Origin of the sequence: Nostoc sp. (assembly GCF_036917195.1) — a bacterium.
In the GTDB taxonomy this organism is placed as follows: Bacteria; Cyanobacteriota; Cyanobacteriia; order Cyanobacteriales; family Nostocaceae; genus Nostoc.
The window spans coordinates 230686-287631 of the sequence record NZ_JBALDG010000020.1 but is presented as its reverse complement, the minus strand read 5'-3'; the positions used below and the strand labels follow the sequence as shown (position 1 = coordinate 287631).

The window sequence follows — 56946 nt, the reverse complement described above, 5'->3', positions numbered from 1 at the left end:
TTTTTTGATTGGTTGACTCTCAACCGTGACGTGTTTGCTGCTTACAAAGCTAGTTTGGGCTTTATTTGGGCTTAATTTTTGTTTAAGTCGCGCTACGCAAAAACAAAACCGCCCTAGCCACAGTCGGCAGGACGGTTTTATTCAGATTCTTCGGGATTGACAGCGAGATTATATATTTCTTGTTTTAGTATTTGAACTTCCTCTGTGAAAGAAGCCTCAAACTCCTTACTCTCTCCTAGCCGCGCCTCAAGACGATGCTGATGACCGCCCACATAAGTATGAAATGCTTTTTCAAGGAGTTCAAGGCGCTCTAAGATTTTACCAGCAGCACTTTCTCCGTTCCAGACGATAGTTGTCCCAGAGGTATTTTCCCTTGGGCTATCAGTCGTAGTAATTCCGAGCGGTTCAGTCCCATCGACTGAGCTTGAGCCGCGAATGCTTCCCAGTCTGTTTCGCTGATCCGAACTGTCGCCCTTATTTCGTTTTCTATCTTCTTTGGCTTTGCCATCGTTAGTAATTTCCATCTGATTTTCCTATATTACTGTACGAACGTTTTTATCTGTACGAACACTTGACAACAAATAACGTTCGTACAGTATACTATTTTTATTCTTGTACGAACAAGAATTATTAGACAATATATTCTCTCCCCCACGCCTAATCCTTTGCGTGTTCGCCGGAGCAAATCACCCGCGCCTTGTCCTTGCGCGGAAACACCCTAAAAATCAGATCGTGTTAAGTCAACAGTTAACAGTCAAACCCTATGGGCAGAATCAAAGTTCGTATAGAAGGAGGCCCCAAAGACGTAAAAGCCTTTGCTGAATTCCTGCACAAAGTTGAGGCGACTATCAGCGCCCTGTCGCTCGTGAGTGAAAGTGCAGATTATCCCAACCGCAACAGCACAGATGTACGCCGTTATTTAGAGCTTGAGTTTGACTCGGAGGTAATGGATAACTAAAAACCCATTGTTATATCTGCACACTTGCCAACCCAGGAAACCACATGACAACCACAGTCCAAGAATTGCTTGAAGACTTCAAATATTACACTCCTGATACGGAGGTAGTTATCAAAGATGTTAACGATCGAGAATTTGCGATCATTCGTTTCCAGTTGGAAAGCCACACCCTAACTATCGTCATTGGCGAAAAGGTTGAGGAGGAGTCGTCAGCAGCGTAGCAGCATAACTATTGAAAAGGCGATAGCCTACCGTCCCAGCGGATAGCGATCGCCATCTCTACGAGCAGATTTTTAATCAAGGAGATTATACCAATGTCAAAGTCGCTAGGCCATTACACAAGTTATACCCCAGGTGAGGATACACTTCTTGCAACATTGCAAGATAAATATGGTGCAGCATTCGAGAAAATGACTAAGTGAGAAAAGCTGGTTATTCTCACCGCTCTAGCATCACACATCGGCTGTCAACTAGAGGGTGATTGTCGCGCTGAAATTTTTGCTTACGCAAAGCAGATCACAGAACAGCTGACCATCGCTGACCAAGCAGGAATTATGGAAGCGATTATCGGTCAAGTCCGCTGGGGTCAAAATTTTGTCGTCACGCCAGGAGAAGCGCCTATGGGATAACTGCGTATTTGTTTACTCTCAGAGAATTATAAGGAACACACCAGCGCGGGCTGGCAAAACTCGTGCTGGTGTTTTTTACACACATTTACAACTGAAAATTATGGATTACCGCAACGAACTTAGACCCTGGGTAATTTTTGAACATCTCCCCGATGGTAACAACAAGTGCGTTGCTCGGCTTCGCACCCGTAGCGATGCCGATGCCTACGCAAGCCTTTTGCGCCGAGGAGGTGGGAGCTTTGAGGTGATGTTTGACAAACAGCCCCAGGAAATTCTTGGATAACTCAAAATTTATGTAGCGGTCGCGTAAAGGGAGGAACGCGATCGCAACATTGACTCAAACACTTTCAAACGTGAACAAGATAAAAATCTCACACAACTGTTATGGGAGCTATTGACCGAGGGAAGGAAATTATCAAGGAGGAAATTCGAGCGACTCAAGCAGGTTCAATAGCTCGAATTCCGGTTGCTGATGAAGCCAATTTAGTTGTATTCCAGCAAGCTTTAAGAGCGCCAGACATAAAGCGTTTGCTTATTCAAAAAGGGGTCAGCGTTGAATTTTATTTTCCTGAAGCACCTGTGGAGCAAGCCAAAAAAGCTATGTTGCAAGTTATCAGGAGCGCGTCTGGGGAAATTCAAGAGATTGTGTTTCCTGTTATTCCCCAAGATTATGCAGATGCCGAAATAGCCTTAGCTAGTCCAGAGGTACAACGAGCGCTGAATCGGCGTGGTATTACTGCCTCACTCCGACGGCAGGAATCTCAACCACAAATAGTTATCGCCAGCATCGACCAAGTGATTAGCGGTGAACTTGACCGATATATGAGGTCAGGGGAATAGAAATGTCAAAAAATATCGCTTGTACAAGCAAATGGAAACTTGGGCATCGTTAAAATCCAACACACCTTTTAATCAAATCTTTACTGATGGGAAAGTTCCAATAAAGTCAATTGTTCCGATAATTCCTAGAGATAAGACAAGTCCAGCCTGCTATGTAGTTGATGCAGATTTTTTAAGCAATCAGCAAATACTTGTACTAGCAGAAAGACTTTATCAAATGTGGCAACCAGAATGCACTGATGTGCAAATGGCTGTTGATTACATTCGTCAAGGATTGCCTCTTAAATGTGACCACTTCTGCTGTGTGACAACAACCGATCAAGCAGTTTTTGCAGCAATGCTTGATGAGCCAACCAGTAATGATGATTTTGATGATTGGGAAAACGAGGATGATGATTGGGAAAACGAGGATGATGAATTATGAGTAAGCAATCAAATGAGAAGTCTGTTATTTTACCCAAGGATGTATTTGTACTAAACACTTTAGCGATGGGAGTAGCTATACAAATTCTTGCCAAAATTACGGGGGAAGAAATAGAAGAATGGAAAAAATATGTAAATGTAACAGCTAGTGAGCAATACAGGCAATTATCTAGTCAACAAATTCAGGAAATAGTTAACACTATTAAGGATTTATAACCGCCTGATGAGTCGCAATTGCGATCGCGCTACGGCGTGGGCTACCCAACACAGTAGCCGAAACGGTGTTATCGTTGCCACCGTCGCGGTCTGGAATCCAACTCAGACGTACAGTACATGCACACAGTAGCTTAGGGCTTTTAAAAGGAAACAAGCTTTTATGGCTTTCTGTACTTCATAAGCTCGGCTGCCGTAACTGTGCTGTTAACAACCCTGTGCCATCAGAAGTTGCCGCTTCTAATTTTGCCTTGAGAGTGAATTAGGCTGATTGGGCCTTCGGGTGATTCATAGGCATGGCATCAGGGACATAAACACAACCACCCAGGAGGAACTGAATGATTAGAATTTTGGGACTTGATGTCAGCAAGTCCTCTGTTTCGGCTTGCCTGCTTACTGAAAAACCCTCAGATCCACGTCAATTTTACTACGAGTGTCCGTTTTTTCAATTGAGTGCTGATGCAAAAGGAATTCAAGGTTTACTCGCGCTCAATGCGGACATTGCCCTACTAGAGCCAACTGGCAATAACTACAGTAAGCTTTGGGGCACTCACTTGGCCCGCGCCGGGGTAGAAGTTCGGTTAGTTGGTCATAAAGAACTGAGAAATTATCGAGCTAACCACCTGGCATTACCTGATAAAGATGATGATGCAGATGCCCTAGCGCTGGCGTGCTACTACTTCGACTACCATAAAGAGCCGCGGCGATTTGTGCAAATTCGCGATCGCAGTATTGTTAAAATTCGGGAACTGGTGCTGAGACTTGCTCATCTCAACCGGGTACAGTCACCTATAATCAATCGTGCGCGGCAAGATTTAGCCTGGCAGTTTCCAGAGGTGGCGCTGGTAAAGTCACGGCGGGGTGCAGCAGGTGTTGCGCCGTTACTGTGGGGGTGGCTTGCAGGAGTTCGCAAAAGCACCCGTTACGACCGCTTGTACTCTCAAACTGTGGGCTTGGGCATCACTGACACCGTTCGCGAACATGCAAAACGCATCTGTGACCTGCAACGCGAGGAACACGCCATCGAGGTAGAGTTGCGAGAATTGCTTGCTGATTCTCGGTTTGACCATTACCGCACAGTCTTCAAAAAGTTTGGATTTGGCGATCGCCTGTGTGCGGTTCTAATTTCCCAGATTTACCCCATTGAGGGATTCTTGGATGCTGACGGTAAACCAGAAGTAAAAATCCGCCAGGGGCGAAACTCTAAAAAACCGACTAAACGTCACCTTTCACTGAGAAGATTTCAGAAAGCTTTGGGCGCTGCTCCCTCACTTGAAGCATCCGGCGATAGCCGTAAAAGCAAAGTGGTAGGCGGGTCTGACTTATGTCGGAAATCTCTCTGGCAGTGGGTGTTCACCAGAATTGAGCCGCAGCGCGCGCGCCTAAAAAATGATATTGGTAAAATTTTGGGTAGTCAAATAGATACTGAAAAAGCAGCCGGTCGCCCAGTAAAGCTGGTCAGGAATCGCGTGGCAGCCAAAGGAGCAAAATTACTATTTAGAGAACTAGTAAAAGTCCACTGTTCACCCAATACTTTAGAGTGAAGTACAAGTTGTACTAAATAAAAAGTAATTTTTAGGGATTTCTAGGAAACTAGTAAATAACTATATAATGAAAAACTTTCAGGAGGAGCGGTAGTGAGCCTACAAACTCTCGTTGACCAAGCCACCATCCCCCCAGATTCAGGGTCAGCATCCAGTCCCTTTAGTGCAGATAGCTTTAATGAAGCTGTCATGTCTACCTACGCCCGGTTTCCTTTAGCCCTAGAACGGGGTGCTGGATGCCGGGTTTGGGATACACAGGGGCGAGAATATCTGGACTTTGTGGCTGGAATTGCCACTTGTACTTTGGGACACGCCCACCCAGCTATGGTAGAAGCGGTGACACGCCAAATCCAGAAGCTGCACCATGTCTCTAATTTGTACTACATTCCTGAGCAAGGTGAATTGGCAAAATGGATCGTTGATCATTCCTGTGCCGATCGCGTATTTTTCTGCAACTCTGGAGCTGAGGCTAACGAAGCCGCAATTAAACTGGCGCGGAAATATGCCCATACAGTATTAGACATTGAAAAACCGATTATTTTAACCGCCAATGCCAGTTTCCACGGGCGGACTTTGGCGACGATTACTGCCACTGCACAACCGAAGTATCAAAAATATTTTGATCCTTTGGTTCCTGGTTTCCACTACGTAAATTACAACGATATTAACGCTGTAGAAGTGGCAATTAGCGAGTTAGATGAAGGTGATTATCGGGTAGCAGCAATTCTGATTGAGCCATTGCAGGGAGAAGGCGGTGTGCGTCCAGGAGATATTGCCTATTTCAAAAAGCTCCGGCAGATTTGCGACGAAACTGGCATTTTATTGATTTTTGATGAAGTGCAAGTTGGTATGGGGCGCAGCGGTCAATTATGGAGTTATGAACATCTCGGCGTTGAACCGGATATCTTCACCAGTGCCAAAGGCTTAGGTGGCGGTATCCCCATCGGCGCAATGATGAGTAAGAAATTCTGCGATGTTTTTCAACCAGGGGAACACGCCAGTACTTTTGGCGGAAATCCTTTTGTGTGTGGTGTAGCACTCAGTGTTTGCCAGACATTAGAGCGGGAAAATATTTTGCAGAATGTGCAAGACAGGGGTGAACAATTGCGATCTGGATTGAGGGCGATCGCAGCAAAATATCCTCGGCAGATTGGGGAAGTTCGGGGATGGGGTTTAATTAACGGTTTGGAGTTGCGAGCCAACATTGAGCTAACCGCAGCCGATGTCGTCAATGCTGCCATCAACCAGGGCGTATTGCTCGTACCAGCCGGGCCAAAAGTAGTCCGATTTGTGCCACCGCTGATTGTCACAGAGGCGGAAGTAAACACTGCCTTGGAAGCTGTAGAAAAGGCGATCGCGATCGCCACAAAATAAAATATCAACCTCTCGTTCCTTGGCTCTGCTAAGGAATGGGTTTAGGGAGGCTATGCCTCTAATCTTTGGCGGCAGAGCCTCTAAATAGGCATTCCCATGCAGAGCATGGGAACGAGTTTAATCTTTACGTCCCTGCGTCCCTCTTCATTCTGGGGAAATTTCCCGATAAGCTTGCCGACACTGTTCATAATTGTCTGGCAAAATTTCGGCATTACCAAAACATAATTGCTCGTGAGTGGTAATTAAAGTTTCATAAGGCTGTATGGGAGTCACAGACGATCGCAGCAATTGCAGATATTCTCCATCTGTACGGCTGAGTTTGTGGGGTGCGATGGCGTTTTGATCCAACTGCTGCAACATCGCTAAATAGATACAACGGCAAGCTTCACGGTAGTTACCCTGACGGTAAAATTCTTGCGATCGCTCCAACAAAAGGGCTATGGATGACTCACTAAAGCGATTTTTTACGCGAAAATCAGTTAAGTTACTACCTCTACTCAGCCAAGAATATACATAAGGACTGAATTCTCGCCATAATCGCCAACTCACCCAAGCTATAAATAAGCCTATTACCAGCCAAAAGAGGAATTTCAACAACTCACCAAGCCAAGGGCTAATCGACCATCCAGTAGGCAATTCGGGCATTGCCTGTTGAAAGCGGTAAAACTGGTATTCGCACCATTCTCCCACTTGGTGTTGAAATTGAGACAACTGCCAACTCCAGCTAGTTTTTTCAAAAGTATCTGTAGGCATAAGGGGGAGTGGGGAGTGGGGAATGGAGAGCAGGGGAGGCAGGGGAGGCAGGGGAGGCAGGGGAAGAAGAACTATTGATTATTGACCAATACTTCGACTCCCTTCGACTACGCTCAGGACAAGCTCAGTACAAGTGCCCAATGCCCCATGCCCAATGCCCCATGCCTATTGACTATTGACTACTGACTCTTTTTTTATCACTATCGAGCCGATAACAATAAGTAGCGCACCGAATGCAAGAAATCCTAGATCCCAAACTAACTGATTTGGGCCTGGTTTGACATGATGGATACCGAGAATTTGGTGGTCAATTAAACCTTCAACAAAGTCAAATAACCCAGTTCCAATCACTATTGACCCAATAAAGGTTTGTGATGACCAAGGAACATCATCACGCCCTCCTGCACGCCATAGCAACACAAGTCCTACCACGGTGAATACCCAATCCAAGGCATGAAATAACCCATCCCATACCATGTTCAAATCTATATTCGCCGTGTTTGTCAGAGGTCGAATGCTACTGAGCATATGATGCCACTGGAGGAGCTGATGCAGTAAAATTCCATCAAGAAATCCTCCAAGACCCACACCAAGACAAATTCCAGCACTAATTAGCGGTGCGCGTCGGTAGAAGGTTTCACTTTTTGCCTCCATTGTCAACCTCATAGATAGGCTTTCTTACCAAAATACAACATCTTTTAGAAGAAAAATCTTCTATCTTGAGGCAAGTATGATCATTCAACTTAAATTAATCAATTTTCAAATTTAATCTGCATACCCGCTTTCACTGGGTCGAAATCTTGAGGAAAATGGGTGCTGCGATCATAGTCTGCTTTTTCCAGGTTCGCTCCTTTGAGGTCAGCTTGGCACAGATTCGCTGACATTAACAATGTTCCCCTAAGATCAGTATCCTTGAGATTAGCTTGACTTAGATCGGCAAAGCTCAGGTCAGTTCCCCTCAAATTAGCGCCACTCAGGTTAGCTTCACTCAAGTCAGCATAACTGAGATCAGATCCTTTCAAGTTAATGCCTTGCAAATCAGCATTACTCAGTTCTGCTTTATTAAAATCTCGTTTTCCGGCTGCATAACTCTCCACAAGAGTAGCGGCACTATTTATCGGCTGTTGAGAATTGACTTCAGGCATATAACAGCCTCACGGGTTATCTCGTTATTACTTTGATATTAAGGATAAAAATTCTCCCACTTCATCCTTCCTAAATGTAATACATGAGTTCCTTCTGCTTGCGGATTGATCTTCGCTCACAAAGGTCTTGGAGTGTATATTTTTCCAAAACGGAGTTAGCAGCCTGACGTGCTTCCTGCCAGACTTCCTGAATTAGCTCACCTTCTACCGTGTTGGGAGTCGGCTCACAATCAGAGACAACAATATCTGACCCTTCCATGCAGCTAAAAGCATCGAACACTGTAATCTTACCAGGTTCTCGTGCCAGAACATAGCCACCTTTAGCTCCGCGTATACTCTTAATTAAACCTCCACGCCTTAATGTTGCCAGAAGTTGTTCCAAATAGCGGTTCGGTATGTCTTGCAATGCCGCTATCTCTCGAATTTGTAGGGCTTCACCGTTAGGGTAGCAGGTTGCTAACTCTAACAGGGCTAGAAGTGCGTATTCTGATTTGTTAGAGATTACCACAGGCGTAATATTTTAAAGTCATATTTTAAAGATACAAAGTCCTTGAGTTCGTTTCCCTAACCTACTGTTAAGAAAAACTTTACAATTAACTTATTGTTGACGGGCTAACTCTACTTTAAAGACCTTCAAGAATAGAAGCAACTATTTTTTGCTTTTAATTCGATAAATAAAAGTGATTGATTATTATAGTGTCTTTTTGAATTTAAGAGTTTAACTAGTCTTTAATACTCATTAATCAGGCTTAGAACTCCGTTAACGAGTTTTTTGATACTCAAAGGACGCAGATCATAAGTGGTAACGCAAAATTATTTATGTCATTGCCAGCGAAATGAAATGTAGCAAAGCAATCCCAAACCGCAAGTGAATTGCTACCCTGCAAGAACGCCTGCCGTAGGATGGCCGAACGCAAGAGCGTCTCCTGTCTTGAGAAAGGCTATAGGGCGAACATTTCGCTTTGCTTTGGCAATGACAAATGTATATTTAATTTTGCACTACTACTTAACTCCACTTTTTTGCCTCTTTGTTGACTTGTTTAGGGACTTTCAACAAATTTTATTTGGAAGTTCCTAAATGCTTTTGTCTGGCAATGTTGCTTAATTTGGCTCTTAAATCTGCCCATTTGACCCCTGCTAGGCTGGGCAAAACAACATGAGCGGCTCCAACTCGTTGAGCGGGGCCGAGTCCTACTGCCCACATACCAGCGGCTAGAGCCGCTTCAACGCCTGCTGCGGCATCTTCTACAACTACAGATTGCTCTGGTTCGAGTCCTAGTTGCTTGGCTGCATACAGAAACAGGTTGGGTGCTGGCTTGGGTTCCTGTACACTATAACCATCAGCGATCGCATCTATTTTATTAGCAATGCCCAGTCGCTCGATCACTGTGCGGGCATTTTTACTACCTGAACCAATACCGATTTTAATCCCAGCTTGCCGCAGTTCATCTAAGAAGGCGATCGCACCTGGCAACAAATCCTGGGGCGTCATCTTTTGCATCAATTCCACATAATAGCGATTCTTGCGCTCCATCATCTCCTCGATTTGTGCTTCCGAATACGGTCTATCCTTAAGAATCAGCATCAGGGAAGCACGACGGGATACACCCCGCAACGCTTCGTTAGCCTCCCGATTAAACGGTATACCCTCTTCATCTGCTAGCTTTTGCCAAGCTAGATAGTGAAGTTCTGCTGTATCTGTTAGCACACCATCTAAGTCGAAGATGAATCCTTGGATGTTCAGGTTATCGGTTGCTTCGCTCTGGGATTGAGGATTAGGAACTGGGGGGGATGAGGCAGGGGAAGCAGGGGAAGCAGCCTGCTGTTCAGAAGCTTCTGAGCGGAGATTTGGGGGATTTGCAGAAGGGGAAACTTGGAGAGATTTTAGTTGATTAGTTATATCCTGGGCAACTTGTCCCGGACGGAGATCGAACTCGTGCCATTTCCCGCGCCAGTGCAGTTTAAACTTCAGGCGTGTCCAGCCAGGGGGCAGGTGGGGATTAGCTACGGGGCCGTTTTCGGTTAGTTGGATGCCACCGAATCCAAAAATTACAGCTTGCCAAACACCACCAGCAGTAGCGCCATGAATTCCATCTTTGGTGTTACCTCGGTTATCTTCAAGATCCACCATTGACGCGTGCATAAAATGTTCGTAAGCTTGCGTTGATTTGCCCAAATCGGAAGCTAAGATGGCGTGAACTGCTGGGCCAAGGGACGAACCATAGGTAATGTCTGTACGGGGTGCGTAGTAGTCCCAGTTTATCTGCAATGCTTTTTTGTTGTAGGGAAAATCTGCTGATACCCGCATTAAATAAAGCAGCATCAATACATCCGGCTGCTTGAGTACTTGAAATTTATTAATTTTCTCAATACCCAAGATGGTTTGCATGGAGCGATCGCGTGGTTCATATTCTGCTAAATTGATATCTTCCAATTGGAAAAATCCCTCGATCTGCTCAATTAGCTCTGTTGATGGGTCATAGAAAAACAATATTTTGGCGATGATATCTTGCCAGTGCCCTCGTTCTTCTGGGGTGAGTTTTAGTTTCTGTTCTAGTTCGGTAGCTCGTTCGCGGAATTTGTCAACCAACCAATCATAAACTGCGATCGCTTTCTCTAAATGCCATTGCGCCATCCGGTTTGTAAAGGCGTTGTTGTGAACCAATTCATGGTATTCATCCGCTCCGATCACTCCCCGAATTTCATACTTTTCCTGCTCAGGATTAAATTCCATGCGGCTACCCCAAAAAATGGCCGCATCCAAGATCACCTCTGCGCCGCACTTTTGCATCCACTCATCGTCACCAGTGGCTTGCCAGTAGTTCCAGATGCCGTAGGGGATATCTGCATTGAGATGAATTTCGCGATCACGGCACCAAATCCGCACGTCTTCACGATAAAAATCACTTTCGAGTGCCCAACGTGGTGTCACTTCATCTCCGGTATCTGCACTTTCCCAGGCATACATTGCCCCTTTATACCCGTAATGGGCTGCCTTGCGTTGCGCTCCTGGCAAGGTGTGCCAGCGGTAAGTGAGTAAGTTGTGGGCGATCGCTGGTTGGGTAAACAGAAATAGGGGCAGCATAAAAATTTCTGTATCCCAAAAGATATGACCGCGATAACCAAACCCCGAAAGGGTTTTAGCAGGAATACTCACCCGATCATCATTCTGTGGCCCAGCAATCAGCAGCTGAAACAGATTGTAGCGAACTGCAAAAGTAGCTGTGTTATCCCCTTCAATGAGAATATCACTTTGCTGCCAAACCTCATCCCATGCCTGTAGATTAGCTTTTTGTAATGTTGCATAGTCTGGCAGGTGTGCAAGTTTTTCTTGAGCTGCTGGGACTGGTGCTTCAATCTCCCGCGAGGTAAAAACTGTGACGATTTTTTCTACTGTTACGGTCTGTTGCGCTTTAGCCTGGTAGTTCGTACTCAAGGTAGGATAACCAGGTGCGGTACTGATTTGCAAAGATGCTTCAATGCCTAATATTGTTACCTTAGCTGCCATACCGAGTTCAATTCGAGAGTTGCGGGTGCGGCGTTGCAACCAGATTCCTTGGTTTGTCTTGCCCTGATCCAGTCCTTCCCAGTGATTGAAACCCTGATTTTCTGGATAGCCGTTAATGCTAGCTTGAACTTCAATTAACCCATCAAAGTCTACTGGCGTTATATTGCAGCGTAGCGCCAACACGTGCGGATCTGCAAGACTAGCAAAGCGTTCAAAATGGATATCTATGGTGTTCCCACTCGGAGAACGCCAACGCAAGGCACGGTTCACTAGTCCTTGACGGAGGTCAAGTTGGCGATTATAGCTCAATATCTCACCTTGATCCAGACGGAAGCGATCGCCATTCACAATCACTACCAAGGGTAGCCAGTCTGGGCAATTTACCAGTTCAGTGTACACTACTGGCACATCGTCATAGACACCGTTGATGAAAGTAGCTGGCAATGCATGAGGATGCCCTTCCTCAAAACTGCCCCTTGTTCCCAAGTATCCATTGCCGATTGTAAAGACGGTTTCTTTGGATTGCAATTGCTCAGGGTCAAACTGGGTTTCGATTAATATCCAGTCTGTGTAGATAAAATGGCGAGAACGACCTTTTGTTTGCATAAAGTGGGGAGTGGGGATTTTGAGTCTTTAAGGGAGATGAACGGAGTTCCGAGGTGGATGAACGAGTCTTTGAGAGAGATGAACGGAGTTCCGAGGTGGATGAACGAGTCTTTGAGAGAGATGAACGGAGTTCCGAGGTGGATGAACGAGTCTTTGAGAGAGATGAACGGAGCTCCGAGGTGGATGAACGAGTCTTTGAGAGAGATGAACGGAGTTCCGAGGTGGATGAACGAGTATCAAAGGTGGATGAACGAGTATTAAAGGTGGATGAACGGAGTTCCGAGGTAGATGAACGAGTATCAAAGGTGGATGAACGGAGTTCCGAGGTGGATCAACGAGTATCAAAGGTGGATGAACGGAGTTCCGAGGTGGATCAACGAGTATCAAAGGTGGATGAACGGAGTTCCGAGGTGGATCAACGAGGCTTTGAGGGAGATGAACAAAGTTCCGAGGTGGATGAACGAGTATCAAAGGTGGATGAATCAGTCTCTAATTCCCCTTGTCCCCTTGTCTCCTCATCCCCTTGTCCCCTCATTCCCTACTCCCCATTCCCTAAGCACCATGCCCCATGTGCTTTTCCAAAATCTTTTCCGCTCTAGGTTTATAAATGAGATGAAATAAAGCTTCCATATAGCGATCTCTGGCTTCGTTATTTTCTGGAGCAACAAAGTTCCAGAAACTAAACATTTTAGCTAACAATAGTAATTGATTGCTATGTAAATGCCAATTATATCTATTATGAATTCGCTGACTCATCCGTTCTGAGACTTCGTGCCAATGTTCAGGATGAGTATCGCATTGCTCAACGAAGTCTAAAATTTTCTTTGCTGTTCCTTCTAAGTCTGTAGGATTAACATTAAATCCATTCTCTTGGTTCTCGATTATTTCTAAAGAGCCACCAAATTGAGTGGCAAAAGTTGGCAAGCCGGAAATCATCGCTTCCAAAATGCTCCGCCCGAAGGATTCAAAGAGGGCAAAGTGGACATAAATTCCCTGAGAGTCGGCAACTACCCGGTAAGCTTCGCCGAGGTCGCGGGTCGGGATACGCATCCCTATCCAGCGAATATTACCATAGAGATGATATTGCTCAATGATGTCGTGAAGTTTTTGGATTTCTTCTGCTTCTTCTGGGTTGGTAGCTTCATGCGGATGCAGTTTACCACTTAAGAGGATCAGGTTACAATGCTTTTGCAACGGCTGACTTTGACCAAAGCATTCAACTAACCCAGTGAGATTTTTGATTGAAGTGACGGAAGCAGCAGCAAAGATTGGTCGTTTATTAAGGTTCTCTAAGTGACCTAATATTTGGGGATCTTCGCGGATAAAGAGTAAGTCGTGAATTTGGGTGCCAAGGTTAACATCTCTGTCTTCTTTTTGGCTATAGGGAAAGAAAATATTCTCATTTACTCCCGGCGGCACCAAGTTGAATTTAGGACTAAACAAATCAATCCCATCAACAACATGATACAACTGTGGCATCGTGAAGCACTTGTACGACTCGTATTGACCTATGGTGTCGTTTTATGCTAAACGGCTGATTGAATACTTGGGGTTAGCATCGCAAGGTGGAATAGTCCGGGTAAGTATGGTACATTACAACACCCTTGAGGAAGTTAACAGCTTGATTGAGGCTTTTGAGCAGATATTTTAACTACAGCAGATTTAATAGGACTTACGCAAAAAACCTCTCAAACTCTCATTCCTCGGTGTACTCTGTGCCTCTGTGGTTCGTTCTTTCATAACCCGTGCGTAAGTCCTGTTTAAACTTGATGAAGTACAAAAATACCCCACCCGCACTGTCGCGCACCCTTTCCTCGCCAAGGAGAGGTGTACTTCATTTACTTGCAAAGTGCTGTATTATTTTGACCTACTTACCCGTTAACAAGCTGCAAAACTTGCACCTCTTCTTGTGGAGAAATTAATGTTTTACCCACCGGCACAACAGCCAAAGCATTGGTTTGAGCTAAATTAATTAAATTGCCAGAACTGTGACTACCAGCAGCTTTGTGAAATTCGTAAACTCCATCAATTAAATGCAATTTACCCCAAAGGTAAGTTTCACGCTTGCCATCCGATCGCAACTCATCATGCGATCGCACTTTCAAAAATACTGGTTCCCAACCTTCAGTAACTCCCGAAAGTTTCTTGATTGCTGGTAGCACAAACCGCCAAAAAGTTACTAATACAGCCCCAGGGTTTCCTGGTAAACCAAAATAGAGGGCTGAACGGGTACAGACGCGATTAATCGCCTCTGTACTGGGGAAAGTGGCGACGGTAAGGGGTTTGCCTGGCCTCATCTCCACAGCTTGAATGTGGGTTTTTGCTTCTAGTGAGTCTAGAATTTTCTCAACATAATCATAATCTCCCACCGAGACACCACCAGAAGAGAGAACTATATCAGCGATCGCAATGGCATGGGCAATGACTTTCTCAAGGGCAACTGGATCATCTTTCACAATACCTAAAATTAACGGTTCTGCCCCACTCTGTTTTACCAAAGCTGCCAGCGTATACTGATTAGAATCCACAATTTGCCCTGGTTGCAGCTGTTTATCAACTGTCATCAGTTCATCACCAGTGGAAAAAATTGCCACACGCGGACGGCGGTAAACACTTAATTGCGGACATTGTGCTGCGGCTAATACGGCAATTTCTGGAGCATTTAACTTAATTCCTGCTGGTAGTAGTTGTGTTCCAGCTTGATAAAAAGATGCTTTGTATCTGATAAATTCTTGCGGTTTTGGTGCAGCCAGGATAAATACGCGGTTTTCTTCCCGACGTGTATTCTCTTGCATGACTACAGTATCCGCACCTGCTGGGATCACCGCACCTGTGAAAATCCGCGCGGCTTGCCCTAGTTGAATCGTAGATTTGGGCTGATACCCAGCCGGAATATCTTCAACAATTTCTAAAACGGCTGGTTGTTCGCTGCTAGAGTGTTGTACATCTTGATAGCGAACTGCGTAGCCATCCATTGCGGAATTATCCCAATGGGGAAAATCTAGCGGACTGGTGACAGGTGTTGCCAAAATCCGACTATCGGCTGCCAATAAATCGACAACTTCCGTATCCCGTTGATCATCCAACGGTTGGACTAAATTTAAAATAATTGCTTGTGCATCGCTGACTGATAACATAGCGATCGCCTCCGACTTTTTACCTTAATCTGTGTAAAGTAACATTAACGACTCAATCAAGAGAGCATATCATGTTGGAAATCATTCTCATATTAATTGCTATTGGCGATCGCTCCGTTCCACTCCAGAAAAACTGTAGTTAAATGCGAATCTAACACTGATTTCTGACTTAAGCTCCTTCCAATTCTCTCCAAGACCTAGAGAGGACTGATCCTGCTGACTTTGCAAAAATAAACGTGAGCATAAGTCCCACCAACAAATCTGGCAAAGATGATCTTGTCAAAAACACCAATCCAGCCGCCACAAGTACGGATGTATTGGCGATAATGTCGTTACGAGAACAAAGCCAGACAGAAGACATATTGATGTTATCGTTCTTATGTCTTGTCAAAAGATAAAGACAGAACAAGTTTGTACAAAAGGCAATCAATCCCACTGTACTCATGATTTCCAGGTCAGGAGTTGTGTTAAAAAACACCTGATGAGTAGCCCTGGCAAATACTACTACAGCAGACAAAAACATAATAGCTCCTTTGAGCATGGCAGATTTTGCCTGTGATTTTGCTCCTTTATTGATTACGTAAAGACTGCTTGCATAAGCGATCGCATCTCCCAGCATATCAAGGGAGTCCCCCGTAAGAGAAAGGGATTTGGACTGAATGCCAGATAGGAGTTCTACAACGAACATCACAGCATTTATGCCCAGAACAATCCACAAAACCTTGCTCTGGCGCTTGGTCATTTTTTCGAGTTCAGACGATTTGTTTTGACAGCAGTGGTCAGACATTATCTACTTCCTTTGGTCACTTTCCTATTCATTCCAACATTCAAAAGAATATCATAATGATTAAATAAAAAAAATTGTACAGGCTACTGAACAATCTTTTGCAACACCAGATCCAAAATCTGCCCTACAAATTGATCTCGCAGCGAGTAATAGACGAGTTTCCCATCATTCCTATATTTGAGTACCTTAAGATCACGTAGTTTTCGCAAATGGTGTGATGCCACAGATACCTGCACACCAAGAACCTCCGCAAGATCACAGACACACAATTCCTGGCTATCTTTTAAGGCATGGAGTATCTTCAGCCGAGATTTGTCAGCAAGAGCCGTAAAGAGCGTTTTAGCTTCTTCAAGGGTTTCATCTATCGGCATTGCATCGCGGACGTGAACTACCAACTCGTCATTGAAACAGCGCACTTGACAAATGTCATCTGGTTTCAGTTTCGGCACAAGAACTTCCTACAAATCATTTAAAAGCCAGTCTAGCAGTGATTTAAGGTAGTTACTGTGTTAGATTAAAACGCAGCAAGTACCCAAGTCATCACCTTAATATTTACTTTTATCCCTGTAAAGTAACATTGATCAATTTTAGAGTTTGAGCAGAGTCAAAACTTTGATTACGAATTACAAATTACAAATTAGTAATTATTTGTTGATCCAAATACATTTCTACTTCTGTCTCGTTCAAAAGAACTAGCTTTTTTCTGCTTGAGGGTAAATCCTAAACTACACACTGCTAGTAAACCTATAATTATGCTTCCTTCGGGGACTTTGGATACCTGGACTGAATTGTTACTTAAATCTAGTATTTGCTCTGTGCCTGCTGCATCTCTCTTGTTCAAATGAAATTCTTTAGCTAGAACCTGATTACTAAAGTTTTCATCTATGAGTGCGAGATTATTATTAAGCCATGTGTCACCAGAACTGCTATTATCCTTACCAACATCAAAGGGACCAAAGATTTGCTGAGTAGTGTTATCAAAGTTGAATCTCAAATACTTATAGTTAGATACACCATTAAGCACTGGAGTGAAACTATTTATGAAAGTATTCAATGGATCAAAGAAGGAAATTGAGAGAGACTGCAAGTTCTTTGTAGCCCCTAAATCTGCTTCAGAAATGACGCTTGGAGCAGTTGTTGTATCATAGTTAAATGAACCTTTAGCTGAATAACCGGTGTCTCCTTTCCAGTTAAAGTTGAACTCAGCAGCATGAGCTAGGTCGTTAGTGGTTATGGCGATCGCTAACATTAAACTAGTAGTCGTCACTATCCTAAAAGCTGTTTTAGTAAACATATGTTTCATGGATACAACTTCCAAATTAATTAAAATTAAGTTTCTACAACAATACAATATTTCCCAAAAACAGAATTAAAGCTTAAGTCATTCTGGGATTAGCAGTACGCCCCTACTGTATCTTGCATCCATGACGCGTAGCGGCTATTCTACGAGAACACCAAAGGCGAATCGGCAGGGGATGAGAACCGCTATAGCTGCTTAATCCTATTCTTGACTCGTGCAGTTGGCAGTTTCATAAATTTATGTTGGCTGGTTTTTGTTCGTTTACAGCGCAGCAAGTAGCCAAGTCATCATCTTAATATAAAAAACAGGAGCAATCATTATTCCCCAACCCCTAAATAAAAATACCTATTTTGTATGACAATCGAACGAGTTTCCCAAAAACACTATCCCAAGGCTGATATTGGGCGACGAGGTATGGCATTGGGGCTTGATTTCCTTGGTGTCTGGTTAGTCAGTTCGCTACTGGGAGGCAGCGATATCGGTATTCAATTTGTTGAAATCTTAGTTTTCGTAATACTTTGGCTAGTTTTGCGGGTGCTACTGGTATACAACAATCAAGGGCAAAGTTTAGGGCGTTGGGCGTTCGATTTAAAGGTGTTGTCAGTCAAAAATGGGCAAGTGATGGGCAGAATTCCAGATTTGCTCTCACTGCTAAAGCGAGAGGCAATCATCGGCTTGGGTGCCCTTTTAGTGTCAATTGCCCTGAGCAATATTAGAGCCAATCCCACTGCTATACTGCTAGTACTTCCCTTAGCAATTGATTGTGGGACTGCCTTCTATGATGCCCAAATGCGGCAGGCTTTACACGATCGCTATTGCGGAACTTTCATAGTTTCGTCGCGTCGTGGCTACTCGCTCGATATAAAAGTCAAAAGATTAGTTGAAAATATGCGGCGGAATGTGAGAAGATAGTCATTTGTGTTAATTCTCTTCAGGCTTCACTGTTTGTAAAATTATGGCTAAGAGTAAAGGTGTCCGCATAATTGTGACACTAGAGTGTACTGAGTGTCGGACAAATTTAGATAAGCGTTCTGCTGGTGTTTCCCGTTATACCAGCACCAAGAATCGCCGCAACACTACAAATCGGCTAGAACTGAAAAAGTTCTGCACCCACTGCAACAAACATACCGTTCACAAGGAAATTAAATAGAGATGAGTTATTTCCGTCGTCGTCTTTCTCCGATCAAGCCAGGAGAACCAATCGATTATAAAGATGTTGATTTATTGCGTAAGTTTGTCACAGAGCGGGGTAAAATACTGCCACGTCGGATTACTGGGCTGACGTCTCAGCAACAGCGAGAGTTGACATTAGCAATTAAACGTTCGCGGATTGTGGCTTTGTTGCCATTTATCAACGCGGAAGGCTAGAGCAATTTTGGATTTTGGATTTTAGATTTTGGATTATAAAGAGGAGCTGTATTTAAATAAACATTTGGCTTTATCTTTACTAAGACCAAAATCTCAAATCTGAAAAAGAGAGTGTAAAATGAATTGCTGGATCAAAAATGGTTCGATTTAGGATTTAATATCAGTTATGAAATCCAAGTTGCGCTTCCAGCGCACCAAAGGTGCGACTAAAATCTAAAATTATTAGAGTGCGAGAGTTGTGGAGAAGGGGACGCTAGTTGAATTTAGGGTTCAAGGCGATCGCCGTCTGGGCATCGTAGAACGTCCAGACGGAAAAACCCGCTGGTTTGTGGTAGACGAACGTGGTCAATCCCACAGCCTCGCGCCTAAACAAATAACCTATACAGTTACTAAACAGACTTACAAGCCCTCTGAGATTGCCAGCTTTTTGGAACAGATCAAGCCTTATTTAGATCCATCTAGCTTAGAAGTGGCTTGGGAATTACTGGTTGAAGATGGGGAAACAGTCACCCCAGACCAAATGGCGAATCTGCTATTTTCAGAATCAGCCGCGCCTCATTGTTACGCCGCCTATTGCTTGTTATCAGACGACAAACTTTATTTCAAGCAAAAAGGAGATGCTTACGAACCGCGAACTGCTGCTCAGGTGGCAGAACGGAAGCACCAGCTGGAAGTAGAGGCACTAAAAGCTAAGGGACAACAGGAATTTTTAACTCGTATAGAGCAGGCGCTCAAAGGTGAAGTGGTAGAGTGGGGCCGCCACGATCGCCAACGCATAGAAGGACTAGAAAAATACGCAGCGCTGATAGCTGACACCGTGCGGACGGGGGTTAATTATGACTCCTTGGCTCGCGCTTATCCCCCCAGCGCTCCAGTCTTAGAAACTATGACTATGCTGGGACGACCCACAACACCCCAAGGAGCCTTTCAACTGTTGGTGGATTTGGGTTGCTGGAGTCCTTATGAAAACTTGTTCCTGCGTCGTTCTTCAATTCCGATTCAATTTCCTCATAAGGTATTAGAAGTGGCGCAACAGCGTTTGGATTTCCCGCCGATTGACTCAGATACAAACCGTTTGGATCTGACTCACCTGAAGGTCTACACCATTGATGATGAAACTACCACAGAGATCGACGATGGTCTAAGTTGGGAAGTACTCGCTGATGGACGGGAACGCCTGTGGGTGCATATCGCCGATCCCACTAGATGGTTAGTGCCGGAAGATGAATTAGATTTGGAAGCCAGAAAGCGGGGTAGTACAGTCTATTTACCTACGGGGATGATTCCCATGTTCCCAGAGGTATTGGCAACTGGGCCAATGAGTCTGATACAAGGACGGGTTTGTTGCGCTCTCAGTTTCGGGATTCTTTTAGGTACAACTGGAGTAGTAGAAGATTACAGCATTCATACCAGTTCGATTAAGCCGACTTATCGCCTCACCTACGAAGATGTAGATGAAATGCTGCAATTAAGGGTACAAGCAGAACCGGAAATTGCCGCGATCGCTACTTGGGCACAGCGGCGCAAAGCTTGGCGTTACGCTCAAGGGGCAATTAGCATCACTATGCCGGAAGCGACGATCAAAGTCAAAGGTGACGAGATCAACATTGACATTTTGGACGATTCCCCGTCGCGGCAACTGGTAGCAGAAATGATGATTCTTGCCGGTGAAGTTGCGGCTCGTTATGGTAAAGCTCATAACATACCTTTGCCCTTTCGCGGTCAGCCGCAACCGGAATTACCTCCAGATGAGGAATTGCTCCTACTTCCGGCTGGATTCGTTCGCGCCTGCGCTATGCGTCGTTGTATGCCCAAGAGTGAAATGAGCATCACGCCTTTGCGTCATGCTGGTTTAGGTTTGGATACCTACACCCAAGCAACCTCTCCCATCCGCCGCTACAGTGACTTGCTCACCCACTTTCAATTGAAAGCTCATTTGCGCGGTGAAGTTTTGCCATTTTCCGCAGAACAACTAAAAGAAGTAATGATGACTGTCAGCACGATCACCCAAGAAGTGACAATGGTGGAACGGCAAACTAATAGATATTATGCTTTAGAGTATTTACGCCGTCATCCAGAGGAAACTTGGGATGTGACAGTATTGATGTGGCTGCGGGAAGACAGCAACTTGGCCCTAATTTTGTTAGAAGATTTGGGCTTGCAGTTGCCAATGACTTTCAAACGTTCTGTGAACTTGGGCGAACAGATATTAGTGAAAGTTAGCCACGCCGATCCGCAAAAAGATATGATCCAGTTTCAAGAAATAATTTATCAAGAAGCCTAAACAGCAGCGAATTAACTAATTTGTCATTTGTAATACTCGCCAGAGGCCAGTATTATTAATTACGAATTATTTTAATCTTGCTCTAATTAAAGCTAGCGCAGATGCTTGCAATGTCTACCAGCAGTGGGCATAGTATCTACCAGACAAGTAACATTTAAGAACTATTCCAAATTGTGAATGCCTATCGCCGTTGCACTAACAGCCACTACAACCACTATCCACACAGTCCAAGGATTTCTGTCGCGCATAGGTTTACACTAAATACACAGTAACCACAATAATTAAACCAGCTGAGAATATCATTTAAAGTAATTGTTTCATTATTTATTCAAACGTTTTGCCAAAAAAGTAGAATAAATAATCGTAAATGATTATCATTATTGGTAAGTGTATATTTTATTTTTTGGAAGTCCCTTAACCCCTGTCGGTTAAGATATAGGGTAAATGGAATGAGGTAATAGTTGTGAATATATCTTTGACCCCAGAACTGGAACAGTTGGTTAAGGATAAGGTTAATAGTGGGAAATACCACTCAGTGAGTGAAGTGATGGGTGAAGCATTGAGATTGTTAGAAGAACGCGATCACATTCGAGATCAGCGTTTAGCAGAATTGAAAGCTAAAATCCAAGAAGGTATTGAAGCCTCAGAGCGTGGTGAAGTAGTTGATGGTGAAGAGGTATTTGCAGAAATTGAAGAAGATATCCGACATGCTGAAGCCCAAATGCAACAAGCACAGGCCGCTAAATAATGAGTCGGTATGTTTTAACAATTCCAGCCAAGCAAGACCTCAAAGAGATTAATCACTATATTATCCGCTATAATCCGGGTACGGCTCGAACATTCAACGAAAAAATTAAACAGCAGTGTAAACTGTTGGCTGATTTTCCTAATATGGGACAAAGTTGCGATAATTTTGCCAGTGGTTTAAGAAGTTTTCCAATCGAAGATTACTTGATATTTTATCGTCCCATTGATGACGGTGTGGAAGTTGTACGTGTTGTCAGTGGTTATCGGGATTTAGAGACAGTTTTCTTAAGTGAGGATATTCCTTAAAATTATATTTGATGTAAGCGATCGCTTTCTCTAACAAATATATTAATAAGTCATAACAAAGTAATTATTTTTGACTAAACTGTTTGCCAGAATTCTATCCGTAGTGATTCAATCCACTCACTGTTTTTTCCCCATCTCCTCACACCGTGCTTTTGCCATCACAGCCTGGATATAGTCATTTTTACCATTGGTATAAGCCTCGCGATCGCTCCGAAAACTTGCCGCCAAATCGCGTTTTAAAGCTTCGTAACGTTTCGCCTCTTCAGGATGCTTTCTCAGATAGTCGCAAAATAGCTTGCGTTCCCAAAATTCGCTGTTAACCTCGACTATATGAACATGATGAGTCCGTTGCTTTCCGTATGGTGGCATTCCTTTCACAAAAAACATCCGTCCAGGACGCGGGTCTTCACGCCAATAAACGTATCCCAATGATTCTAATATCGCAACAGCAGATTTCGCATTTACTAAGGAATGGACTCCTACCATAATGTCAATAACTGGTTTTGCTGCCATTCCTGGTACTGCCGTACTACCAATATGTTCAATTTCCGCAACTAAGTTATTGCCTAGTGCCTGCCAAATACGCTCGGCTTCTTGTGCAAACAAGGTCTGCCAACATGGGTCATATTCGACTATATTTACTTCATCCATCGGTGAAATTAATTTTATCTACAACGGTCGTGGCAGTTAAATCGTTTACTTAATTTCCATTCAAGCAATTTTATTAGTATATAATTATGGATCGTGTCGAATTAAAGCTAGACCATGCCTAAACTAAAGACTCGTAAAGCAGCAGCGAAACGATTCCGTGCCACCGGCACCGGCAAAATCGTCCGTCGTAAAGCTTTCAAAAACCACCTTTTAGAGCACAAAACTTCCAACAAAAAGCGTAGCTTGTCCAAGAGTACACTTGTACATGAACGCGATGAACTCAACGTGCGCTTGATGCTCCCATATTTGTAAGTCCTTCAGGAAATAAGTTATGACACGGGTAAAACGCGGTAATGTAGCTCGGAAACGCCGCAATAAAATTCTCAAACTAGCTAAAGGTTTTCGCGGTTCCCACTCAACTCTGTTTAGAACTGCCAACCAACAAGTGATGAAGGCCCTACGGAGTGCCTACCGCGATCGCAAAAAGAAAAAGCGCGATTTTCGTCGCCTCTGGATCACCCGCATTAACGCTGCTTCAAGGCAACACGGCTTGAGTTACAGCCAGTTGATCGGTAACTTGAAAAAAGCTGATATCCAACTAAATCGCAAGATGTTGGCGCAATTGGCAGTCCTCGATCCAGCTAGCTTCGGCAAAGTCGCTGAACTAGCAAATCAAGCTAAAGGATAAAGGTGGCAACGGATGTACAACGGATGTAACAGATGGCAAGTAATTACTCGGTTACATCTGGTATTATCCGCCACTATTTTTTGGATATCTTGCTTTTCCATACTGGGGACAGGATTAACTGCATCTGCCGCTGAAATGCCAGAAATTCAGCAGCGGGGCTATTTAACTATTGCAGTTAAAGATAACTTGCGTCCCTTGGGATTTAAAGATACCAGTGGCAATTTGCAAGGCTTAGAAATTGACTTGGCACAGCGCTTGGCAACTGATTTGGTTGGGAAAGCAAAGGCTGTCAAATTGAAACCTGTAGCGAATCGCGATCGCCTGTCTGTAGTCTTAGACAAGAAAGTTGATTTTGCGATCGCTAGGGTAACAGCAACTGAATCTCGTAGCCGCGTAGTTAGTTTCAGTGTTCCCTACTATTTGGATGGCACTGTATTAGTTACAAAAGATGCCTCTGTTCAGCAATTGAGTGATTTGGCAAAACAAAAAATTGCCGTACTGAATGACTCCAGCACCATTGCTAAAGTGCGGTACTATGTGCCAAATGCCGAGTTAGTAGGAGTGGATTCCTATGACGAAGCGCGAGAGAAAATAGAAAGTAATGCCGCCATAGCTTTTGCCGCAGATGCTAGCGTTCTGAGCGGTTGGGTGCAACAATATCCCCAATATCGGCTACTACCAACTAAACTATCAACTGAACCCTTGTCTGTAGTCATGCCAAAGGGATTGCAGTACGATGAGTTAAGACGAAATGTGAATCAAGCGATCGCTCGTTACTTAGCAGAAGGTTGGCTCCAGCAACGCTCTCAATATTGGGGTTTACCTTAAGAGACGTGATTAATCGCGTCTGTACAGAAGTTAAGAGTAGAGACGCGATTAACCGCGTCTGCCTTATCTCCCTCATGCCCAATAGGCTGATAATAGATTACAGAAGCAACTTTTAATATTTGTATTTGCAGCAATGGATAACAGTCTAGCCGTTGTTTATCTCTCAATTTTGGTGGTTCTACTCACAATTGCGGCCGTGGGTGTTTTTCGCCAGATTTTCAAAACTCGCAAGATTGAAGGCTCCTTTGGAAAATTGCGAAAGAAGTTAGAGAAAGAAAAGGGTACGACTCAAGAATATTATGAGTTAGCCAGTATTTATTCAGAGAAAAAAATGTATTCTCAAGCGATCACCCTCTTTCAAAAAGCTCTTAAAGCTGCCCCAGAAGAGGGAGAAGAAAATATTGCCCCCATTTACAACGGGCTGGGTTATGTTTATTTTATCCAAGAGCAATATGACCTAGCAATTCGTCAGTATAAAGAAGCCCTCAAATCTAAACCAGACTACGTAACAGGGTTGAATAATCTTGGTCACGCTTACGAGAAGAAAAAGTTAACTACTCAGGCGTTACAAACTTACGAAGAAGCACTAAAATTTGCTCCAAATAACTCTATTGCTAAACGCCGTGCTGAATCTTTACGCCGTTTGGTTTCTGCGTAAATTAAGACCTAACAAGAACAGCCCCTTCCTTACTAGCGTTGGGGAGTAAGATTCAAAGGAGAGAGAGGAATTGAAGTGAAGTCAGTGTGTATTGTATACAAACGAAAAGCGCTATAGTCTTCAGTCCCCCCAACTATTAGCAAATTAATTTAGCTTTAGCTTCTTAATTTATCGGGTTTCAGGCTTCGGCTTAGAAATAGATAACTATACGTCTTTTGTAAGAATGTAAAAGATGATTAAGCGGCTAAGGCGTTTTTTGTGGCTAGCTATTGCCATCATTTTCGTCATTTCTCTCTCACTTGGATTAATGGGGAAATTAATGGCTCAACAGCCTTCGATTTCCCATCCTCTCACTTCGCTAACAGAGGCAGAAATTACTATAGCTGTTTCGGTCATCAAAAGAGAAAAAACTTTGAGCGAAATGGCAGCTTTTCCCCTTATTGCTTTACAAGAACCAAATAAACAAGAAGTTCTGAATTTTACACCTGGTAAAGCTTTTGGGCGAAAAGCTTTTTTGGTAATCTATGAGCGATCGCAAAACAAAACCTTTGAGGGAATTGTTGATCTGACAAGCAAAACCTTAAATTCTTGGAAAGAAATACCGTCTGTCCAACCTGCGATCGTCAATTCAGAATATGAACTGGCAATTCAGGTAGTCAAAGCCGATCCCCGATGGCAAAAAGCGATGCGAAGGCGGGGAATTACTGATTTCAATCGAGTCAAAATTAGTTCGTGGGCCCCAGGCATCCTGAGTCAACAGGAAGAAGCAACAGGTAATCGTTTTAGTCGGAGCTTATCTTACTACCAGGGTAAAGGCTGGAACTATTACGGTAGTCCGATTGAAGGAGTCGTAGCAACTGTCAATTTGACCACGGGTAAAATCGCCAGTTTTGTTGACAGAGGAAATGTCCCTTTCTCTCAAGAAAACTGGAACTACGATGTAAAGTCCTTGGGCAAATTACTTTCACCACTTAAAGCATTAAAGATTCTGCAACCAAATGGTGCAAGTTTCCAGATCAAAGACAATGAAATTAGCTGGCAAGGTTGGAAGTTTCGCTATCTAATGCATCCTCGGAATGGATTAATGCTGTACCAAGTGACGCACAAAGACGGGGAAAATATCCGACCAGTTTTATACCGCGCTAGTCTATCGGAGATGGTAGTACCTTATGGCGACCCTGAGCCTACTTGGTCATTTAGGAATGCCTTTGATGTTGGAGAATACAACCTTGGTTTGCTAGCAAATACGATGGAGTTAAGTAAGGAAATTCCCGAAAACGGCCTGTTGCTAAATGCTGTATTTGCTAATGAGCAGGGAGAACCTTATGTAATGCCAGGGGTTATCGGTATCTACGAGCGCGATAACGGAATGCTTTGGAAACACTATGAGTATAATACTCAGCGCAATGATGTCCGTCGCAGTCGAGAATTAGTGATGACAATGACTGCGGCGATTGACAACTATGATTACAGTATCAATTGGATCTTTCACCAGGATGGGACTTTGGAAGTCCAAAATGAATTAACGGGTATCGTACTGGGGCAGGGAACGGCTTCTGAAAAGCAATCTGAAGGTAATTCCTATGGTCGGCTAATCGCTAAGAATATCTTCGGAGTAAATCACCAACACTTTTTCAACTACCGCCTGGATTTCGATGTAGATGGTCAAGCTAATTCTGTGATGGAAATGAATGTGAAAGCTTTGCCGATGGATGAGAAAAATCCTTTAGGAAATGCGATCGCACTTGTAGAAACCCCATTAACAAATGAAACGGCTGCTGTGCGCGATTTGGATATGAAAAGCAGTCGGGAATGGATGATTGTTAGTGCAGATAAGAAAAATCCGCTAGGGGTTGCACCTGGATATATGCTAATGCCTGGTGGAAACTCCATGTTTTTCCCAGTAGAAGGCTCAAAAATCCGTCAACGGGCAGAATTTGCGACTCACCACGTCTGGGTAACAAAATATAAACCTGCTGAACTCTATGCTGGGGGCGATTATCCCAACCAGACTCAACCAGGACAGGGTTTACCAAAATATATTGCTGACGATGAGTCTTTGATGGGTGAAGATATCGTACTGTGGTACACAATGGGCGTAACTCATATTCCGCGATCGGAAGATTGGCCTGTGATGCCTGTTCACGGAGTTGGATTTAAGCTAGTCCCTAGAGGATTCTTTAGCCGGAATCCAGCGATAAATTTGCCTGAGTAAAATATTCGTTTGCTCCAGTTTCTCTGATTCAGGTTTTTTGTCATGTCTAAAGGCGGTAACTTGAATGCTGATAAACTTGTATAAGTCAAATACTGGCACTTGTTAAAGTAGGATATCTAATGAACTTTCCAGAAATTAATATTCCCGGTAATGGCAAGCTGCACGCTCGTTTAATTACTTCCTTGGGTGAAATTGTAGTTCGTTTGGAAGAAGAGCGAACCCCCAACACTGTCAAAAATTTTGTTGGTCTAGCAACTGGAACAATCGACTGGAAAGACCCTAAAACTGGTGAATCTGGTAAGGGAACTCCAGCTTATAATGGGGTTCGCTTTCACCGGGTCATCCCTGATTTTATGATTCAGTGTGGCGATCCCCTAAGTCGTTATTTGGATACGGCCAACCGTTGGGGTACTGGTGGCCCGGGATATCAATTCGAGGATGAGTTTCATCCGGAATTGAGACACACTGGTGCTGGCATCCTGTCGATGGCTAATGCTGGACGCGGTACAAATGGTTCGCAATGGTTCATTACAGAAGCACCAACGCCTCACCTTGACAACAAACACAGTGTTTTTGGTGAAGTTGTCCAAGGTCTAGATATAGTCAGCAAGATCGCCAATGTGCCTACGACTAGAGATCGTCCGAATCAAGAAGTGGTGTTACAAAAAGTAGAAATTTTTCGGCAGTAATTAACGCCTCTCTAAGTTAATTTATACTCCCTCGAATGAACAAACTACGCTAATATTATTCCCCTCTTTTTTAAGGGGGGTTAGCATCCTGCCCCAAATTAAAAATAAATTTGCCGAAAAATTAAGATTTATTTAACTAAAACAACAGCCATGTTGTTAAAATCATCAGCTAGATCCCAATCAGTAAGCAGGTTTGAGGGATGCCTACGCCTATGTACTCCAGATAAAACCCTTACAACTCTTCACTTATTCAGGGATACAAGTTTTGAGACAATCAGAAACGATTTAATAAATAATCAAGCACTTATAGTCCACTCTTATCGGACTCCGTGTTATTTCTGTTGAAAAGGGAGAACACAAACATGAAATTGGCTTACTGGATGTATGCAGGCCCAGCCCACATCGGCACTCTGCGAATCGCTAGTTCTTTTAAAAATGTTCATGCGATCATGCACGCCCCACTTGGTGATGACTACTTTAACGTCATGCGCTCCATGCTATCGCGGGAGAGGGATTTCACTCCGGTGACAACTAGTGTCGTTGACCGCAACGTTTTGGCACGTGGTTCCCAAGAGAAGGTGGTAGATAACATCACCCGCAAGGATGCCGAGGAACACCCAGATTTGATTGTGTTAACTCCCACCTGCACCTCCAGCATTTTGCAAGAAGACCTGCACAACTTTGTCGAACGGGCGCAGTTGGAAGCCAAAGGAGACGTAATGCTGGCGGATGTGAACCACTACCGCTACAACGAACTGCAAGCAGCCGATCGCACTCTCGATCAAATCGTCCAATACTACATTGAAAAAGCCCGGAAGCGGGGCGAATTGGCAGAGGGCAAAACTGCAAAGCCCTCGGTTAACATTATCGGTACTACTACCCTTGGTTTCCATAACAATCACGACTGCACCGAACTGAAACGGTTGATGGCTGACTTGGGAATTGAGGTAAATACCTTAATTCCCGAAGGTGCTTCGGTGAACGATTTGAAGAAAATGTCCAAAGCCTGGTTTAACCTGGTGCCTTACCGTGAACTCGGTTTAACCACAGCTCGTTACCTGGAAGAACAATTTGGCACACCTTATATAGACATTACTCCAATGGGTGTAGTGGAAACTGCCCGTTGTATTCGCAAGATTCAGCAGGTAATCAACGCTCAAGGTGCAGAAGTTGACTACGAAGACTTCATCAATGAGCAAACCTTGTATGTATCTCAGGCTGCTTGGTTCTCCCGTTCTATTGACTGTCAAAACTTGACTGGCAAAAAAGCTGTGGTCTTTGGTGACAACACCCACGCCGCCGCCATTACAAAGATTCTGGCGCGAGAAATGGGGATTCATGTTGTTTGGGCTGGAACCTACTGCAAATATGATGCAGACTGGTTCCGGGAACAGGTTAGCGAGTATTGCGATGAAGTGCTAATCTCCGAAGATCATGGTGCAATTGGAGATGCGATCGCTCGTGTCGAACCCTCTGCCATTTTCGGCACCCAAATGGAACGCCACGTTGGTAAGCGCTTGGATATTCCCTGCGGCGTAATTGCTGCACCAATTCACGTCCAAAACTTCCCCATTGGTTACAAACCATTTATGGGTTACGAAGGCACGAATCAGATTACAGATTTAATCTACAATTCCTTCACTTTGGGAATGGAAGATCACCTGTTAGAAATCTTCGGTGGTCATGATACCAAAGAAGTAATTACTAGGGGAATTTCTGCTGAATCTGATTTGAATTGGACAAAAGATGGTCAAGCAGAATTGAATAAGATTCCTGGATTTGTGCGCGGGAAAGTGAAGCGTAATACTGAAAAGTTTGCTCGTGAGCGTGGTTTCAAAGAAATCAACGCTGAGGTATTGTACGCCGCGAAGGAAGCTGTCGGGGCTTAGATTAGCGATTAATCGAGAAGATCGAGGGGTGAGGAGTTATGTATACTCTTTACCCCATTTTTTTGCTTTAGTGATAAAAATTAAATTACGAGATATCATAGATTTAATATTAATTTTTTTTATATATTTCTTTCAATAACTATTTAAAATAACTAAATTAAATATGAACCATGACAAAGCGGCATTGTTTGCGGCACTGTGTCAGGCTGGTATTAAGCACAGTCCAGAAAAGGTTGTGCAGATTGCCAAGCAAGCTGATGGCAAAATCGTATTTTTAGAAGAGGGCAAAGCTTGTAGAAGAGGAAGGGGACTAGCACACATCTTAGAGAGACATCAAGAGGACTTTGCCAGACGTGGAATCTCCAGAAAATGAAATCCCGGATGCTGTTATGGCTGCTGTGACAAGAGGAAAGTTTCTGGATTATCAACGAACAATAGAACCTCGCCGTGCAATCTATGAAGTAATTTTTAATGGACAAACACAATACATAGCAGTGACAGTAAGCGATAATGGTTATATAGTCGGAGCTAATCCCGCCTCGTTACCATAATTCCACCTAAATAGCTATGGCAGTAAAGATAAAACTAATGGCTGATTATGGATGCGATCCTTTATGGTGGGCAGATGCTGATAAAGTTGGTAATATCGATCCAGCAACACTGCCCCTCAGTCAAGAAACCATTAGCCATTTGAGAAAATGGGCATCTGCTTACAATGAAACATTAAATTGGCAAGATCCTGCTAACTCACCAGATTTGAGTGCAGAAGCTGAAGCGGCTTTTGAAGAAGAAGGAATTAATCTGTGGAAGCAACTGCAAACAGAACTTGCACCGAATTATCAAGTTGTTTATTTCAGTGAGCTATTAGGCAAAGTTTTAATTCATCCTAGTGAATTAGAAGCTTTACCTGCTATTTAGCAATGATTTCACCTAACATAATATAAATTTAGTGCAGCACCAATAAATTTAATTGCGATCGCGGTTTAAAAGAAATCAACGCTGAGGTGTTGTACGCCGCCAAGGAAGCTGTAGGCGCGTAGATTGGAGGTTAGCTAATTAAAACAGGGTATCGTATCCTATGGGTACCCTGTTTTGTTTATTGTTACTTGGAATATACATTCACCATCATAGATTATGAACGAATTAATCTTGAATCTTGACACTATGTTTTCAGTGTGATAAGACTGATATGTAATTTTGTATTATATTTTAATTATGATACAATTAATCGCAATTTTAATAATTATACTTTGTTTGGTTTTCTTTTTTCAGACATTTTTTTTACTGCTTCAAATTATCTGGAACTTAATACTTGGAGTCTTTGAAATTATTTATAAATTAATATCCCCATTTATCTCATGGTTTCCAAAAGCGTTAACTTCTGAAAGTGCTTTTGATTTAGCAATGTCATGGACTATAGTAGCTTGTATTGTTGCAATAATTTTAGGAGTGATGAGTCTAAAAGTAATAAATAATAAAAAAAAATAGGTAATCTCAAACAAAATACCCACGTAAATAACAAATTTTAAATTATGTACAAATAATTCATGCATTAAAATGAATTTCAATATTAATAGTATTCTAAGTGTAACCGGAACTATTCCATCTATTGTCTTGGCATATATAGGGTTATCAACCTTTATTAAGAAACCAAGACTATCTATTGACGTAGAAAAATCCTTGTTAGTTACTGAAAGAAATGATTGTGTAGAATTTGAAATAGATATAATCCTCACATCTTCCAATAAGAAAATTTTTCTGAAAGAAGTGTTCATTTCATCCAATCAATTTTTTTCAAATCGAAAAATCCAACTTGATAAAATAATTGTATGTAGTGATAACGATTATATAAAACCAATATGGGGTACAAATTTAATAGAGTATTGCAATGAACCTGTATTAGGCAGATGTAGTATTGACCAGTTTGTGAAACAGTTTGGAAAAAATGTCAAAGATATAGAAATAGATGATGATTATAGAAAAAAGCTTATATTTATAGGAAAAATGGATATAGCTCAGAAATCAGGTAGTAAAAATAGTACTACTTTGAAGAATTGGTACATAACTATTAAATATCAATCAGGAACTATTAAAAAGCAGTTAAATTGAGATGTGTAAGTTTATATGCTGATTTTATTAGATTTATAATACTCCCAAACTTAAAGAACGAGTTGTCATTCTTCAACAATTACTACTCCCATCTCAGGAACATACTTAACAGGCAAACCCTTATCTAGTTCGCCGGGTTGCCAATCATAAGGTTCATAGCTACCCAAATTTGATAAGTCAGTCTCTAGCCATCCAGCATCCGATTCTTCATTGACTACAGATAACTGAGATTCCTGACGATTCTCTTTTCGCCACTCTAGAAACTGTAAGAAATCTAGAACTTCCTGCTGTGCATTGTCTAGAAGGCGTTCTAATTTCTCCAAAATCTTTTCTTTGAGAGAATCCATACTTGCAGACACTATCTTTATTGAACAGTGTAAATCATAGTTTCTACCCAAATGATAAGCTTTTATCCCAAAAGTGATATCTGATGACAAGCTACTGTGGGTCTACGAATTCTGACAAAGCTTGTCTTGCAAGATGTTACCATATGGCGATCGCTGCTGCAACCCGTGAGGCGATCGCATTCCTTAACGCAGAAATTTACTGATAAATAAAAATTAATTGCGAACAAATATCACAATACAAAATTATTAGTTTGGGGATCTAATAGGCAGAATAACCCACTAGAAGCTTAACCGATGTGTCTCCCATAACGAAGTCAAAAAAGCATCATAAAAGCCTCGCAATCTCTCTTAGATAAAAAAAGTAGATGCATGTTAAGGTTTTAATCTTATTGTCTTCTCTTCACACCTTTTCTTATGCATCTGCACTATTTACATCCCCAACACCTTGAAGAATTAGTCAAGAGTAGTGGTATAGACTTACACTTAGTGCAACTCAATTTTAGGTCACTCCAAGGCGTAACTGCTTATGAGTACCTATTGATTTCTGAGCTACTCCCCCGCACCAATACCGGAATGGTGAAAGCTGGATGGTTGCAGCGTTATGCTCATATCACTGAAGGTGGTTGGTGGTGTTCGGGGCTAGACCCTTTGAATAATTGGCAAATGATGGAATGGGGATGCTTTAAGCCAAACCAGCCCCTACAGAATCACAATGGTAAGTCCATCAAATATGAACATCCTCCCAGCACTCCAACGCGGGTGTTTTGTTTGCGGGTAACCCTGCAAGTATGGCAGCAAGTCGCTAGACGTTACAATCTGGTCATGCCTGACAATATCAGCATTACCCCTGATGGTGAAGTTGGAGGCTTTTGGCAATGGGTGATGCAACAGAACATTCCCCTCCTTATCTGCGAAGGTGTGAAGAAAGCAGCCACACTGTTGACGCAAGGATATGCAGCTATTGCCATTCCCGGAATTACCAGTGGTTATCGGGTTGTCAAAGACGAATTTGGTAAAGTTACCCGTCGTCAGCTGATTCCCGACTTAGCAGCATTTGCAATTACAAAACGTAGCTTTTATATTTCCTTTGATTTTGAAACTCAACCTAAAAAAATTGCTGCTGTAAATAATGCTATTTCCCAGCTTGGTTGTTTATTCCAGCAAAAAAATTGCCCTGTTAAAGTCATTGAACTTCCAGGAATGGAAAAAGGAGTTGATGAGTTTATCGTTGCTAAAGGTGCAAGTAGTTTCGAGAAAGTTTATCGTCAAAGTGTTGATTTAGAAATTTATCTTGCTCAAACCAAACCCCACACTGAGTTAAGCATTCCTGCTGCACTCACCTTCAATCGCCCTTATATAAGTGAAATACCTTTCCCCACCTCTGGATTAGTAGGAGTCAAATCAGCAAAAGGAACGGGTAAAACTACAGGACTGCAAGCCGTTGTTCAGCAAGCAAAAAGCATAAATCGACCTGTTTTGTTAATTACTCACAGAATCCTACTAGGAAGATTTTTGTGTGAAAAAATTGGTATTCAATGGGGAACACGTAAAGAAGATGGGGAGAAAAGGATTGATAAAACACTTACCCCCGCTCCTCCCATCCTTCGCTCTCCCTCTCCACAAAACTCCCTTGGATTATGCGTTGATTCTATTTGGAAACTTAACCCTGAAAATTGGCGGGGAGCAATAGTAATTCTGGATGAAATAGAGCAATCTTTGTGGCATCTATTAAACAGTAATACTTGTAAGCACAAGCGTGTAAAAATATTAAAATTATTCCAGCAATTAATTTCCACAGTTTTAACAACTGGAGGGTTAGTAATTGCCCAAGATACTGATTTATCAGATGTGTCACTTGAATATTTACAAGGATTGGCAGGAATTAAATTAACACCTTGGGTAGTTCTCAACCAGTGGAAACCTCAGCATGGTTGGGACGTAACTTTTTATGATTCGCCGAACCCAACACCGCTAATTCACCAACTGGAATTGGATTTACTTGCTGGACGTAAATGTTACGTTACTACCGATAGTCGGGCTGGGCGTTACAGTTGTGAAACAATTGAACGTTATCTGAAAGAGCGGTTACAAAAATTACGACGGCAATTTCCTAAAACTCTAGTAGTTAGTAGCCACACTACAAACACACCTGGCCACGCAGCAGTTGATTTTATTGCAGCTATCAATCAAAAAATCTCTGAATATGACGGCGTTTTTGTTACTCCTAGTCTTGGTACAGGAATTAGTATTGATGTCCAACATTTCGACCGAGTTTATGGCATTTTTCAAGGAGTAATTCCTGATTCGGAAGCAAGACAAGCATTAGCGAGAGTGCGGGATGATGTTCCGCGTATTGTCTGGTGCGCTAAACGAGGTATTGGCTTAATTGGTAGTGGTAGTACAAATTATCGCTTGTTATCTGATTGGTATCAGGAAAATCAAAAAGAAAATTTAGCTTTGCTTAGTCCATTACATAAAATAGATGTGGATTTACCTTTAGTTCATGACCCGATTCATTTGCGAACTTGGGCTAAGTTATCTGCAAGGGTAAATGCCTCTATCCGCCTCTACCGACAATCGATGCAAGAAGGGTTGATTGCTGATGGGCATCAAATTCAGATGCGGAGTAATGCTGTTCATAATAATATTATTCGAGATTTACGCCTGGCCTTTTTGGCAACTGATGCTGATGATTTAGCTACTCGCAGAAGATTAATATTAGAAATTGTCAAAGTTCAAAAAGATTGGACGCAAAGCCGTCAAAAAGCTAAAGAAATTAAACGTAAAATTAAAGATATTAAGCAGCAAAATCAACTATCGCTAGCAACTGCTGTAGCTAATGCTCAAGATATCGATTATGTAGAATATGAGCAGCTATTAATGAAGCATTCCCTGACTGATGGAGAACGCAACCAAATTAACAAATATATTCTCAGACAAAAATATGAGATAGAAGTTACTCCTTGGCTGAAGTTGCAGGATGACCACGGATATTATCTTCAACTGTTAATTCATTATTATTTAACTCACGAAAGCGAGTATTTTCATGTTAGAGATGAGCAAGAATGGCATCAGCAATTATCTTGGGGTGAAGGTAAAGTTTTCCTACCAGATTTAAAAACTTATACGCTCAAAGTTGAGGCAATGAGAGCCTTGGGAATGCTTCAGTTTCTCGAAGCAAAACGAGAATTTACCGAGAGTAATCCAGATTTGATATTGCTTAAAAATGTTGTTTTTCAGCATAGTAAGCATATTAAAAGAGCGCTTGGTATTAACTTAGTTGGGGAGAAAGAGCAGGTTTCAGCAATAAAAATACTCAGCCGACTGTTAAATTTGTTAGGTTTGAAACTAAAGCGGGTAAATGAGGTTTATCAAATCGATCTGGAAACGCTTTATGATGGCAGAGAGAAAATATTTGCAGTTTGGCATCAACGGGATGAATTGATGTTGGCTGATGTTAAGAGGGTTGGCTATGAGTTGCCTGATTATTCTTCATGGAAGCTTGAAATTATCCAAACCAAGCCTTATGCCGCAGTGGTCAACAAATAATTACGAATTGTGAATATCCTGTAGCTTAATATCTATCTAATATCTAGTGGTGATGCTGTCATGCTTCTAAAATACAGCACTTACGATGCCTGCGGCAGGCTACGCCTACGCACCTGCAAAATATGAGATTTACAGCAGTTTTCATTTTTTTTAACCACATAGATTGTAAGTAAGTGGGCGATAAAATTTGCCAGTATCTAACGAAATGTAAATTCGGCACATACCTTATAAATTCGTTATTTCACCGTTTTTACAAACTAAACATATATTCGTTTTCTCGTGCCTACTTACTTAGGCACAGAATTGCTGTGCCCCTACACCGTGGTCTATTTACCTGAAAATAGCTGTAAGTACGATTGCTTTAAAAAACCAAGATTGTAAGACCATATTACAACCTGAACTAATGGAAGCGATCGCTATATATTACTTGAGTAGGACGGCGTAAATAATTAAAAGTTTGTAGTCTACCCCTTTGGATATTTTGCTAGGCGAACAAAAAAGGGCTTGAGTCGCTTACTACAAACTCAATTACAATAACTTTACATTGCAAAACACATAGTTTGATTTATTCCCGCCGACTTACTTATCTATCCCAATTTCTACTTTGCCTTCACCCGCGCCTGCTTCACCATCGCAATTAGAGTTTGATGGGCATCTTCTGCATCTGCTAAAACATGATCAAACTGAATGCGGACTGGCACAGCTTCCCCATTCACTTGCGCTGTTAAATCCATACCTTGTGCATCAATTGACAGCATTTGTGCTGCGATCGCATTTGTTATACCGCCAAAAGACTTAGCATAAATAACTATGGCATCAGCATGATCATCATTCATATGCTTGCAGATGCGCGAACTAATATCAGCAGAGAAATCCTTAGACATTGTTGAGATAAAAATTTAGCAATACAGCAACAGTTTACATTTTAAGATTTTAAGTTAACGCGGGTGAAATTTGCTGATTTTCTTTCTTAAAAGTAAAAAGTTATGTACTTTACCCTATCTTCATCATCAATATATTTTATTTTTAGCAGAATAATTAAATTAAAATAAAACTTATTCAGTATTTTTACCTTCCATTACGGAAACCAGACAGCTTAAACTGTAGCAGAAGTATTAGCCAAACTATTGAAGCTAAGAGACAATGAGCGAAATTAGCCCCAGACGAATTGTAATTGGGGATGTGCATGGTCACTATGAAGGTTTGATGACATTGTTGGAGGCGATCGCCCCCACCTCAGATGATCAAGTCTATTTTTTGGGAGACTTAATTGATCGCGGTCCTCATAGCGCACAAGTAGTTAATTTTGTCAAACGACATAACTACCTATGTTTGCTGGGAAATCATGAGCAGATGTTATTAAACATTCTGACCAATGAAAGAACCTCCTCCCCGACGATGCAAGCATGGTTGTATAGTGGGGGGCAAGCTACCGTAGCCAGTTACCACGAGGCTACAATTCCTGATGACCATCTAGATTGGTTCAAGACTTTGCCTACATATCTCGACTTGGGGGATATTTGGTTAACTCATGCTGGTGTTGACCCTTCCAAGTTGGTGACAGAACAAACTGCCGATCAACTGTGCTGGATACGAGAGGAATTTCATAGTATTGAAAAACCCTACTTTCCCGATAAGCTAATTATCATCGGTCACACGATTACCTTTACTCTGCCGGGTGTTTCTCCTGGTAAACTGGCACAAGGACAGGGATGGCTAGACATAGATACTGGCGCTTATCATCCCCGGAGTGGCTGGTTGACTGGACTGGATGTCACGAATAATTTAGTTTATCAAGTTAACATTTTTAAAGACTACCTTCGTGCCCTGCCCTTAAAAGATGTAGTGATCAGAGTTGATCCAGCCAAAATCAAAGTCGATCGCCGCTACAAGAATTGAGCATCATTCGAGATGGAAAGATAACGGGAGATAGGCGAAATCAGGGAGATGGGGCAGAAATGACCCTTGACTCTTGACTTTAAGACCGTACTAATGGTCGAATATTAGCTTTATAACTAGCATTATTCAAGCCATAATTTCCATTACTGGGTTGAGAGTTAATTGCACTTCTGAGGGCATCAATGCGATCGCTGGTTCCAGGGTGCGTACTCAAAAATGTCGGAGTAGAACCACCTTTTTTCAGCAGCTTTTGCATAAAGGAAACCATTGCAGACTGGGCGTAACCAGTTCGTGTCAAAGTTCGTAGTCCTCTTTGATCCGCCTCAAATTCATTTTTACGACTGCGTGGCAAGTCTCGCGCTAACTGGACACCAATTTGCACTGCCGTATTCCGGTCTAAACCAGCAGCTGTTAATAGGCCACCTTCGAGCGCTTTTTGCTGCATCTGTTTGACTACGTGTTTCCCGCCAATGTGACCAATTTCATGGGCGAGTACACTTGCTAATTGCGCTTCATTGTCTGCGGTTTTCAATAAACCCGTGTGGACATATACATAGCCGCCTAAGGTGGCAAAAGCATTAATACTGTCATCCTGAACTACTTGGAAGGTATAGGGGAGATCGGGGCGATCGCTATTAGCTGCTAAACGCCGACCAACTTGTTCCACATAACGATTAACTTCGGGATTGCGGTAAAGCCGGACTTGACTACCGACTAATTCTTGATTAATCTGCTTACCAAGATCAACTTCTTGGTTAGGGGATATATTAGAAAGCTGAAATGCCTGAACTCCTTGGAGTAGAAGAGGCAAGAAGTCTAAAGTTCTTCCAGGCAAGGGTGTACTTAGGCACAGACTCAGAGCAACTACCACCGAAATTAAAGGATAAAACCAGTAACGCCGCCACACACGGTAATTTGCAACAAAACTTTTCCAGTTGAACATAATACACTCTGAAGATTATTTTGGGAGAACATAAAATGATTGGACAAATTATCAGACGGATTTAAAGTATTCTAAGTTGCATTCTTAACTTAAGACCAAAGGAGTTGTTATACAGCTAATGTATAGGCAAAGCCACCGAATTGCAGGGGTTAGCGATTCCCTCTAGAGATAGGCTTAAACACGAGATATTAATTTCTGGGTGCGTCAGTCTTAACGGGCAAAAGTTTGAGGGTTATGCCACCCCTGTAGAACTTACGAACTCGTGATAAACTGTCGCATAACCGCAATCCCCAGCCGTTTTGAGTTATTACCAAATAGGGAAAATTGCCATTTCCATCGAAAGCCTTCTTGCTACAATCAATTACTTCACTATTACTTCGGAAAAGTTTTTATGGCTATTTTAGATTCAAAAGGTCGCTTGTTCGGCAAAATTAATCTTTTAGATTTAGGTGCTGCGCTGGTAATTCTGCTAGTTATATTTGGCATATTTATCTTCCCTGGTACTTCTGGTTCTGTTGCCCAAGTTGGTGCGAAAACAGTACCCATAGAAGTAGATTTAGTAGTCCGTGGTTTGAATGTCCGTGACCCTGAACAATTATTCAATAACGGATTAAAAAAAGGTGGGAAAACTAATGTGATTATCCGCAATCAACCCCACGGAGAGATTGAGATTAAATCCATTCAACAGCTACCTAGAACAATCAATATTCCCCAACCTGATGGTACTGTTAAAGAATTGCCAGATCCGAAGACCAATAATTTTAGTACAGATTTGCTTTTGACTTTAGATGGCAAAGCCCAGCTCACTGAAAATGGGCCAGTTCTGGGTAACAGTAAAGTTAAAATTGGTATGCCATTTGAGTTGGAAGGTTTTAACTACAACTTCAATGCAACTGTTATTGATCTCAGATTAAAAGACAAATAGCATTCCCATTTTCATCTTAAAAAAAGGGGCTGATAAACCGAACTTCCTGTCATCTAAAAAAACTCGGTTTATCAGATTACTCAACTGAGACTATAACTATTGAGCAGCTTTTACTTGAAACATTAAATACGTCCCTTCTAACCCTTCTACAATTGTGCGTGTATTGGCAATCATCATTTTCTGATAAGTGTCTGCCTCGCTTCCTGGTTCACCAAGTCCCTGAGCATACAACTTCCTATCAGAAATTTTTACTTCAGCAACTCTTGCTACAGATTGAAGTAAATTAGGGTTAATTGCCGTCTCAGCAAAAATTGTTGACACTTTAGCCCGTTTAATATTTGTAACCAAATTTTTCACTCTTGCAGCTGTTAGGTTTTTGTCAGTACTAATATCTTGTAATCCCCCTACTAATGAAATACCGTATGCTTTGGTGTAATAACTCAGTGCATCAGAGGTTGTAACTAACTTACGTTCTTTAGTAGGAATACTCGCAATTCTTGACTTAATCCAGCTATCTAGTTGAGTGAGTTCATTTGTGATTTTTCTGGTATTGCTAGTATAAGTCGCGGCATCACTGGATTCTAATTTTCCCAGGTTGCTATTAATTACCTCCACCATCCTGATCGCATTCTTAGTATTGTGCCAAAGATAAGGATCGTTTACTTTCTTATCGCCTCGCTGAAATTTTTGTGGCTTAGGCACCGCAAGTTGACCGACAGCTATTTTCGGTGCAGAGTTTTTAGTCGCTTTAATTAATTTGATCAGATTTGGTTCTAAATTATAGCCACTATAAAGAATAAGATTAGCTTGCTCAATGGCTTTACGATCCTCCGGCTTTGGTTTATAAAATTGGGGGTTGGCAGTAGGAGAAATCAAGCAGGTAAGGTTAACAGTATTTCCGGCAACCTGTCTGGTTAAGTCGCATAGTACACTTGTAGTTGCTACGACTTGGGGAAGATTCTCATTTACCTGCGTGGTAGTTTGAGTAAATGTAGTTCTTGCAGTTTGATTTCCGCACCCAACAAATCCAATCGTCAAAGCAACAAGAATAGCTCGTAAGGAATTGTTTGATGGTGGTTTTTTTGACATCCTAAACTCCTACTGGATGTATAAAAAAAAGATAATCATTATTATTAAACAAGTCAGAATTTTGAATTCTGAATTCAGCTTAGGCAATTAGCGAACAGTCAGAGTTAGGGCTTTTAGCGATCGCTGTGCTAACACCAAAGGCAACTGAACCTTTGAAGAGAATGGGGAAAAAAGACCCTGCAATTTTTGGTAAGTGAACTACAAATGAGGTTTTTGCAGGCAAAAACCTCGCTTCACGCGACAGGCTGCAAAACTGCTAGGGATAAAAGCACAATCAGCAAAGCGATGCTAGGGTGTCTTTGGTAAGAAGTGTAGTGCAGTTCTCTCACCATCTGCTGAAGCGGCTATACCATTGTGCTTATGTGCCGCCAAAGTCGCAAATTGACTAGAATTATCCGCTTAAGGAGAGGAACATAGTGATGATGGGGCCTATTGATCATAGGGGTTGATTTCGCAAACCAAGTCGTGAATCTAAGGCAATTGTAACTGCGGTTTTGTGAGGTGTGGGCAGATGCTTGTTACAAATATTGGTGAAGATAAACAATGGTAATTTTAGTTATCCTCGTTAACACCCTCATTTCGCTGATACTACTCTATGTGGCTTGGCGGGTGTGGCAACTCAAGCAGCAGTTAGCATACATAGCAGATAAGTTAACCGTCTATGAAAGTTGTACCCATGCAGCACTGAATAAAGCACCCGAAAATATTTATCTTAGCCAGGAGAATATTTACAACTTACGGCAGAAAAATCAAGCACTACAAATACAAATTCAACAAGTGCGGCAAATTATCAGTCTACTTTTGCTAGGACAGCAAATCTGGCAGCGTTATTTTCCTAGGCTAGAGTTAACATCTGGGAAAAAAACAGTCGCAAAATGAGTTATGTCAAGTTCGGATGAACATTTCTAATTAGGGCTGACACGGGGATGCGGTGACACAAGGAGGTGAGGATACGGTGAGACGGTGACACTAGGAGTTTTGAATTATAAGTAATTAACAGTTTCGATATTAAAGCAACATTTTTGGCTGATATTTTGTCACGATAGATTAACTGGATAAAATCGTTTAAGTCTTGCAAGGGGAGAAAACCCACCTAAAATGGGTGTAAGGAGAGAAACAACAAGATGTCTAATAACCGTTCTGGAGTATTTATTGGCGGTTTGATGCTGGGAGCTACCATCGGTGCTTTGACCGGTTTGCTCGTAGCTCCACGCACAGGGCGCGAAACGCGTAAAATTTTGAAGAAATCTGCCAATGCTATCCCAGAATTGGCAGAAGATTTATCAACGAGTGTGCAAATCCAGGCAGATCGTCTCTCTGCCAGCGCACTGCGAAACTGGGATGAGACTTTAGATAGATTACGGGAAGCGATCGCAGCAGGTGTAGATGCCAGTCAGCAAGAAAGCCAAGTCTTAAAGCGGCAAACATCTGTTGAAGACTCAGATTCTCTTGCCCAGCAATTAGAACGCTCATAAATAACATAACCGTGATTGACCCCCTGTTTTGGTTGGGACTTTCCTTACTCTTAGTCGCCACAAGTTTGACTGCGGTTTTAGTGGTGGCAATACCGGCTTTCCAGGAGTTAGCACGCGCTGCTCGCAGTGCAGAAAAGCTATTTGATACACTTTCACGGGATTTACCACCCACTCTAGAAGCTATCCGCGTAACTGGTTTGGAAATCACTGACTTAACTGATGATGTCGGTGAAGGTGTAAAAAGTGCCAGTCAAGTCATGAAACAAGTTGATCAAAGCCTTGATAGTGCAAGAATTCAGGCTCAAAATCTGCAAGTAGGTACACGCAGCATCTTTGTTGGCGCGAAAGCTGCTTGGAGAAATTTCACACGCCAAAAACCCGCGAGGCGAACAGGCGATCGCACCCCAAGCAATGAACAACCACCACTCACGTTGCGAGAACGAGAAGTGCTCAGGCAAGAAAATCGCCGCCTAAAAACAGAAGTATACCGCGCTAATGACGGTTACAACGACGCTGCTAACTGGGAAACCAATTTCGATGACGAAGATTGACCAAAAAAAGGGCATGGGGCATTGCTTATCTTCCTTGTTACGGTGTCAAAATGTGCTACTTTATCAGCTTAAAAAAAGCGATTTTTGTTTATGGATAAACTTCGGCATTGCATTTAGCAATTTGTAAAAACGGATAAAGCATATTTTAATGAAGCTGTCTTTTCAGAAGAAATGTGCTTGTTTCCAAATTAAAATACTTAATTTGTGTTTAAGCTTTTATAAAGATAAGATTAAGCAGCGCTCTTTTATTACTCTCATGAGAATATAATCAAATACTGTCCGCTTAACTTCTCAGGGGAAGCATCCTAATTTTGAAAAAATAAAAGAATCAAGATAATTTGCGATTAATTATCGCGAATTATCTTGGTGTTATTAATCTTGTGGATCTTCTGACTCTCGCTAAGATCCAGTACTATTAATAATTCTTTGTTAGTCATCTCTCACCTCTAATCATTCCCTTTTTATTCTATAGGGAACTCCGCTATGGCTTAGTCAATTTTGAGTTGTTTAAAACTTTGCCAATAATGATCATCAAAAGCAGGGGTAGGTGGCAAGCGACGCTTGCCACCTACCCCTCTCCCCAGCCACGATTATCATTTTTATTAAGGATATTTTGAGTGTTTTAACTTATTGACAAAATGCACTTTATCTTAAAACATCACAAATGGCACTCTCAAGTCCCCATTCCACAATGCCCGATTCCCAAAAACCCTTTGCTTTGATCCCTTAGATTAGAGTAAAGTAAACAAGTGTAAAGAAGTATCACTTTTCCAGTACTCTTTTAAAACAACTTGTTCACTTTTACCGTTGATATTTGTATAAAAACGTCCATGCAATCTTGTTTTTGGCGACGAATTCTGTTATCTATCGCAGTATTTTTCCTGGCTGGGACAATTTGGGTCATGCACTCTCCCCCAGCACTGGCTTATGACAATCCTGACTTACTCCCTAACACCTTTACCCCAGTTGTAGACTTAGCAAAATCTCTTCCTGTGCTGCAAGAAGAAAAGCTTGTCAAAGATTTAGAGCAGTTTGAAACCGATACGGGTTGGAAATTGCGAGTATTGACCCAGTATGACCGCACCCCAGGTCGGGCAGTCATAAAATATTGGGGTTTGGATGATAAAAGCATTTTATTAGTTGCCGATTCTCGTGGCGGTAACATCCTTAGTTTTAGCGTCGGCGATGCTGTTTATAAACTTTTACCCCGGACTTTCTGGATAGAACTACAAACCCGCTTTGGTAATTTGTACTTTGTCCGCGAACAAGGCGAAGACCAAGCTATTCTGCAAGCCTTAGAATCGGTTAAAGGCTGTTTACTCAAGGGTGGTTGCAATGTTGTCCCCGGACTGCCACGAGAGCAATGGATTCTCACCTTGATTACCTCAGTTATTGGTGGGGTAATTTGTGGATTTGCATCTCAACCTCGCGAGAAAGGACAAGTTTTCGCTTGGCAATGGGCTTTAATTTTCTCACCTTTGTGGGGAATCTTATTTATTGCCTTTGGTATTGGACCAGTGGTGACACGCACAAGCGACTGGTTACCTCTAGTTCGCAATATCTCTGGGTTTCTCATTGGCGTCTTGGTTGCTTACTTATCTCCTATTTTCAGTCGGTCTTCTTCTAGTAATGAGTTATGAGTGCTGAGTTAGAGTTATGAGTTTTTAATTAACTTATAACTCCTAACTCCTAACTCTCTGAAGCTGATAAGCTGAAAGCTAATATTTGAGAAGCTCAACAAAAATGGAATGGCACGTAACTGATGCTCAAAGTTTAGCAATCATTGATAGTGAAATTGAAAATCATGTTTTTTCACCAGCAGAGTATGAGATTGTGCGTCGGGTAATATACTCTACAGCTGACTTTGAGTATAAGTCTTTGATTCGTTTCTCTGAACGTGCCTTGCAAGCTGGAGCAGCAGCACTAGCCGCGCGTACCACGATTGTGGTAGATGTGCCAATGGTACAAGTAGGTATTGCCTACGAGATTCAAAACACCTTTGCCAATCCGGTGTATTGCAGTATGGAAGCTCTGACACGCCCTCAAAAAGAAAAAACTCGGGCAGCATGGGGAATAGAAACCTTAGCAAAGCGTTATCCAGAAGGCATTTTTGTGGTGGGTCAAGCACAAACAGCACTAACAGCACTAGTAGATTTAATTGAAGCTGAGGAAATTAGACCTGCTTTGATAATTGCGACTCCAGTGGGATTTGTAAATGTTAATCAAGCAAAGGAGCGCTTACAAGACTCTCTAGTGCCTCACATTACAATTGATAGTCGCAAAGGTAATGCAGTTGTAGCAGCTGCGATCGTTGATGGATTGGTAGACTTGGCTTGGCAAGCCTATGGACAAGATGGAAATCGGGGGAGTTAGGAAAGTCTGCTCTATCGTTCCCTTTATGCCAAATAGTATTTAAAACTACTAAATAACCTGATATTTTTGTTAAGTAGTGCCGATAAAGGAGCCTTTTCCTGTGGTATTTCAACGTTTCCGTTTAATCGCATTTCTTGCAATTCCCCTGCTATTAAGTCTTTTGGGTGGGAAAGAAAGGATAAAAGTATCTTTAGTTGAAAACGCCCGTCAGGTATCCACTAACAAGGAAATCATCCTACCCAACCACAAACTAATCAGCATTAAGGCGACTCCGAAAACATATTATGTTAGTGGTAGGGGAAACGACACAAATAGTGGACTCTCTACTTCATCCGCCTTTAGGACAATTCAAAAGGCAGCAGATTTAACTAACCCTGGCGATACAGTATTGATTATGAACGGAGTATATACAAATTTAGCCAAAGCTCCGAGTGTAGTAAGTATTAAACGTTCTGGAACCGCAAAAGCATGGATTAAGTATAAAGCATATCCTGGTCATTTCCCAAAAATTAAACACAATACATGGAACGGTATCCTGATTTCAAGTACAGCTTCATATATCGAGATCAACAGGCTGGAGGTCATAGGAAACAATGCCAATATAACCCTTGATTATGCATTAAGTCAAAAGACTAACAGATCAAATCCGCTTACAAACGGAAACTGCATAAACATGGACGGACGAGCCAATGGTCATGTTCATCATATCCGTATTCTAAACAACAAAGTGCATGACTGTGGAGGAGGAGGTATCGGAGCATTGCAGTCTGATTATGTGAAGGTGGATAATAACACTGTGTTCAATAATGGCTGGTATAGTGTTTATGGTTGCAGTGGCATTTCGCTGGGAAGCAATTGGAATTCTGACACCAACCGAGGATACAAGATGTTCGTGACCAACAACAAAGTATATAACAATCGCATGTACATCCCTTGGATTGCGGTGGGAAAGATCACAGATGGTAATGGCATTATTATCGATACTTCCAGAAATGATCAGAACCCAAATTTGGATGCATATATAGGACGTACTTTAATTCAAAACAATTTGACATTTAATAATGGTGGTTCAGGGATTCATACATTTTTAAGTGAGCATGTTGATATCGTCAATAACACAGCTGTTTTAAATAATCAGAGTCCAGAAATTAAAGATGGGCAAATATTTGGCAATGTGTCATCTGATGTCAAAATTTTAAGGAACATTCTTTATGCTTATCCTGGCAAGAATATCAACGGTCACAATAAAAATAAAAACGTGATTTATGATTATAATATCTACATCAATAGTTCTAAGGTAAGTGTTAAAGGACCTCACGATATTGTTGCAGACTCCAAGTTTTTAAGTAAGCATCCCACTCTAAAAAAAATATCTGGCAATTGGAAATCGCGGCTAGCTAAACAAAATCCGCCTCGGCGGACTTATGTAGAGCCTAAGTCCGGAGGTTTTGTTTGTGGGTCAATGACCTATCGTTTGAAAGGCAAACTCATCAAAGTGGGATGCTCCCGTTAGCAAGAAGGCAAAAGGCACAGGGCAGGAGATGATTATATGCTCAATCCAAATGCCCAAACCTCATGGGCGACTATCGGGGAGTCTTGCGGTTGAGAGCAAACTACCAAAATCTCTGCAATAGGTGGCTCATAATTAGTGATGGTCTGTCCTTTGCATGTGTCTGAAAGAGAAGCCTATACTGATTACATCCTCCTGCCAGCTTCACTTCTTTAATCCTCTACTCTCCGACGCCGCCGACGTGGCTTTGGTTGTTGGTCTTCACTCAAGCGGCGACCGATTTCGTTAAAGAAATCCCGCCGCAGATAAGGATAATCACTAACCCAGAGGTCACGACTGGGAAAGTATATATCGCTGAATTCTTCAATACTGCTCAAATCTGAGCGATTTGACATCACTACCATTTCTGCAATTTGACCACGAGTAATAACTTTGTGGGCAGGACGTAATGGTGCTACAAACTCAATACTAAATCCTGTGTCATCACCCACCTCTAAGTTAATCTGTTTTTCTCGGTTTTCTACAATTACTAATTCGCCTTTGCTGTTGACTGTTTCGGTTTTACCCATCAACTCGTCTGTAATCCACCAATCTAGCACTCGACCACGGAAAAAGCCGCCATACTTATAACGGCGGCATTGTAAATTCCGCATACTTGCTTGAAACACTGGATACCACAGCCAAAAAAAAGCGCTAAGTATCCCTAGCACAAATACTATTGAAGCAAACTCAAGCCTAAAAACGACTGTCACAAGCAAAATAACAACTACGGCAACTACAGAAATTAACAGCCGTTGCAAAAAATTTGAGAACTTCCCCCAGTAGTACTTGTACTGCAAACCAGTGGCAATTAAAGGGACAACTTGTTCAAATTTCTGGCGAGTCAGTGGTACTAACATGAGTGCTGAGTGATAAATGCCCAATAGTGAGTTTAAAGTTTAAAGTATCTTTTCTAATCCATATACTAACGACTTTAGCGCTAAGACTTTGCGAATCGCTAGTAGCACTCCTGGCATATAGCAAGCGCGATCGCTCGTATCATGTCGTAAAGTATAAATCTGTCCTGCTGCGCCAAAAATAACTTCCTGATGGGCAATCAATCCTGGCAAGCGGACGCTATGAATTCTAATCCCTTCATCTGCTATACTGCCCCTAGCTCCTGGTAATTTCTCCGTTTCTTCTACAAGAGCAGGGTTAAAAGTTTTACCCAATTCTCCTAATAACTGCGCTGTTTGAATGGCAGTACCACTGGGAGCATCAGCTTTTTGGTTGTGATGCAGTTCGATAATTTCCACATGGTCAAAATATTTTGAGGCTGCGATCGCGGCTTGTTGCAACAGAACCATGCCAATGGAGAAGTTAGGAATAATTAGACAACCAGTGCTAGCTTTGTCGGCAAAGTCTGCCAAGTCTTCGATTTGTTCTGAACTTAATCCAGTGGTGCCAACTACAGGACGAATACCGTAAGCGATCGCACTACGAATATTGTCATAAACTGAATCGGGATGGGTAAAGTCTACAATCACCCCTGGAGGAGAGTGTCTGTCACCAGCCACATACCCCAACATCGGTTCTAATTGATTGGTAATTGGCACTTCCAGGGGTTCGCTTAAACCCGCCAACTCTCCAGCGTCTTTATCTCGATGTTCCAAACTGTGGTCAATTGCACCCACTAGGTTTAAGTCAGGCGCTTGCGCCACTGCCTTAATCACCTCACGTCCCATTTTACCAGCAGCACCGTTGACAATAACCGGGATAGGAGCTTGATTCGTCATAGGTCGAGAAATACTTTTTGAGCCAACAAAGGAATTGTAAAGACTTTGGTGATCTAGTAGCTAGCTTTTCAAATCTCTGGCTTAATTCCGACTACTTTGATTTATGCAGCTAATCGCTCACTTTTTCGACTCCCGAAAGCGGATGGGTTCTCATTTTCATCCCACTATCTTAGCTAGTAACCCGTTTTCTTTTCCCTACTTCACTTACCACACCTCCAAAAATAATCCTATACTGTCCCTAATAAGTAGCTCTTATAAAAGCTATCAGTCTTTTTTTGTCAAGTCTAGTTGACTATTTGTGATATTATTGTTAAATTAATTTACATTACTTAGCAAAGCCCAAACATAACTACCTAACTGGTGTTAGCTAAGAAAATAAGATTTCTGTATCGCTATATCTCATCGACATTTGGACTTCTCCCATCTACCTCGGCTATCAAGTCGGGGTTTTTATATTCTCGATTAACTTTTCTTTAGTAGTTACTATTGATTTAGTCATCTTTGAGATGACTTTCGCTATTAGGCGTAGGTTTCTAACCTATGGCGGGTGATGGTTCAGGCACGAGATTGGAAATCCATCTGTATTTAAATAATTGCGGAATATTGGCTTGACCACAAGTTTGCCTCAGAATGAATTCTGAGGCTCATAGCTCAAGTCAGCTTAAGCTGACTAAATACAGTTTTGCGTAAAAGCGTAGCGTTTTTAATGCAGGGGAACGCATTAACATTTCAAGGGAATGCATTGGCATTGCATTGAGATGCATTAACAAGGTAAGCCGACGCATTAACAAAGCAAGCCGACGCATTAACAAAGCAAGCCGACGCATTAACAAAACAAGTCAACGCATTAACAAAGTAAGCCGACGCATTAACAAAACAAGTCAACGCATTAACAATGCAAGGTATTGCCAAATGTAATTTGCTACGAATTAGTGAAATGTTGTACTAAGGTTGAATGAACTTAAAGATTAATTGAATTCATTGCTTTAGCTACGTGAGTTTTGGCCTCTCATCTTCATGATTATGCTGTTCCAAAGACAAAATTATAGTTCCATTGGAATGATGCGCTTTCTGATTCTGCACATACACAACAGCTTACTCAAGTTGTTTGCTTCCCATTGAAAAAACGCCATATCCGCGTTGCCAGCCAAACAAATCCTGTGAGGGTGAGAGATGATTAAGATGATGAGCGCTACGCCTTTGATATTTTGAACAAAATCAGAGATAAAAAGTCTCGGTGGAATAGAAGCCACTAAATGGATATGGTTTTCTATTCCGCCCACAGCATGGATAATGCTACCAAGTGTATTGGCTTTGCCAATGATGTAACTATAAAGTTGGGTTTCGTCTTCAGGGATGATTAATGGCTGTCGCTTTTTTGTTGCCCAAATAAGATGATAATAAAGTCGCCACAGAGCCATGTACCTGCTGTTTTTAATGAAATTTACTGCATCTAATATTCCCGCAATGGTAAAAAATCTTCCAGTCAGCTTGATCTGACTTGAGCTATTAGCCTTGGAATTCATTCCGAGGCGGGTAGGGCTGGAACTGGTAAAATTTGAGGTCAGCGATGTCTACGACGAGCTACGCTGACGCATTTCCCACCGCTTCATCAGTAATGCGAGACACCAGGGAGTATTTGCCGACATTTGGGCATTGATCGATCCCTTCCCATCTAATGCGTCATCCGAAGCGTCCCGGTTGGTGGGAGAATAAAAACGAGAAATGATGCTTGCTTGGTGTTGTCTCCAGCCCAAAGGAATCTGTAGAAATGTGGAAACGAATTGTATTAATTTTGCTATTGGTGTTGAGCTTCAGCCTGAGTAATTCTGGTGTAGCAGCTGCGGTTGGACTCAAAAGCTTTGTAGACACTAGTGATGGCTATCAGTTTTTATATCCTAACGGCTGGCTGCAAGTTAAAGTTGCCAACGGGCCAGATGTAGTTTTCCACGATTTGATTGAGGTGTCTGAAAATGTTTCGGTTGTGATTAGTCCAGTTCCAGAAGGTAAAACTTTGTCAGAATTGGGAACCCCAACAGAAGTAGGATATAAGTTAGGAAAAGCAGCTCTTGCGCCTCCTGACTCTGGTCGTTCAGCTGAATTAGTTAATGCCGCACAGCGAGAAGTAGACGGTAAAACATACTACCTTTTAGAGTATGAGGTTAAACTCCCCAATCAACAGGAACGACACAACATCGCTAGCGTCGCTGTTAGCCGTGGTAAGCTTTTTACCTTTAATGCCTCAATTCCTGAAAAACGCTGGCAGAGAGTTAAAGGAATGATTGATGAGGTTGTCAATTCTTTTTCTGTCTATTAATTGTGGAGTGGGGAATAGGGAATAGGGGATAGAGAAGAAACTTAATCACCAATCCCCAATGCCAATGCCCCATCCCAAATTACCAAGTTTGTCAGATCATGAAAATTCCACCTTTTGTACTTGCCTCAGCTTCCCCAGCCCGACGCCGCTTGCTGCAAACTGTTGGTATTGAACCGATAGTTCGACCAAGTGACTTTGATGAGTCGCAAATCCAATTAAGTGAACCAGCAGAATTGGTCAAAACTCTTGCCCAATATAAGGCGGAAACTGTAGCCCCGCAGTTTGAATCGGCTTTGATTATGGGTTGTGATTCAGTTTTGTCTATCAATGGTGAAATTCACGGTAAACCAGCAGACTTCTCTGAAGCGATCACCCGTTGGCAGATAATGCAAGGTAACTTTGGCGACTTGTACACAGGTCACGCTTTAATTGATTTGAACCAAAACCGCTCTTTAGTCAAGTCTCAAGTAACAAAAGTTTACTTTGCTCAAATGAGCGATCGCGCAATTAAAGCCTATGTTGCCACAGGTGAACCCCTCAAGTGTGCTGGAGCCTTTGCCATTGAAGGTTTTGGTAGTTTCTTTGTAGAAAAAATCGCAGGCTGTCACAGCAATGTAATTGGACTAAGTTTACCCTTGCTGCGGCACATGCTAGGGGAATTGGGATACGATGTCACTGATTTGTGGCAATAGTCCTTTGGCTTTTGTCATTTGCCCAATGCCCATCAAGTGTTTGCTTATATTGCAGTCCACGACAGGTGTGGCACAACAGGTTGTAGACTGGCTACTAGATCGCATTCCCAACTAGAATATGTCATTTACTTCTATGCCCTCGCTGCGTGAGCAACAACATCCCCTAATTCGTCAGCTAGCTGATTGTATTGAGGCAGCTTGGCATCAGCACTTGGATCTATCGCCCTATCATTTGCCTGATGAGTTGGGGTATGTGGAAGGTAGACTAGAAGGCGAAAAACTGACAATTGAAAATCGCTGCTATCAAACGCCCCAGTTTCGGAAAATGCACTTGGAACTGGCAAAAATCGGAAATATGCTGGATATTTTGCACTGCGTCATGTTTCCCCGTCCAGAATACAACCTGCCGATGTTTGGTTGCGATTTAGTTGGGGGTAGAGGTCAAATTAGTGCAGCGATCGCAGACCTTTCTCCGATTCACTTAGAGCGCACCTTACCAGAATCTTATACTTCTGCACTGACACAGCTAACAGTGCTTAACTTTTCCCAACCCCGTGAATTACCTGAATGGGGAAATATTTTTTCGGATTATTGCATCTTTGTCCGCCCCAGTTCCCCAGAAGAAGAAACAATGTTTCTCTCGCGTGTGCGAGAATTTTTAGACATTCATTGCACTCAAGCGATCGCCTCACATCCTGTTTCAGTTGAACAAGTCACACAAAATATCGCCGGACAACACAACTACTGCACCAAACAGCAGCAAAACGATAAAACCCGCCGCGTACTAGAAAAAGCCTTTGGCCCAGCTTGGGCAGAACATTACATGACCACAGTTTTATTCGACCTGCCAAATTAATCATCTCCCTGATCTTCTTCCAGACTCACAGTTGCCCATCTGTAAGCTCTGTTACGTTTTCGCGTAACGGATAAATGTAGAATTCATTCAACGAGAGTTTAATGGAGTCCCAAAACAGCAGCAGGAAAAGTAGTCAAGTCTTTGAAGCAAATATTACAAAATGGTTTGTTGTCTTGGTAGGTGCAAGCAACTAGAGACAGCTAACTCATTGACCAGAAAGTTAAGGAAACTCTAATGTTAAGAATGCTCTAGTTTACCCTGAGCGAAGTCGAAGGGTTAACAGATATTTTTTAGTTAGTTAATCGTTGATTCAATTAAGGAAGACTAACTTTTGTAGCAAGATTGTATCCCACAAAGGCAACAGTCTATTTTTGATGTTTCTTTTGAATTTTGTGACTAACTGTAGCCGTAGTGAATGTAGCAGTACAGTACCGCATCATACCAATTTGGGATGCAAGCATCTCAGTTTTGCAAAAATCTCTTTTAAAGAATCCAAAAAGCAGCAACTTGAGTTTGGAGATTAAGTATACACCTACCAAAATGAGATGCACTCTTTGGGATTTTGTGTAGAAACGCGATATAAGATCACGTCTCTACATCTAGATTCATACTGCTTGTGAATTCTGCTAACTCGCATTGCACTCATGTCTCAATAATACTCAGAGTTATTAAATAGCCAGCTACTATAGCGCTTCTAGGTTTCAATACAGACCTAACCTCAGCTCCAACCCTTATAGCGTTGGGAGTAAGTAAGCCTCAAAGCCTCTCTTTTTAGGAGAGAGGAATGGAAGTGAGGTCACTGTATTGCATACAAACCAGCGATCGCTATAGAAAACACCATTTTGCAAAACCATAGTGTTGAGCGTTCATCACACAATGGATTTTAAGCCATACCCAGCTTTAAACCACTGTTGTTTGTCCTAAACGGCTGGCTGTTGATTAAAAACCCTTTTATTTTTACTTCCATCAGCACAATTCAGGTAAACGGGCAACATACTATGTCAAGGGTGACTGAAAAGCCGAAGCCAAGTGAGCAGCCACTTAATCATGAACAACCTAAGATTTGGTGGGGTATCGCTGTAGCTGTGCCAGTAGTAATAGCCGCTGGGATACTAGGTACAGCTAAAATCGAGCAGCTGAGAAAACTAACTACATCTGCACCCGTAATGCCATCTACCAATAGCATTAGTGCTTTAGGGCGTTTGGAACCGCGAGGCGAAGTTGTTAAATTGTCCGCCCCATCCTCAGGATTAGCGCCATCATCACGAATTCAGCAACTTCTGGTGAGAGAGGGTGAACAGGTAAAGCAAGGCCAAATTGTGGCAATTTTGGATAACCGCGATTCCCAAATAGCCGGACTAGAAGAGGCAAAAGCCAAGGTGCAAGAATCCCGTGCGAATTTAGCGCAAATCAGAGCTGGCTCTCCAAGAGATATTCAAGCCCAAAGAGCAGTTATTGCTCGCTTACAAGCGCAGTTTGTTGGGGAAAGGGATGCTCAACAAGCGACGATCGCGCGGGTTGCAGCTCAGTTTAGTGGGGATAAACTCGTTCAACAAGCAACCGTGAATCGCCTAGAAGCTGAACTCAGTGGGCAAAGAGAAGCTCTTAGAGCAACGCTTACACGGATTAAAGCCCAACAGCGCAATGCTCAAGTCGATGCCGGACGCTATGATTTTTTATACCGAGAAGGTGCGATTTCTCAGCAAGAACGGGATAGTAGACGCCTGAGTGCAGTAACTTCTAATCAGCAGGTTGCCGAAAGCCAAGCTACACTAAAGCAGACATTGGCAACCCTGCGACAGCAACTTGCTGAGGCTAGAGCTAACCAAATACAAAATTCAGCAACTTTGCAACAGCAGCTAATCGAAGCCAAAGTTAACCGTGACAAAACTTTAGCAACTTTGCAAAGACAAATCGATGAAGAAAAGGCCAAACTGAGCAAAATTTTAGATGTTAGTCCTACCGATGTGCAAGTAGCGCAAGCCCAAGTTAGTAATGCGATCGCAAATGTTAGAAAAGCCGAAGCAGAATTGAGGTTGAGCTACGTTCAAGCACCAATAGCTGGAGAGATTTTAAAGGTTTACACCAAGTCAGGCGAAGCCATAGGTGCAAATGGTATTGCTGAAATTGGACAAACCAGCCAAATGTTTGTGATTGCTGAAGTTGCTGAAGACAGTATTGGAAAAGTGCGTATTGGTCAAAACGCCACTATCAGCAGCGATAATGGAGCATTTAGCGACGAATTAAAGGGAACTGTTACTGAAATTGGTAGAAAAATTGGTAAAAAAGATGTGCTGAATACAGATCCAGCAGCAGATGTGGATGCCAGAGTAGTAGAAGTGAAAATTGCTCTACCTCCAGAAGATAGCCAGAAAGTTTCGGGTTTAACTTACGCTAAAGTTCTTGTCGAAATTAATAGCGAATCAAGTTATAGGTGAACAGTAATACAAATTTATGATTTGATATTTTGGATTAGGAATGTTTTTAATTAGGCTGTTTCATCAATAAATAATGTCTAATAAATTACAACAGGTTGCAATTAAGTGAGGTACAGAACTTAAATTTAAAAGCCAATACAGTTCAGTTAAGCATTTTTTTCTTCTCTCTGTGCTTGGATACCTATAACATGAATCAAAAAATACCTCTGTCGTGGCTACAACTGACAAGAGAAAAAACTCGCCTAGCTGTGGCTTTGGCAGGAATTGCCTTTGCTGATATTTTGATGTTTATGCAACTCGGTTTCCGGGATGCTTTGTATTATAGTAACGTTCGATTTCATAGCAGCTTGCAGGGCGATATTGTTTTAATCAATAGTCAATCTAGTGCTGTTCTAGCAATGAGGAGCTTTTCTCAACGGCGGTTATATAAAGCTTTAGATTTACCCACAGTACAATCAGTACATCCTATATATTTGGACTATACAGTCTGGAAAAATCCTATAACAGGCCGTCCTCGTAGTATCCTTATCTTTGGAATGAACCCGGAAAATAATCTATTGAACTTACCTGGAGTTCAGGATAATTTAGATAAACTTAAACTTCCTGATGTAGTTTTATTTGACCGTTCTTCTAGAGTGGAGTATGGTCCAATCGCTGCTAATTATGAGCAAGGAAAGACTGTAATAGCAGAAGTACGAAGGCGGCGAATTAAAGTAGGAGGACTATTTACATTAGGTGCATCATTTGGTGCAGATGGAAATTTAATTACAAGTGATATTAACTTTCTGCGAATATTCAACAATCGTCAACCAGGATTAATTGATATTGGGTTAATTAGATTAAAACCGGGAGCAGATGTTAAAGTTGTCGTCCAAGAATTACAAAAATATTTACCTAATGAGGTAAATGTTTTAACTAAGCAAGAATTTATTGATTTTGAGCGGAATTATTGGGCAAATAGTACAGCTATTGGCTTTATTTTTACATTAGGGACTGTCATGGGTTTCATTGTAGGGACTGTAATTGTTTATCAAATCCTTTATACAGAAGTTGCAGACCACTTAGCTGAATATGCTACTCTCAAGGCAATAGGTTATACACAAAACTATTTATTGACAGTCATTCTTCAAGAGGCTTTGTTATTAGCAGTTTTAGGATATTTACCTGGAATTATTTTTGCTTTATTTATGTATAAAACCGCCAGACAAGCAACACTTTTACCAGTTTTTATGAGTTTTGATCGGGCGGTAATGGTGTTGATTCTGACAATGATTATGTGTATTATTTCTGGTGCGATCGCAGTCCGAAAATTACGTTCCGCCGATCCAGCAGATATCTTTTAATTAATTAAATATTAATTAAAAGATATTATTTTTAATTGTAGATTATAATTAAAAAATAAGAAATGTTAGTTTTTGGTAGCTGTTACAGTTTCGTTTCAAAATTTTTAATTTATAGCTAACAACTTTATGAGCCAAAAAGAACCTGTTATTGCTATTAAAAACCTCAATCACTACTATGGCAAAGGCGCACTGAAAAAACAAATATTATTTGACATTAACCTAGAAATTTATTCTGGAGAAATTGTAATTATGACCGGGCCATCCGGTTCAGGTAAAACAACATTACTGAGCTTAATTGGTGGTTTGCGATCTGTACAAGAGGGAAGTTTGAAATTTTTAGGTGAAGAACTCGTTGGCGTCAGTCAAAATAAACTGGTGCAGATGCGACGCAGCATTGGTTATATTTTCCAAGCTCACAATTTGCTAGGGTTCTTGACTGCGAAGCAAAATGTGCAAATGGCGGTAGAATTGAATAATAATATTTCTAAAGCAGAAGCAGTGGCTAAATCAAAAGCCATGCTGGAGTCTGTTGGTCTAGAAGAACGAGTTGATTACTACCCAGACAACCTTTCTGGTGGACAAAAACAAAGAATTGCGATCGCCCGCGCCTTGGTGAATCGTCCTCCACTGGTGTTAGCAGACGAACCAACAGCTGCATTAGACAAACAATCAGGACGCGATGTCGTGGAAATAATGCAGAGTCTGGCCAAAAATCAGGGAACTACTATCTTATTAGTGACACACGACAACCGCATTTTAGACATAGCCGATCGCATCGTAGAAATGGAAGATGGTCTTTTAACCCGTAATTCCGCCAATGCAGCTATTGGGTGATGATTTGGAAGTGATAAATCACAACTGATAACTAAGTTGTGACGCAAATAAATACTGTCTATTTACTCGTAAGGGTGATTTTTTGTCATTGGTCATTTGTATCTACAAAGGAAAAAGGACAAATGACTAATGGCAGCCATAATTTATTGTCTAACCGAGCCTGATTTTTTCATTCCAAGTGGCTTTGGCGGAGTTGGGGCATTTGGTTGGCGACTAGTCCGGAAAGTCACATTCACGCCTTCATTCGATTGTTCTAGCACCAGTAGAGGGGTAGGTTTAGCCTTTTGATCCCAATGCATGGTAGCAATCCGACCTTGAATTGTTGGTTGCCAGCTATCTTCGTCTTCTATGGGACTTAGGTAAGTTTCTATACAGTCAATA

The 56946-nt window shown here is 42.1% G+C and carries 61 protein-coding genes and 2 pseudogenes (1 of these 63 only partly in view); 42 read left to right on the top strand and 21 right to left on the bottom strand.

Annotation, left to right across the window (positions count from 1 at the left end; translation table 11 throughout):
- Positions 1 to 137: 137 nt before the first annotated feature.
- Positions 138 to 524: a hypothetical protein gene (locus tag V7K40_RS07425; protein WP_334958152.1), complete on the bottom strand. Its 387-nt coding sequence runs from the start codon at positions 522 to 524 to the stop codon at positions 138 to 140.
- A gap of 239 nt (positions 525 to 763) precedes the next feature.
- Between V7K40_RS07425 and V7K40_RS07420 the strand changes: the two genes are divergently transcribed.
- The 8 genes from V7K40_RS07420 (at position 764) to V7K40_RS07385 (ending at position 5981) form a co-directional block, all read left to right on the top strand.
- On the top strand, positions 764 to 958 hold the full coding sequence (locus V7K40_RS07420) for a hypothetical protein (protein ID WP_334958150.1): 195 nt from the start codon (positions 764 to 766) through the stop codon (positions 956 to 958).
- A gap of 44 nt (positions 959 to 1002) precedes the next feature.
- Positions 1003 to 1179, top strand: coding sequence for a hypothetical protein (locus V7K40_RS07415; protein ID WP_334958148.1), 177 nt, complete (start codon positions 1003 to 1005; stop codon positions 1177 to 1179).
- A gap of 508 nt (positions 1180 to 1687) precedes the next feature.
- Positions 1688 to 1870: a hypothetical protein gene (locus tag V7K40_RS07410; RefSeq protein ID WP_334958146.1), complete on the top strand. Its 183-nt coding sequence runs from the start codon at positions 1688 to 1690 to the stop codon at positions 1868 to 1870.
- Between the two features lie 101 nt (positions 1871 to 1971).
- Positions 1972 to 2427, top strand: a complete 456-nt coding sequence (locus tag V7K40_RS07405; protein WP_334958144.1) for a hypothetical protein — start codon at positions 1972 to 1974, stop codon at positions 2425 to 2427.
- Positions 2428 to 2458: 31 nt separating this feature from the next.
- Positions 2459 to 2851: a hypothetical protein gene (locus tag V7K40_RS07400; protein WP_334958142.1), complete on the top strand. Its 393-nt coding sequence runs from the start codon at positions 2459 to 2461 to the stop codon at positions 2849 to 2851.
- Complete coding sequence (locus tag V7K40_RS07395; RefSeq protein ID WP_334958140.1) at positions 2848 to 3066, top strand: hypothetical protein; 219 nt, start codon at positions 2848 to 2850, stop codon at positions 3064 to 3066. Before V7K40_RS07400 ends, V7K40_RS07395 begins: the two co-directional genes overlap by 4 nt.
- Positions 3067 to 3401: 335 nt before the next feature.
- Complete coding sequence (locus V7K40_RS07390) at positions 3402 to 4607, top strand: IS110 family transposase (protein WP_334958138.1); 1206 nt, start codon at positions 3402 to 3404, stop codon at positions 4605 to 4607.
- Between the two features lie 93 nt (positions 4608 to 4700).
- A complete protein-coding gene (locus V7K40_RS07385; protein WP_334958136.1) occupies positions 4701 to 5981 on the top strand; it encodes an aspartate aminotransferase family protein in 1281 nt (426 codons plus the stop codon).
- Positions 5982 to 6125: 144 nt separating this feature from the next.
- Here V7K40_RS07385 and V7K40_RS07380 read toward each other — a convergent pair whose 3' ends face one another.
- From V7K40_RS07380 to pgmB, 5 genes are all read right to left on the bottom strand, one after another.
- Positions 6126 to 6734, bottom strand: a complete 609-nt coding sequence (locus tag V7K40_RS07380; RefSeq protein ID WP_334958134.1) for a DUF4129 domain-containing protein — start codon at positions 6732 to 6734, stop codon at positions 6126 to 6128.
- 165 nt (positions 6735 to 6899) lie between these two features.
- Positions 6900 to 7388, bottom strand: coding sequence for a DUF2243 domain-containing protein (locus V7K40_RS07375; RefSeq protein WP_273762221.1), 489 nt, complete (start codon positions 7386 to 7388; stop codon positions 6900 to 6902).
- 98 nt (positions 7389 to 7486) lie between these two features.
- On the bottom strand, positions 7487 to 7879 hold the full coding sequence (locus V7K40_RS07370) for a pentapeptide repeat-containing protein (RefSeq protein WP_334958132.1): 393 nt from the start codon (positions 7877 to 7879) through the stop codon (positions 7487 to 7489).
- Positions 7880 to 7949: 70 nt separating this feature from the next.
- On the bottom strand, positions 7950 to 8387 hold the full coding sequence (locus V7K40_RS07365; protein WP_334958130.1) for an Rrf2 family transcriptional regulator: 438 nt from the start codon (positions 8385 to 8387) through the stop codon (positions 7950 to 7952).
- Between the two features lie 552 nt (positions 8388 to 8939).
- Positions 8940 to 11993 (bottom strand): beta-phosphoglucomutase, encoded by a 3054-nt coding sequence (pgmB, locus tag V7K40_RS07360; protein ID WP_334958128.1) that lies wholly within the window; start codon positions 11991 to 11993, stop codon positions 8940 to 8942.
- Positions 11994 to 12046: 53 nt separating this feature from the next.
- Here pgmB and V7K40_RS07355 point away from each other — a divergent pair, with 53 nt between their 5' ends.
- The gene (locus V7K40_RS07355; protein WP_334958126.1) at positions 12047 to 12592 is read left to right on the top strand and encodes a hypothetical protein; all 546 of its coding nucleotides are present in this window, start codon (positions 12047 to 12049) and stop codon (positions 12590 to 12592) included.
- On the opposite strand, the pseudogene V7K40_RS07350 reads toward V7K40_RS07355, so the two are convergent.
- Positions 12546 to 13511 (bottom strand): annotated as a pseudogene (locus V7K40_RS07350) (glycosyltransferase); the annotation flags it as partial. The gene V7K40_RS07355 and the pseudogene V7K40_RS07350 sit on opposite strands and share 47 nt — an antisense overlap.
- Here V7K40_RS07350 and V7K40_RS07345 point away from each other — a divergent pair.
- Positions 13504 to 13644, top strand: a complete 141-nt coding sequence (locus V7K40_RS07345; RefSeq protein ID WP_334958124.1) for a hypothetical protein — start codon at positions 13504 to 13506, stop codon at positions 13642 to 13644. The pseudogene V7K40_RS07350 and the gene V7K40_RS07345 sit on opposite strands and share 8 nt — an antisense overlap.
- 220 nt (positions 13645 to 13864) lie before the next feature.
- On the opposite strand, the gene glp is transcribed toward V7K40_RS07345, so the two are convergent.
- The 4 genes from glp to V7K40_RS07325 all read right to left on the bottom strand — a co-directional run bounded on the left by glp (position 13865) and on the right by V7K40_RS07325 (position 17184).
- On the bottom strand, positions 13865 to 15130 hold the full coding sequence (glp, locus tag V7K40_RS07340) for a gephyrin-like molybdotransferase Glp (protein ID WP_334958122.1): 1266 nt from the start codon (positions 15128 to 15130) through the stop codon (positions 13865 to 13867).
- Between the two features lie 169 nt (positions 15131 to 15299).
- On the bottom strand, positions 15300 to 15872 hold the full coding sequence (locus V7K40_RS07335; protein WP_334958120.1) for a cation transporter: 573 nt from the start codon (positions 15870 to 15872) through the stop codon (positions 15300 to 15302).
- Between the two features lie 128 nt (positions 15873 to 16000).
- A complete protein-coding gene (locus tag V7K40_RS07330; RefSeq protein ID WP_334958118.1) occupies positions 16001 to 16366 on the bottom strand; it encodes a metalloregulator ArsR/SmtB family transcription factor in 366 nt (121 codons plus the stop codon).
- Between the two features lie 188 nt (positions 16367 to 16554).
- Positions 16555 to 17184, bottom strand: coding sequence for a PEP-CTERM sorting domain-containing protein (locus V7K40_RS07325; protein ID WP_334958116.1), 630 nt, complete (start codon positions 17182 to 17184; stop codon positions 16555 to 16557).
- A 387-nt stretch (positions 17185 to 17571) separates the two neighbouring features.
- Between V7K40_RS07325 and V7K40_RS07320 the strand changes: the two genes are divergently transcribed.
- The 6 genes from V7K40_RS07320 to V7K40_RS07295 all read left to right on the top strand — a co-directional run bounded on the left by V7K40_RS07320 (position 17572) and on the right by V7K40_RS07295 (position 21922).
- Positions 17572 to 18129 (top strand): RDD family protein, encoded by a 558-nt coding sequence (locus V7K40_RS07320; protein WP_334958114.1) that lies wholly within the window; start codon positions 17572 to 17574, stop codon positions 18127 to 18129.
- 43 nt (positions 18130 to 18172) lie between these two features.
- Positions 18173 to 18367, top strand: a complete 195-nt coding sequence (rpmG, locus tag V7K40_RS07315; protein WP_281483334.1) for a 50S ribosomal protein L33 — start codon at positions 18173 to 18175, stop codon at positions 18365 to 18367.
- A gap of 2 nt (positions 18368 to 18369) precedes the next feature.
- Entirely contained in the window at positions 18370 to 18585 is a 216-nt protein-coding gene (gene rpsR / locus V7K40_RS07310; protein ID WP_012411240.1) for a 30S ribosomal protein S18, read from the top strand.
- Between the two features lie 238 nt (positions 18586 to 18823).
- The gene (locus V7K40_RS07305) at positions 18824 to 20869 is read left to right on the top strand and encodes a ribonuclease R family protein (RefSeq protein WP_334958106.1); all 2046 of its coding nucleotides are present in this window, start codon (positions 18824 to 18826) and stop codon (positions 20867 to 20869) included.
- Positions 20870 to 21332: 463 nt separating this feature from the next.
- On the top strand, positions 21333 to 21617 hold the full coding sequence (locus V7K40_RS07300; protein WP_334958104.1) for a type II toxin-antitoxin system ParD family antitoxin: 285 nt from the start codon (positions 21333 to 21335) through the stop codon (positions 21615 to 21617).
- Positions 21617 to 21922 (top strand): type II toxin-antitoxin system RelE/ParE family toxin, encoded by a 306-nt coding sequence (locus V7K40_RS07295; RefSeq protein ID WP_334958102.1) that lies wholly within the window; start codon positions 21617 to 21619, stop codon positions 21920 to 21922. The genes V7K40_RS07300 and V7K40_RS07295 overlap by 1 nt, the downstream gene beginning before the upstream one ends.
- A 117-nt stretch (positions 21923 to 22039) precedes the next feature.
- Here V7K40_RS07295 and V7K40_RS07290 read toward each other — a convergent pair whose 3' ends face one another.
- Positions 22040 to 22573 carry a GrpB family protein gene (locus V7K40_RS07290; protein ID WP_334958100.1) on the bottom strand — a complete coding sequence of 178 codons (534 nt, stop codon included), beginning with the start codon at positions 22571 to 22573 and terminating at the stop codon, positions 22040 to 22042.
- A 114-nt stretch (positions 22574 to 22687) separates the two neighbouring features.
- On the opposite strand from V7K40_RS07290, the gene rpmI reads away from it, so the two are divergent.
- From rpmI to V7K40_RS07235, 11 genes are all read left to right on the top strand, one after another.
- Positions 22688 to 22885 carry a 50S ribosomal protein L35 gene (gene rpmI, locus V7K40_RS07285; protein WP_334958098.1) on the top strand — a complete coding sequence of 66 codons (198 nt, stop codon included), beginning with the start codon at positions 22688 to 22690 and terminating at the stop codon, positions 22883 to 22885.
- 19 nt (positions 22886 to 22904) lie between these two features.
- The gene (gene rplT, locus V7K40_RS07280; protein ID WP_069069781.1) at positions 22905 to 23261 is read left to right on the top strand and encodes a 50S ribosomal protein L20; all 357 of its coding nucleotides are present in this window, start codon (positions 22905 to 22907) and stop codon (positions 23259 to 23261) included.
- 12 nt (positions 23262 to 23273) lie between these two features.
- Positions 23274 to 24089: a transporter substrate-binding domain-containing protein gene (locus tag V7K40_RS07275; RefSeq protein ID WP_334958096.1), complete on the top strand. Its 816-nt coding sequence runs from the start codon at positions 23274 to 23276 to the stop codon at positions 24087 to 24089.
- Positions 24090 to 24222: 133 nt separating this feature from the next.
- Positions 24223 to 24747, top strand: coding sequence for a tetratricopeptide repeat protein (locus V7K40_RS07270; protein WP_334958094.1), 525 nt, complete (start codon positions 24223 to 24225; stop codon positions 24745 to 24747).
- Between the two features lie 232 nt (positions 24748 to 24979).
- Positions 24980 to 26962 carry a primary-amine oxidase gene (locus V7K40_RS07265; RefSeq protein ID WP_334958092.1) on the top strand — a complete coding sequence of 661 codons (1983 nt, stop codon included), beginning with the start codon at positions 24980 to 24982 and terminating at the stop codon, positions 26960 to 26962.
- A 119-nt stretch (positions 26963 to 27081) separates the two neighbouring features.
- Positions 27082 to 27651 (top strand): peptidylprolyl isomerase, encoded by a 570-nt coding sequence (locus V7K40_RS07260; protein ID WP_334958090.1) that lies wholly within the window; start codon positions 27082 to 27084, stop codon positions 27649 to 27651.
- Positions 27652 to 28013: 362 nt separating this feature from the next.
- Entirely contained in the window at positions 28014 to 29540 is a 1527-nt protein-coding gene (gene bchB / locus V7K40_RS07255) for a ferredoxin:protochlorophyllide reductase (ATP-dependent) subunit B (protein ID WP_334958088.1), read from the top strand.
- A 163-nt stretch (positions 29541 to 29703) separates the two neighbouring features.
- On the top strand, positions 29704 to 29913 hold the full coding sequence (locus V7K40_RS07250; protein WP_334958086.1) for a hypothetical protein: 210 nt from the start codon (positions 29704 to 29706) through the stop codon (positions 29911 to 29913).
- A complete protein-coding gene (locus V7K40_RS07245; protein ID WP_334958084.1) occupies positions 29885 to 30091 on the top strand; it encodes a hypothetical protein in 207 nt (68 codons plus the stop codon). Before V7K40_RS07250 ends, V7K40_RS07245 begins: the two co-directional genes overlap by 29 nt.
- A 37-nt stretch (positions 30092 to 30128) precedes the next feature.
- On the top strand, positions 30129 to 30458 hold the full coding sequence (locus tag V7K40_RS07240; protein WP_334958082.1) for a hypothetical protein: 330 nt from the start codon (positions 30129 to 30131) through the stop codon (positions 30456 to 30458).
- A gap of 639 nt (positions 30459 to 31097) precedes the next feature.
- A complete protein-coding gene (locus V7K40_RS07235) occupies positions 31098 to 31649 on the top strand; it encodes a hypothetical protein (protein ID WP_334958080.1) in 552 nt (183 codons plus the stop codon).
- Between the two features lie 65 nt (positions 31650 to 31714).
- On the opposite strand, the gene V7K40_RS07230 is transcribed toward V7K40_RS07235, so the two are convergent.
- Positions 31715 to 31996: a hypothetical protein gene (locus tag V7K40_RS07230; RefSeq protein ID WP_334958078.1), complete on the bottom strand. Its 282-nt coding sequence runs from the start codon at positions 31994 to 31996 to the stop codon at positions 31715 to 31717.
- A 414-nt stretch (positions 31997 to 32410) separates the two neighbouring features.
- Here V7K40_RS07230 and V7K40_RS07225 point away from each other — a divergent pair, with 414 nt between their 5' ends.
- Positions 32411 to 35545: a plasmid replication protein, CyRepA1 family gene (locus V7K40_RS07225; RefSeq protein ID WP_334958076.1), complete on the top strand. Its 3135-nt coding sequence runs from the start codon at positions 32411 to 32413 to the stop codon at positions 35543 to 35545.
- 599 nt (positions 35546 to 36144) lie between these two features.
- Here the strand turns inward: V7K40_RS07225 and V7K40_RS07220 are convergent.
- The gene (locus V7K40_RS07220; protein ID WP_334958073.1) at positions 36145 to 36429 is read right to left on the bottom strand and encodes a DUF2470 domain-containing protein; all 285 of its coding nucleotides are present in this window, start codon (positions 36427 to 36429) and stop codon (positions 36145 to 36147) included.
- A 259-nt stretch (positions 36430 to 36688) separates the two neighbouring features.
- Here V7K40_RS07220 and V7K40_RS07215 point away from each other — a divergent pair, with 259 nt between their 5' ends.
- Positions 36689 to 37444 (top strand): metallophosphoesterase family protein, encoded by a 756-nt coding sequence (locus V7K40_RS07215; RefSeq protein ID WP_334958071.1) that lies wholly within the window; start codon positions 36689 to 36691, stop codon positions 37442 to 37444.
- Positions 37445 to 37523: 79 nt separating this feature from the next.
- Here V7K40_RS07215 and V7K40_RS07210 read toward each other — a convergent pair whose 3' ends face one another.
- Positions 37524 to 38387 carry a M48 family metalloprotease gene (locus tag V7K40_RS07210; RefSeq protein ID WP_334958069.1) on the bottom strand — a complete coding sequence of 288 codons (864 nt, stop codon included), beginning with the start codon at positions 38385 to 38387 and terminating at the stop codon, positions 37524 to 37526.
- Positions 38388 to 38778: 391 nt separating this feature from the next.
- Between V7K40_RS07210 and V7K40_RS07205 the strand changes: the two genes are divergently transcribed.
- The gene (locus tag V7K40_RS07205) at positions 38779 to 39312 is read left to right on the top strand and encodes a DUF4330 domain-containing protein (protein WP_334958067.1); all 534 of its coding nucleotides are present in this window, start codon (positions 38779 to 38781) and stop codon (positions 39310 to 39312) included.
- Between the two features lie 96 nt (positions 39313 to 39408).
- On the opposite strand, the gene V7K40_RS07200 is transcribed toward V7K40_RS07205, so the two are convergent.
- Positions 39409 to 40401, bottom strand: coding sequence for a zinc ABC transporter substrate-binding protein (locus V7K40_RS07200; RefSeq protein ID WP_334958066.1), 993 nt, complete (start codon positions 40399 to 40401; stop codon positions 39409 to 39411).
- Positions 40402 to 40480: 79 nt separating this feature from the next.
- Complete coding sequence (locus V7K40_RS07195; RefSeq protein WP_334958065.1) at positions 40481 to 40624, bottom strand: hypothetical protein; 144 nt, start codon at positions 40622 to 40624, stop codon at positions 40481 to 40483.
- A gap of 320 nt (positions 40625 to 40944) precedes the next feature.
- Between V7K40_RS07195 and V7K40_RS07190 the strand changes: the two genes are divergently transcribed.
- From V7K40_RS07190 to V7K40_RS07165, 6 genes are all read left to right on the top strand, one after another.
- Positions 40945 to 41280 (top strand): hypothetical protein, encoded by a 336-nt coding sequence (locus tag V7K40_RS07190; RefSeq protein ID WP_334958064.1) that lies wholly within the window; start codon positions 40945 to 40947, stop codon positions 41278 to 41280.
- 245 nt (positions 41281 to 41525) lie between these two features.
- Complete coding sequence (locus tag V7K40_RS07185; protein ID WP_273762171.1) at positions 41526 to 41876, top strand: YtxH domain-containing protein; 351 nt, start codon at positions 41526 to 41528, stop codon at positions 41874 to 41876.
- Positions 41877 to 41887: 11 nt separating this feature from the next.
- Positions 41888 to 42427: a DUF948 domain-containing protein gene (locus V7K40_RS07180; protein WP_334958061.1), complete on the top strand. Its 540-nt coding sequence runs from the start codon at positions 41888 to 41890 to the stop codon at positions 42425 to 42427.
- 830 nt (positions 42428 to 43257) lie between these two features.
- Complete coding sequence (locus tag V7K40_RS07175; protein ID WP_334958059.1) at positions 43258 to 44067, top strand: TPM domain-containing protein; 810 nt, start codon at positions 43258 to 43260, stop codon at positions 44065 to 44067.
- Between the two features lie 103 nt (positions 44068 to 44170).
- Complete coding sequence (locus tag V7K40_RS07170) at positions 44171 to 44800, top strand: precorrin-8X methylmutase (RefSeq protein WP_334958057.1); 630 nt, start codon at positions 44171 to 44173, stop codon at positions 44798 to 44800.
- Positions 44801 to 44900: 100 nt separating this feature from the next.
- Complete coding sequence (locus V7K40_RS07165; protein ID WP_334958055.1) at positions 44901 to 46313, top strand: right-handed parallel beta-helix repeat-containing protein; 1413 nt, start codon at positions 44901 to 44903, stop codon at positions 46311 to 46313.
- Between the two features lie 209 nt (positions 46314 to 46522).
- Here the strand turns inward: V7K40_RS07165 and V7K40_RS07160 are convergent, their stop codons facing one another.
- The 3 genes and pseudogenes from V7K40_RS07160 to tnpA form a co-directional block, all read right to left on the bottom strand.
- On the bottom strand, positions 46523 to 47209 hold the full coding sequence (locus V7K40_RS07160; protein WP_334958053.1) for a phosphate ABC transporter permease: 687 nt from the start codon (positions 47207 to 47209) through the stop codon (positions 46523 to 46525).
- 39 nt (positions 47210 to 47248) lie between these two features.
- A complete protein-coding gene (gene dapB, locus V7K40_RS07155) occupies positions 47249 to 48085 on the bottom strand; it encodes a 4-hydroxy-tetrahydrodipicolinate reductase (protein WP_334958051.1) in 837 nt (278 codons plus the stop codon).
- A gap of 990 nt (positions 48086 to 49075) precedes the next feature.
- A pseudogene (gene tnpA / locus V7K40_RS07150) lies at positions 49076 to 49506 on the bottom strand (IS200/IS605 family transposase).
- A gap of 350 nt (positions 49507 to 49856) precedes the next feature.
- On the opposite strand from tnpA, the gene psbP reads away from it, so the two are divergent.
- The 6 genes from psbP to V7K40_RS07120 all read left to right on the top strand — a co-directional run bounded on the left by psbP (position 49857) and on the right by V7K40_RS07120 (position 56565).
- Entirely contained in the window at positions 49857 to 50402 is a 546-nt protein-coding gene (gene psbP / locus V7K40_RS07145; protein ID WP_334958049.1) for a photosystem II reaction center PsbP, read from the top strand.
- 98 nt (positions 50403 to 50500) lie between these two features.
- Positions 50501 to 51094, top strand: a complete 594-nt coding sequence (locus V7K40_RS07140) for a nucleoside triphosphate pyrophosphatase (protein ID WP_334958047.1) — start codon at positions 50501 to 50503, stop codon at positions 51092 to 51094.
- A gap of 118 nt (positions 51095 to 51212) precedes the next feature.
- Positions 51213 to 51950, top strand: a complete 738-nt coding sequence (locus V7K40_RS07135) for a phycocyanobilin:ferredoxin oxidoreductase (RefSeq protein WP_334793554.1) — start codon at positions 51213 to 51215, stop codon at positions 51948 to 51950.
- A gap of 998 nt (positions 51951 to 52948) precedes the next feature.
- Positions 52949 to 54388: an HlyD family efflux transporter periplasmic adaptor subunit gene (locus V7K40_RS07130; protein ID WP_334958044.1), complete on the top strand. Its 1440-nt coding sequence runs from the start codon at positions 52949 to 52951 to the stop codon at positions 54386 to 54388.
- A 188-nt stretch (positions 54389 to 54576) separates the two neighbouring features.
- On the top strand, positions 54577 to 55731 hold the full coding sequence (gene devC / locus V7K40_RS07125) for an ABC transporter permease DevC (protein ID WP_334958042.1): 1155 nt from the start codon (positions 54577 to 54579) through the stop codon (positions 55729 to 55731).
- 126 nt (positions 55732 to 55857) lie between these two features.
- Positions 55858 to 56565, top strand: coding sequence for a DevA family ABC transporter ATP-binding protein (locus tag V7K40_RS07120; protein WP_334958038.1), 708 nt, complete (start codon positions 55858 to 55860; stop codon positions 56563 to 56565).
- A 143-nt stretch (positions 56566 to 56708) separates the two neighbouring features.
- Here the strand turns inward: V7K40_RS07120 and V7K40_RS07115 are convergent, their stop codons facing one another.
- Positions 56709 to 56946 carry the 3' portion of a hypothetical protein gene (locus V7K40_RS07115; protein ID WP_334958036.1) on the bottom strand. It continues 584 nt past the right edge of the window, so the window shows 238 of its 822 coding nt (coding positions 585-822); the start codon falls outside the window, past its right edge; its stop codon occupies positions 56709 to 56711.

Bases quoted from the DNA above. Each gene is read 5' to 3' on its own strand.
- V7K40_RS07320 (WP_334958114.1), top strand. From the start codon at position 17,572: ATGACAATCGAACGAGTTTCCCAAAAACACTATCCCAAGGCTGATATT.
- V7K40_RS07190 (WP_334958064.1), top strand. From the start codon at position 40,945: ATGGTAATTTTAGTTATCCTCGTTAACACCCTCATTTCGCTGATACTA.
- rpmI (WP_334958098.1), top strand. From the start codon at position 22,688: ATGCCTAAACTAAAGACTCGTAAAGCAGCAGCGAAACGATTCCGTGCC.
- V7K40_RS07335 (WP_334958120.1), bottom strand. From the start codon at position 15,872: ATGACCAAGCGCCAGAGCAAGGTTTTGTGGATTGTTCTGGGCATAAAT.
- V7K40_RS07225 (WP_334958076.1), top strand. From the start codon at position 32,411: ATGCATCTGCACTATTTACATCCCCAACACCTTGAAGAATTAGTCAAG.
- V7K40_RS07415 (WP_334958148.1), top strand. From the start codon at position 1,003: ATGACAACCACAGTCCAAGAATTGCTTGAAGACTTCAAATATTACACT.
- V7K40_RS07140 (WP_334958047.1), top strand. From the start codon at position 50,501: ATGAAAATTCCACCTTTTGTACTTGCCTCAGCTTCCCCAGCCCGACGC.
- V7K40_RS07345 (WP_334958124.1), top strand. From the start codon at position 13,504: ATGGTGTCGTTTTATGCTAAACGGCTGATTGAATACTTGGGGTTAGCA.
- V7K40_RS07275 (WP_334958096.1), top strand. From the start codon at position 23,274: ATGTACAACGGATGTAACAGATGGCAAGTAATTACTCGGTTACATCTG.
- V7K40_RS07290 (WP_334958100.1), bottom strand. From the start codon at position 22,573: ATGGATGAAGTAAATATAGTCGAATATGACCCATGTTGGCAGACCTTG.
- V7K40_RS07405 (WP_334958144.1), top strand. From the start codon at position 1,972: ATGGGAGCTATTGACCGAGGGAAGGAAATTATCAAGGAGGAAATTCGA.
- V7K40_RS07135 (WP_334793554.1), top strand. From the start codon at position 51,213: ATGTCATTTACTTCTATGCCCTCGCTGCGTGAGCAACAACATCCCCTA.
- V7K40_RS07130 (WP_334958044.1), top strand. From the start codon at position 52,949: ATGTCAAGGGTGACTGAAAAGCCGAAGCCAAGTGAGCAGCCACTTAAT.
- V7K40_RS07230 (WP_334958078.1), bottom strand. From the start codon at position 31,996: ATGGATTCTCTCAAAGAAAAGATTTTGGAGAAATTAGAACGCCTTCTA.
- V7K40_RS07215 (WP_334958071.1), top strand. From the start codon at position 36,689: ATGAGCGAAATTAGCCCCAGACGAATTGTAATTGGGGATGTGCATGGT.
- V7K40_RS07395 (WP_334958140.1), top strand. From the start codon at position 2,848: ATGAGTAAGCAATCAAATGAGAAGTCTGTTATTTTACCCAAGGATGTA.
- V7K40_RS07400 (WP_334958142.1), top strand. From the start codon at position 2,459: ATGGAAACTTGGGCATCGTTAAAATCCAACACACCTTTTAATCAAATC.
- V7K40_RS07200 (WP_334958066.1), bottom strand. From the start codon at position 40,401: ATGTCAAAAAAACCACCATCAAACAATTCCTTACGAGCTATTCTTGTT.
- V7K40_RS07210 (WP_334958069.1), bottom strand. From the start codon at position 38,387: ATGTTCAACTGGAAAAGTTTTGTTGCAAATTACCGTGTGTGGCGGCGT.
- V7K40_RS07270 (WP_334958094.1), top strand. From the start codon at position 24,223: ATGGATAACAGTCTAGCCGTTGTTTATCTCTCAATTTTGGTGGTTCTA.
- V7K40_RS07375 (WP_273762221.1), bottom strand. From the start codon at position 7,388: ATGGAGGCAAAAAGTGAAACCTTCTACCGACGCGCACCGCTAATTAGT.
- V7K40_RS07120 (WP_334958038.1), top strand. From the start codon at position 55,858: ATGAGCCAAAAAGAACCTGTTATTGCTATTAAAAACCTCAATCACTAC.
- V7K40_RS07370 (WP_334958132.1), bottom strand. From the start codon at position 7,879: ATGCCTGAAGTCAATTCTCAACAGCCGATAAATAGTGCCGCTACTCTT.
- V7K40_RS07410 (WP_334958146.1), top strand. From the start codon at position 1,688: ATGGATTACCGCAACGAACTTAGACCCTGGGTAATTTTTGAACATCTC.
- pgmB (WP_334958128.1), bottom strand. From the start codon at position 11,993: ATGCAAACAAAAGGTCGTTCTCGCCATTTTATCTACACAGACTGGATA.
- rplT (WP_069069781.1), top strand. From the start codon at position 22,905: ATGACACGGGTAAAACGCGGTAATGTAGCTCGGAAACGCCGCAATAAA.
- V7K40_RS07175 (WP_334958059.1), top strand. From the start codon at position 43,258: ATGCAATCTTGTTTTTGGCGACGAATTCTGTTATCTATCGCAGTATTT.
- V7K40_RS07250 (WP_334958086.1), top strand. From the start codon at position 29,704: ATGAACCATGACAAAGCGGCATTGTTTGCGGCACTGTGTCAGGCTGGT.
- V7K40_RS07205 (WP_334958067.1), top strand. From the start codon at position 38,779: ATGGCTATTTTAGATTCAAAAGGTCGCTTGTTCGGCAAAATTAATCTT.
- V7K40_RS07265 (WP_334958092.1), top strand. From the start codon at position 24,980: ATGATTAAGCGGCTAAGGCGTTTTTTGTGGCTAGCTATTGCCATCATT.
- V7K40_RS07220 (WP_334958073.1), bottom strand. From the start codon at position 36,429: ATGTCTAAGGATTTCTCTGCTGATATTAGTTCGCGCATCTGCAAGCAT.
- psbP (WP_334958049.1), top strand. From the start codon at position 49,857: ATGTGGAAACGAATTGTATTAATTTTGCTATTGGTGTTGAGCTTCAGC.
- rpmG (WP_281483334.1), top strand. From the start codon at position 18,173: ATGGCTAAGAGTAAAGGTGTCCGCATAATTGTGACACTAGAGTGTACT.
- V7K40_RS07160 (WP_334958053.1), bottom strand. From the start codon at position 47,209: ATGTTAGTACCACTGACTCGCCAGAAATTTGAACAAGTTGTCCCTTTA.
- V7K40_RS07240 (WP_334958082.1), top strand. From the start codon at position 30,129: ATGGCTGATTATGGATGCGATCCTTTATGGTGGGCAGATGCTGATAAA.
- V7K40_RS07185 (WP_273762171.1), top strand. From the start codon at position 41,526: ATGTCTAATAACCGTTCTGGAGTATTTATTGGCGGTTTGATGCTGGGA.
- V7K40_RS07390 (WP_334958138.1), top strand. From the start codon at position 3,402: ATGATTAGAATTTTGGGACTTGATGTCAGCAAGTCCTCTGTTTCGGCT.
- V7K40_RS07295 (WP_334958102.1), top strand. From the start codon at position 21,617: ATGAGTCGGTATGTTTTAACAATTCCAGCCAAGCAAGACCTCAAAGAG.
- bchB (WP_334958088.1), top strand. From the start codon at position 28,014: ATGAAATTGGCTTACTGGATGTATGCAGGCCCAGCCCACATCGGCACT.
- V7K40_RS07260 (WP_334958090.1), top strand. From the start codon at position 27,082: ATGAACTTTCCAGAAATTAATATTCCCGGTAATGGCAAGCTGCACGCT.
- V7K40_RS07380 (WP_334958134.1), bottom strand. From the start codon at position 6,734: ATGCCTACAGATACTTTTGAAAAAACTAGCTGGAGTTGGCAGTTGTCT.
- V7K40_RS07425 (WP_334958152.1), bottom strand. From the start codon at position 524: ATGGAAATTACTAACGATGGCAAAGCCAAAGAAGATAGAAAACGAAAT.
- V7K40_RS07420 (WP_334958150.1), top strand. From the start codon at position 764: ATGGGCAGAATCAAAGTTCGTATAGAAGGAGGCCCCAAAGACGTAAAA.
- rpsR (WP_012411240.1), top strand. From the start codon at position 18,370: ATGAGTTATTTCCGTCGTCGTCTTTCTCCGATCAAGCCAGGAGAACCA.
- devC (WP_334958042.1), top strand. From the start codon at position 54,577: ATGAATCAAAAAATACCTCTGTCGTGGCTACAACTGACAAGAGAAAAA.
- V7K40_RS07170 (WP_334958057.1), top strand. From the start codon at position 44,171: ATGGAATGGCACGTAACTGATGCTCAAAGTTTAGCAATCATTGATAGT.
- V7K40_RS07235 (WP_334958080.1), top strand. From the start codon at position 31,098: ATGAATTTCAATATTAATAGTATTCTAAGTGTAACCGGAACTATTCCA.
- dapB (WP_334958051.1), bottom strand. From the start codon at position 48,085: ATGACGAATCAAGCTCCTATCCCGGTTATTGTCAACGGTGCTGCTGGT.
- glp (WP_334958122.1), bottom strand. From the start codon at position 15,130: ATGTTATCAGTCAGCGATGCACAAGCAATTATTTTAAATTTAGTCCAA.